This is a genomic window from Thermobifida halotolerans, from assembly GCF_003574835.2.
GTDB lineage: Bacteria > Actinomycetota > Actinomycetes > Streptosporangiales > Streptosporangiaceae > Thermobifida > Thermobifida halotolerans.
Map to the genome: position 1 here is coordinate 3094234 of NZ_CP063196.1, position 57671 is coordinate 3151904.

Genomic DNA, 57671 nt, shown 5'->3' on the forward strand with positions numbered 1-57671 from the left:
CCGCGAGGTTGTCCGGGTCGTCGGGGTCGGGACGGCCGCCCTCCTCGACGTCGGCGGCGTCCACCGCCACGATGGGCGCGCCCCGACGTGGCGCGGTGTGTTCGTCCTGGACGGCGGGGTCCGTTCCGTCCTCCGGCTCGGCGGGCTCGGGGCGCCTGGCGGCGGGGGCTTCGGGCACCCGGTACCGGAAGGCCGGACGGGGGCCGCTGTCGGAGTCGGCGGGAGGCGGTGTCCGCTCGGATTCACCTCCCTGCTCGGAGTGGTCCGCCGCCGGTTCGGCTCCGCTCGGGGACGGGTGCTCGCTCCTCGGGGGGCCGGTTTCGAAGTCCGCCATGTCAGGCTCCTGCTCGGTGCGAGCGGAGTTGGGAGATGTCGTCATCGTGCAATCTCAAGATGGTCCGTGGCCTGGTAGAGCTGTGCGGAGTCGGAGGGGTCAGGCAGGTCTGTCGCGGCCAGCGCCTCCGCGAAGCGGAGCTTCTCCGCCTCGAAGAGCGCGCTGACCCGCGTGCGCAGGTCGTCGCGTGCCTGAATCCTGATGGTACGCAGGGGTTCCGCTCCGAACAGGGCCTTGAGCAACCGGTTCGGCGCGGCGCCCGGCGGCGGGGCGACAGCGCTGTCGTGGTCGGAGATACCGAAACCGAGCAGTCCGACGATCAGGACGAGACCGAACGCCTCGACATCGTAGGTGAAGAAACGCGACACCGAGCGCTTGGCCACTCCGTCGGAGGAGATGAGTTCGGTGATCCGGGTCTGCCAGTCGGCGACGGCCGTCCTGACCCGGTAGGCGAAGTCCGCGGGCACCTCGTCGACCGAGTGGCGTTCGGCGATGGCGCGCGCCCCGGGGATCTGCCGCCACTGCTTCATGGTCGTCTCGATCGCGCGTTCCGCGGCGGAGACCACGAGCGCCTCGACCGCGTCGCGGATCGCCTGCTCCAGGGCGCGCACCCGGGAGCGGTCCTCGGCCTGCGCCCTGGTCCCGCGTTTGCTGCGTATCCGCAGCGAGCGCGCGAGCTCCCCGCTGGCGGCGATGTCCTGCCAGCGGGCGAGCACGTTGCCGCGCAGCAGGGACGCGTCGGAGGTACCGCGTTCGACCTCGGCCAGGGCGTCGGCGAACGCGGCGCTCGCGGACGTGGCCAGCGTGCGTCCCACCTCGGCCTGCGTCTCGACGTGCTTGGCGAGTTCGGGGATACGGGTGCGGAAGCTGTCGAGCACGCCGAGGAGGGTGCGGCGGGCGATCCGTTCCCGTTCGACCTCGTCCCCGGCGACATCGGCCAGATAGTCGCGGATCTGGTCCGCGGTGTTGCCGGTGAAGCGCCCTCCGGCGATCTGGTCGGTCTCGGGGATGACGAAGCGGGGAGCCGTTCCGAGGCCGTTGGCCTCCAGCATCGCCCCGAAGTGGGCGACGAGCTGTCTTCGGCCGCGCCGGGGCACCCGGGAGAGGACGACCGCCAGGGAGGTGTCGCGGTCCCGGGCGACCTGGAGGAACTGCCAGACCCGGGCGTCGGCGTAGCGCCGGCTGGTGGTGACGAACACCCACAGGTCGGCGGCGTCCAGGAACTTCGCGGCGAACTCGTGATGGGCGGCGACGGCGGAGTCGACGTCGGGGGTGTCCAGCAGCGCCACTCCCTCGGGCATGTGCTCGGTGGCGGCGAGCACCAGCATTCCGTCTTTTCCGGGCATGGCCAGGCCCTGCTGGCGGACACGGGGCAGCGACGGCAGGAACGACGCCTCGCTGAACCAGTCCACGTCGGCGGGGTTGCAGGCCAGCACGGGGCTGTTGGTGGTGGGGCGGCGCACCCCGGTGGTGGTCACCTGGGCGCCCACCAGACTGTTGACCAGGGTCGACTTTCCGGCTCCGGTGGAACCCGCGACGGCGATCAGCAGGGGGACGTCCGTCCTGCGCACCCGCGGGAGCACGTAGTCGTTGAGTTGGTCGAGGACGTCGCTGCGTGCGGTGCGGCCCTCCTCCGCTCCGGGAAGCCCCTCGACGAACTCGATGCTCCGGATCCTGTCCCGCAGCGCTTCGAGGTTCTGCTCCAGGCGGGTGTCGCGGGCCGTGGCTCCGCGGTGCGCTCCCCCCGACCTGCTTCCTCTGCGGGAACGCGCCGCGGCGGGCACACCGCCCGGGGCGTCTCTGCCCTGAGCCGCGCTGTCTCCCCCGCCCGTGCCCCTCACGGGCGCGTCCGGCACGGGTTCGCCTGGTCCTGTCGCTTCCGGCACAGCAGGCGGCCGGGTCATGGCGGTTCCGCCCTTCTTGTCGGTATTCGTGGTCACAACACCCGATTCCCCGCGGCCCCGTCACCCCTGACCGTTCGGCCTGCCGGGCCAGGCCGGTGATCCCGCGGCGTATTGGCCTCCATGCAGTATGTCAAGCTCTCGGGCCGCGTTCACCACTTCGCCGATGACGAGTACCGCCGGATGGCGCACCCCCGCCTCCGCGGCGGCCTCCTCGACCGTCTCCAGGGTGGCCACCAGGGTGGTCTGGGTCGGCAGGGTGGCCTCCTGCACGACGGCGACCGGCGTTTCGGGCGCCCGGCCGTGCTCGACGAGCGCGGCCGCGATCTGTCCGATGCGTTCGACCCCCATCAGCACGACGATCGTGCCGCCGCTTCGGGCGAGCGCGGCCCAGTCGACGGTGGAGCGCTCGTCCCCGGGGGCCACGTGGGCGGAGACGACGTGCAGGTCCTGGGCGACGCCGCGGTGCGTGACGGGGATGCCCGCGCTGGCGGGGGCGGCGAGCGCGCTGGTCACCCCGGGGACCACGGTGACCGGGATCCCGGCGGCCGCGCACGCGGCGGCCTCCTCACCGCCGCGTCCGAACAGGAAGGAGTCCCCTCCCTTGAGCCGGACCACGAACTTGCCCTTCCTGGCGCGGTCGACGAGAACGTCGTTGATGCTCTCCTGGGCCATCGAACGACCATAGGGGATCTTTGCGGCGTCGATGACCTCCACCTCGCCGGACAACTGGTCGAGCAGGCTGGTGGGGGCGAGCCGGTCCACCACGACCACGTCGGCCTGCGCCAGCAACTGCCGGCCACGCACCGTGATCAGCCCGGGGTCGCCCGGACCGCCGCCGACCAGGGCCACGCCCCGCAGCGGTTCGCGTCCCCTGCGGGCGTCCAGGGCGCCCTCGGCCAGTTCGTCGACGATGGCGTCGCGCAGTCCCGCCGCGCGCTGGGGGTCGCCGCCCGCGATCACTCCGACGGTGATCCCCGCGGCGCCTCCGGTGGCCGGGGTCCAGGCGCTGGAGGCGTGCCGGTCGTCGGCGCGGACCGACCAGATGCGCGCGGCCTCGGCCTCGGCTGTCACCGCCGCGTTGACCTCGGCGGAGTCGGTCGCCGCGTGTACCAGCCAGAAGTCGCCGAGCGCGGAGTCGGTGACGTCGCCGGTGCGGTAGGCGCGCCGCTCCCAGCGCACCTTCCCGGCCTCGGCGAGACCTTCGAGCATCGTGGTGACGTGGGGGGAGACCACCGTGACCCGCGCGCCCGCCTCCAGGAGCACGGGGACCCGCCGTTGGGCGACGTGGCCGCCGCCCACCACGAGCACGTCCCGCCCCTCCAGTCGCAAACCGAGGAGATACGTCACCGAGGCAGCCTCCAGATCCCGCTCTTCCAGCCCCGAACGTCCGAGGGCTCCGATGCGTTCGTGTGCCAGGTCCGGGTGGACGCCTGTCCTGTCCGGTCCGTCCCCGCCGGCCGCCGAGACGGCGGACGGACGTCTCGTGGTCTGCTCAGGAGCGGTTCGGCACCGGACTCCGGCCGTGCGGACGGATCAGGGCAAGACGCAAAGCCCCTATTCCAGACACGGTCCCAAAATACCGTGCTGACAGTCCCCTCCCGCTACTACTTCCTAACGACAGTGATCCGTCTTGCTAACGGCGGAGCCCCGGCCCCTCCGCTGTGGGACGGCGCACCCGCTCCGGTGGCGGCCGCCTCCGTCGTCGGCTCCCGAGCGTCCGGGGACGCCGACGGCGGAGGCGGCCGGGAGCTTCCTGGCGGAGGTCCCGCGGAGCGGAGCGGTCCGCCGCGCGGACCCTAGTCGCGCCGGGTCACCCCGGCGGAGTCGAAGGTCGCCACGTCGCGCAGGGCGCGCACGGCGCTCTGGACGAGCGGCAGCGCCAGCAGCGCCCCCGATCCCTCGCCCAGCCGCAGCTCCAGGTCGACCAGGGGCCGCAGTCCCAGGTGCTCCAGCGCCACGGAGTGCCCCGGTTCGCTGGAGCGGTGCCCGGCGACGCACGCCGACCGCGCCTCGGGGGCCAGCGCCACCGCCGCCAGGGCCGCGGCCCCGGCGATGACCCCGTCGAGCAGGACCGGGACCCGCAGGGACGCCGCGCCCAGGACGAACCCGGCCAGGGCGGCGTGCTCCAGTCCGCCCACGGCGGCCAGCGTTCCCACGGGGTCGTCCGGGTCGACCCGGTTGACGTGCAGGGCGGTGCGGACGACCTCGATCTTGTGCTCGTGCACGGCGTCGTCGACCCCGGTGCCCCGGCCGGTGACCTCGGCGGCGTCCCGCCCGGTGAACGCGGCGACCAGCGCGGCCGACGCGGTGGTGTTGGCGATTCCCATGTCGCCGGTGAGCAGGCAGCGGTTCCCGGCGGCGACCAGGTCCCGGGCGACCTCGATCCCCGCCTCGATCGCGTACTCGGCCTGCAGGCGGCTCATCGCCGGTCCCCGCGTCATGTCCGCGGTGCCGCGGGCGATCTTGCGGGGCAGCAGCCCCGGGACGGCGGGAAGGTCGTCGACCACGCCCACGTCCACGACGGTGACCTCGGCGCCGACCTGCGCGGCGAAGGCGTTGACCACCGCGCCGCCGTTGAGGAAGTTGTGCACCATCTGCGTGGTGACCTCCTGCGGCCAGGCCGTGACCCCCTGGGCGTGGACGCCGTGGTCGGCGGCGAACACCGCGACGGCCGCGGGTTCGGGGACCGGCGGCGGGCACTCCCCCGCCAGTCCGGCCAACTGGACGGAGACGTCCTCCAGCACGCCCAGGGAGCCGGGGGGCTTGGTCATGCGGGACTGGCGCTCCCGGGCCTCCTCCACGGCGCGCTGGTTCAGCGGGCCGGTTCCCGCGACGGTCTCCTCCAGCAGGCTGGTGGACTCCTGTCCGGGCAGACCGCGCTGCCCGTACTGCTCGTGGTGCACCGCCCAGGCCAGCGGGCGGCGCTGTGCCCAGCCCCCCAGGGAGAGTTCGGGTTCGGGCGGGAACTCCTCCACGTAGCCGACGCACAGGTAGGCGATGATTTCCAGGTGCGGTGGCAGGTCCAGTTCGCGGGCGAGCTCGCGTTCGGAGAAGAAACTCACCCAGCCCACGCCGAGCCCCTCGGCGCGCGCGGCCAGCCACAGGTTCTCCACGGCCAGCGCGGTGGAGTAGGCCGCGGTCTGCGGCTGGGCGTGCCGCCCCAGCGTGTGCCGCCCGCCCCGGGTGGGGTCGACCGTGACCACGATGTTGAGCGGGGTGTCCAGGATCGCCTCGACCTTGAGGCCGGAGAAGGCGCGCGCCCGCGCCCCGGGCAGGGCCCGGGCGTAGGCCTCGCGCTGGCGCTGCACGACGTCGCGCACCCGGGCGCGGGTGCCGCGGTCGTGGATCACCACGAAGTCCCAGGGCTGGGAGAACCCGACCGAGGGGGCGTGGTGGGCGGCTTCCAGGACGCGCACCAGGACGTCGTCGGGGACGGGGTCCGGGCGGAACCCCACCCTGACGTCGCGGCGTTCCCGAATGACCCGGTGGACGGCCTCGCGTTCCACGTCGCTGTAGCCGTGACCGACCGGCTCACCCGCCGGTCCGCCGGAGGCGTCGTGCACCGCGTCCGGCTCCGCCGACAGACCGGCGGGTTCGGCGACGACCTCGGCGCCGTAGTCGACCGGTTCGTCGTCGGCCGGGGCGGTCGCCGGATCGACCGGTTCGGTCTCGGAGGCCTCGGCCTCCTCGACGGGCCGGGGTTCGGGTTCGGGTGCCGCGGACGGTGCGTTCACTGGAGCGTTCCGGCTTTCGGGTTGTGTGGTTCTGCGGTCGTGCGGGGCGGGCGGCGCAGCGCTGCGGGAGGTCTCGTCCGGGGGCCTGCGGGGCGGCGCGGGGGGCTGCTCCTCCGGGCTCCGCTGCCCGGAGCGTTCGGCGGCCGCCGCCCGGAGCGGGATGACGTTGCGCGCCGTGCGCTCCGCGGTGGGGCCGCTGTCGTCGGGCGGGGCCGGTCGCGCGGGCGCCGTCCGCTCCTGCGGCGGGTCCGCGGGAACCGCCTGCGCCTCCGGACGCGCGGGCTCGGCGGGCGCCGACTGTGCCGCGGGCGGCTGGGGCGGTGCGGCGCGGTGGCCCCCGTGGCCGGATTCGGGGGCGGCGTGCCGGGGAGGCCGCGCGCCACCGGGCGTGGGAGGAGGCGCGTTCCCGGTTCCCCGCCCGGCCTCCGGCAGGCCGTCCAGCAGACCGCCCGGTGACGCGGGGTCGTCGTGGGGGGGCATCGCGGCCCAGCGGCCACCGCCGGCGGAGGACTGCCCGGACGTGGAGTAGGGGCCCCAACCGGGTCTTCTGCGCGCACGCCCGTGGTCGCTCCCCCGTTCCTCCCCGGGAACGCTGTCTGTGCGGTCACCGCTCAAGGGTTTCCTCCGTGGTCACTGGTCGGTCTCGGTCTCCGGTCAACGGCATGCCGCTCCCCGCCGTCGCCGCCGCGCCGCGGTCGGGGCGCCGACTCGACGGATCACGGGTCATCGGTCGCTCCCCCACTCAGAGCAACTCTGCCAGAAGTCCCACGAGCCGCGCGTTGGTCTCGTCGTCTCGGACCGCGATGCGCAGATAGTCCCCTCCCAGCCCCGGGAACGTGTCGCCGCGGCGCACCGCGACGCCGCGCGTGCGCAGCGCCTCGCGCAGCCGGTCCGCGCCGGGGGTGCGCACGAGCAGGAACGAGGCGCGGGCCCCGGGGGTGACGGCCAGGCCCAGGGCGGTGAGGTCGGCGGCCAGTCGGGCGCGCCGCCCCGCCAGTTCCGCCGCCCAGGCGTCGGCCTCGGCGACCGCTCGCGGGGAACTGCACTCGCACGCCGCCACCAGCGCCGGTGTGGAGACCGACCACAGCGGCTGGACCTCCGCCAGCCGACGGACCAGCGCCGGTTCGGCCAGCAGGTAGCCGACGCGCAGTCCGGCCAGTCCCCAGGTCTTGGTGAGGCTGCGCACGACCACCAGTCCGGGCAGGTCGGCGCGGGTGGCCAGCGACTCGGGCTCCCCCGGGACGCAGTCGGCGAACGCCTCGTCCACGACGAGTGTCCGTCCCGGGCGGGCGAGCTTGGCCAGGGTTCCGGCGGAATGCAGCACCGACGTGGGATTGGTGGGGTTGCCGACCACGACGAGGTCGGCGTCCTCGGGGATGGCGTCGGGGTCGAGGGCGAAGTCGCCGTCCAGGATGGTCCGCTCGACCGGGTGCCCGGCTGCGCGCAGCGCCGCCTCGGGTTCGGTGAACTGGGGGTGCACCACGACCGCGCGGCGCGGGGTGAGGGCGCGCGCCACCAGGACGAACGCCTCGGCGGCACCCGCGGTGAGCAGCACCTCCCCGGGGGTGCGGCGGTGGCGGCTGGCCACCGCCCGGCGGGCGGGCGCGGGATCGGGGTAGGCGGCCAGGTCCGCGACGGAGGCGGCGATGCGTTCGGCCAGCCATCGCGGCGGGGTCCGGTCGCGCACGTTGACCGCGAAGTCGAGCAGACCGTGCCCGACCTCGGAATCGCCGTGGTGGCGCAGATCGACCATGTGACCTCGCGTTCCCCCGATACGCTGGACGTCCTCGACGACCGAACCTACCTCCCCGCCGTGTCCGGACCCGCTCCTCCCCTCCGTTGCCGCGCCCGCGCGGCGACCGTGCGCGCTCCACCGGGCACGCGGCGCCACCGGTTCCGGCCGCCCCGCCCCGAGGGCACCTGGGCGCTCTCCTTCCCCGGCTTCCCGTCGGGGTTCCTCAGCCCGCCAGGTCCGGGCGGATGGCGCTGTAGACGGCCAGGTCGGTGCGGCCGCGGTGCAGCGGCATGGAGTTGCGTTCGATTCCCTCGTAGACGTATCCGGCCTTCTCCGCGACGCGGCGCGAGGCGGTGTTGGCCGTGGCCGCCTTGAGCGCGACGCGCTCGAACCCCTGGTCGAGCAGCGCCCAGCGGGTGACGGCGACCACCGCCTCGGGGGCCAGTCCCCTGCCGCGCAGGTCCGGAGCCAGCAGGTAGCCGATCTCGGTGACGCGCGCCGCCCAGTTGGTGCGAACCAGCCCGAAGGACCCGACGTAGCGCCCGGTCTCCCTGCACACGGCCGCCCACTGCTGGCCGTCGCCGGTCGCCCGTATGGCCGGGGCGGTCTCGACGCACCAGGTGACGGCGTCGGAGCGGGTGTAGGGCTGTCCGGGCGCGGGAATCGGCAGCCAGCGCTGGGTGAGCGGGTCGCGGGCGGCCCGCAGCACGTCGTCGACGTCTCCTTCGGTGAAGGCACGCAGGAGCATGCGGTCCGTCTCCAGGATGACGCTGGGCATGATCGGGTCGGTGGGCACATCGCTCCTTCTCGGGCGGCCGCCCTCGGAGCCCGCGGAACCGGGTCTTCGGCAACGGCGTGGTGACCGCCTTCTCGTACCGCGGATCCGCGTGCCCGCACCGGGTGACGGCCGTCCGTCAGTGTGCCAAGACGGCCGCCTCCCGCCAACAGCGCCCCGCCGGAACGGGTGGTGAGAGCGGTGCGGCAACCGACGCCCCTGCTTCTCGAGCGCCCCGGCGATTTGGCAGGGTGTTAGGCGAATGCCCCTGTCGTCCCTCCCCCGGAGTGCCCTGTGGTCTGGCTCTTACTCGCCGGTGTCCTGGCCGTGGTTCTCGTCCCGCTCCTCGTGCTCTTCGTCCGCCTCATCCGCCTGCCGTCCCCCACGGTCCTGCGGCGGCACGACGCCCGGAGCGCGGACGACGGCGGGGGCGACTGAGTCGCGGCCGCCGTCCCGTCACATGGTCACCCTGGCCAGCAGCCAGGTCCCGGTGGTGGAGTCGTGGCGCAGTTCGTAGAGGCCGGAATCCGCCCCCGCCCCGGCGCGCACCCGCCAGAAGGTCCGCTCGGGAGGCCGCCTTCCGTCTCCGGAGGAGATGTCCGAGCGCACCGTGACCCAGTGGTCGAGGATCTGCCGGACCACGTGGAGCCGCCCCTGCCAGACGAACCGCGTCGGCCTTCCGTCGTGCTCCCACACCTGCACCGGCACGCCGTAGACCCGTCCCGTCATCACCGCTCCCATGAACCCCCCAAAGCGTGCGCGCCCCCACCGGCGTTCGGATCACGATCCGGATTCGAACACATGTTCCAATGATAGTGGAGAACACCGCCGGGCAGGAGCGAAACGCCCGATGCTCCGGCGCTGTCCGGCCCCGGCCACTCCTCCCCCCACCGGTCGCGCCCTGTCGCCCGCCCGTGGTTCACTGCTGGCGTCACCCCTTCGGACCGGTGCCGCCTCCCACACCTCACACCGCATCCGCCCACACCGGGGCTCGCTACGCTGTGGAAGGCGGACCGCAGCATTCACAAAGGAACCCCCACTGTGACGCCAAACGGGCACGAGCGCGCCAGGCCCCTCCGCACCGGCGACCCGACCGAACTGGGTGGGTACCGCATCGTCGGCCGTCTGGGGCGGGGCGGCATGGGAACGGTCTACCTCGGCAGGAGCGCGGAGGGACGCACTGTCGCGATCAAGCTGATCCACCCCGACCTCAGCGACGACACCGCGTTCCGGCGGCGCTTCGCACGCGAGGTGGCGGCGGCCCGGCGGGTCGCCCGGTTCTCCACCGCCGCGGTGATCGACGCGCGGCTGGACGGCGACCCGCTGTTCATCGTCTCCGAGTACGTCGCGGGCCCCAACCTGGCCGAGGCGGTCAAGACCGGTGGTCCCATGCACGGCGGCACCCTGGAGAGCCTGGCCATGGGGGTGGCCGCGGCACTCACCGCGATCCACGGCGCGGGCGTGGTCCACCGCGACCTCAAACCCGCCAACGTCCTGCTGTCCTCGGTGGGACCGAAGGTGATCGACTTCGGCATCGCCCGGGCGATGGACGACGACAGCGCCGTCACCCGCTCCAGCCAGCTCATGGGCACCCCCGCCTACCTCGCTCCCGAACTCATCGCGGGGGAGCCTCCGGCGACGCCGTCCGACATCTTCTCCTGGGGCTGCCTGGTCGCCTACGCCGGAACCGGGCGGGCGCCCTTCGACGGGCCCACCGTTCCGGCGGTGCTGCACCAGATCATCTCCGAGCCGCCCAACCTGTCGGGGCTCGACCCGGCCATGCGGGAACTGGTCGAGAGCGCCCTGGGCAAGTTCCCCGACAACCGTCCCACCGCCCAGGAGCTGCTCAACCGGCTGATCGGGCAGGAGGCGCCGAGCCCGGACGCCGTCCACGAGACCGTGGCGCGCTCCTGGACCCCGCCGTCGGTCGCGCGCCCCGCCCCCGAGAGCACGCCTTCGGGGCCGAACCCGGCCGCGCACGCCGTCGCCGCCCCGCCCGCGGGCACTCCCCCGACCGGACAGCCCGCCGCCGCCGCGCCTCCGCCCGGTCAGCTCCCCGGTCCCCCGGGCACTCCCCCGACCGGGCAGCCCGCCGCCGCGCCTCCGGTCCCGGGCGGGACCGGAACAGCCGCACACGTTCCCGGCACACCACCCGGGGGGCAGCGGCGTCCGGGCGACAACGCCCTTCCCGAGTCCCCGGCCCCCTGGGGCGGCCCCGGGCAGGACACTCCTCGGCTCCGCCGCCGCAGGAGGCTCCACCCGGGAAAGGCGGTGGGCGCGGGCGCGACGGCGCTCGCCCTGGTGGCCGCGGCGGTCCTCGGCGGCGTGTGGCTGTTCGGCGGCCCGGGCGTCCCCCAGGGCATCCAGATCTACGCCGACGACTTCACCACGCGCGACGGCTGGGACGACCGCGACTTCGACCCCGAGAACACCTTCTACCGGTGGGGCTACCACCAGGGCGGCTACGCGCTCAGCGCCGACGGGGACTCCCAGCCCGCCACCGGCTACCCGGCGCCCGTCGACGACCTGCCCGAGCAGGTGCGGATCAGCGCCACCGCCCGGGTGCTGTCCGGACCGGCCTACGGGACGTTCGGGCTGTACTGCTTCCGCAACGACGACGGCGACGACAACACCACCGCCTACACCGCCAGCGTGCGGGTGGACGGCACCGAGGCGGAGATCCGGCGCGACGGGGGACCGCAGGGCTCCACCCACCTGGAGCGCGTCACCGGAGACCCCCTCCCCGGGTTCGCCGGAACCCCCGGGGACGCGGAGGAACCGGCCGTCAACACGCTCGACTTCACCTGCGAACTGGACGCCGAGACCGACACGATCGGCCTCAACCTGTGGATCAACGGCGAACACGTGCTGGAGGCTGTCGACGGCAACCCGCTGCCCCACGACGGCGAGGGCGCCCCGCAGACCGGCATCACTGCGGCCCGGGGCGTCGGAGGGGGCGGCGACATCGTGGTGGTTTTCGACGACTTCGCGGTGTACCGACTGGGTGACGGAGAAACCGGGGACCCGGAAGGGTAACGTCTGCCCCGTCGAGTCCTGACGGATCCCGTGAGTTTCGAGGAGGCCACGCATGCGCGCCATCGTTGTCGAGGAGACCGGCGGCCCCGAGGTCCTGCGTCCCGCCGAGGCGCCCGACCCGGTGCCCGGTCCCGGCCAGGTCGTCGTCGACCTGGCGGCCCGCGGGGTCAACTTCATCGAGATCTACCAGCGCTCCGGCGTCTACCCGGTGCCCACCCCGTGGATTCCCGGCAGCGAGGGCGCGGGCGTCGTCAGCGCCGTCGGTGAGGGCGTCAGCGGGGTGACCGTCGGCTCGCGGGTGGCGTCGGTGGCGTTCCGGGGCTCCTACGCCGAGCGCGCCGTCGTCGACGCCGACAACCTCGTCCCGGTCCCCGACGGCGTCTCCACCGACCAGGCCGCCGCGGTCCTGCTCCAGGGGCTCACCGCCCACTACCTGACCCACTCGACCTATCCCGTGCAGAGCGGCGACACCGTGCTGGTGCACGCGGCGGCCGGTGGGACGGGCCAGCTCATCACCCAGCTCGCCAAGATGCGCGGCGCCCGGGTGATCGGCACGGTGTCCACCGAGGCCAAGGAGCGTCAGGCCCGCGAGGCGGGAGCCGACGAGATCGTCCGCTACACCGAGTTCGACGTGGTCGAGGAGGTCCGGCGGCTGACCGACGGCGAGGGCGTGCCCGTGGTCTACGACGGTGTGGGCGCCGCCACCTTCGACGCGAGCCTGGCCTGCCTGCGTCCCCGCGGGGTGCTCGTGCTGTTCGGGCAGTCCAGCGGCGTCGTCCCGCCGTTCGACCCGCAGCGGTTGAACGCGGCCGGATCGGTCTACCTGACCCGGCCGTCCCTGGGCCACTACACCAGGACCCGGGAGGAGTTGCTGGAACGCTCCTCCGACGTGCTCGGTCTGGTCTCGACCGGCGGGCTCGCCGTGCACGTGGGCGGGCACTACCCGCTGGCCGAGGCGCACCGCGCGCACACCGACCTCGCCTCCCGGGCGACCACTGGCAAGCTGCTGCTGGTCTAGGACCTGCCCGGCGGTGAGCCGGCGGCCCGCGGCCGGCACGGCCGTCGACTCACCGTTCGCCGCGCCCCCGTTCGGGCAGGCCCGCCGGTCCCGCCGCCGCCTGCGCCTCGGCCTTGGCCTCGGCCACCGCCTCGGCCGCGCTGTCGGCGGCCTGGTCGACGGCGCGCAGCGCGTCGGCGCCGCCCTCCTGGCCCGAGGTGAGCTCCGGGGTCGCCCCCGCCTCCTCGTCCTCGCGCTCCGTCTCCTCGGGGGCGGACTCGGCGCGGTCGCCGTCGGCGGAGGGAGCGAACGCCCTGCTGAGGTTCTGGACGGCCTGGGTGAGCTCGCCGGGGATGACCCAGAAGGTGTTGCCCTCGCCCTGGGCGAGCGTCGGCAGCGTCTCCAGGTACTTGTAGGCCAGCAGCTTGGAGTCGGCGTTGTTGGCGTGCACCGCCCGGAACACCCGCTCGATGGCCTTGGCCTCGCCGTCGGCGCGCAGGATGGCGGCCTGCTGCTCGCCCTGCGCCTCCAGGATGGCCTGCTGGCGGGCGCCTTCGGCGGTGAGGATGCGGGACTGGCGCTCTCCCTCGGCGTGCAGGATGACGGCTCGCTTGTCGCGTTCGGCCCGCATCTGCTTCTCCATCGCCTCCTTGATGGTGGGCGGCGGGTCGATGGCCTTGATCTCGACGCGGTTGACCCGGATCCCCCACTTGCCGGTGGCGTCGTCGAGCACGCCGCGCAGCCGCGAGTTGATCTCCTCGCGCGAGGTGAGGGTGCGCTCCAGGTCCATGCCGCCGATGACGTTGCGCAGTGTGGTGATGGTGAGCTGGTCGATGGCCTGGAGGTAGTTGGCCACCTCGTAGGCGGCGGCCCGGGGGTCGGTGATCTGGTAGTAGAGGACGGTGTCGATGTTGACCACCAGGTTGTCCTCGGTGATCACCGGCTGGGGCCGGGAGGAGAACACCTGCTCGCGGAGGTCGAACTTGGTGTTGACCCGGTCGACGACCGGGATGATGAAGTTCAGCCCCGGTTGCAGGGTGCGCAGGTAGCGTCCGAAGCGTTCGATGTTGTAGGCGCGGGCCTGGGGGACGATCCGCACGGTGGACATCACGCCCAGAACCACGAGGACCGCGAGAGTGATGAGGACGATTTCCGTACCCATGGCGGTTGTCATTCCTCCTTCGGTGTCTTCCCCGGGTCTGAAGGGGTGGACGTCCGTGAAGGCTCGGGGGCGGGTCCTTCACGGGCCCGGTGTCACGGCAGAGCCTCCCGGGGGTAGACCACCGCGGTGGCGCCTTCGATCTCCATGACGTCGACGTGGACTCCGGCGGGGATGGTGAGCGTCTCGTCGAGGCAGCGGGCCGACCACTCCTCACCGGAGAGCCTGATCCTGCCGCCGTCGCCGGTGACCTCCTCTATGACGAGCGCGCTCTTTCCCACCAGTGCGTCGGCGCCCGAACGCAGCAGCGGGGGCTGGGCCATGTGGCGGCGGGCGATCGGACGGACGACGAGCAGTCCGGCCGCCGAGGCCGCCAGGAACGCCACGACCTGTCCGGCCAGGCCGACTCCGACGGCTCCCACCACACCCGCGATCAGTGCCGCCGCCGCGAGGAGCCCCAGAGCGAGAGTGAGGGTGAACAGTTCGGCGATTCCCAGAGCGACGGCCACGACCAACCAGACAACCCACACCGACATATCAGCTCCTGCTTCTGTGGCGGGTATCTCTAAAGCTACCCGCCACGGCGATCAGTTCACCCCCGTTTTCCGCGCCGTGTGGACGAACCCGCGAGGATTCCGGCCGCGACCGCGCTGAGCAGGGCCGCTCCCGTGGTGACGGCGCGGGTCAGGCGCACCGCGCGGCGGATGTCGCCGACCTCGGGGGGACGGCCGTCGCCGAGCCGGGGGCGCTCCTCGACCCTTTCCCCGTAGACGTTGCGTCCGCCGAGCCGGACGCCGAGCGCTCCGGCGAACGCCGACTCGCACGGGCCCGCGTTGGGGCTGGGGTGGCGGTCGCCGTAGCGGAGGCAGGTGCGCCAGGCCCGGCGCGGGTCGCCGCCGACCACGGGGGCGGCGGCCACCGCCAGCAACGCGGTCAGCCGGGCCGGAGCCCAGTTGGCGACGTCGTCCAGCCGCGCCGCCGCCCAGCCGAACCGCTCGTAGCGCCGGGACCGGTGGCCGACCATGGCGTCCAGGGTGTTGACCGCGCGGTAGCCGAGCAGTCCGGCGGGGCCCAGCAGGGCGCCCCACACCAGGGGCGCGACGACGGCGTCGGAGGTGTTCTCGGCCACCGACTCGACGGTGGCGCGGGCCAGCGCGTCCGCGTCGAGTCCGCTGGGGTCGCGTCCGCACAGGTGCGGCAGCCGCCGCCGCGCCGCGGCCACGTCGCCCGCCTCCAGCGCGTCGGCCATGGCCTCGGCCTCCCGCTCCAGCATGGCCCCGCCGACGACGGCCCAGGTGGCCGCGGCGGTGACCGCGAAGGCACGCCCGTGGCCCGCGCGTGCGCAGGCGAGCGCCCCCGCGGCCGTGACCGGGGCCACGGCCGCGGCGGTGAACACCGCTCCGCGCGGTCGGCTGGGGGCGTACAGCAGGCGTTCCAGCCGTGCCGCCGCGCTTCCGAACAGCGCGACCGGGTGCCCCCGCCGGGGGTCGGCGACCACGCGGTCCAGCGCGACCCCCGCCAGTATGCCCAGTGCCCGCGCCCGCCCCCGGGCCGTCCGCCGCTTCTTGCGCATGCCCCGACCCTAGAGCGCCGCCGCCGGACCGTTCCGTCCGGGGCGGCGGACGCGGCGCGGGTCCCGGCGTCCGCGGTGGACACGCCACGGCGCCCACGGGCGGACCGGAACTCGACCGGATGGCGGGATGGGAGGACAAAACAGCAGGTCACCACTTATAGTAATGCCAAAGTCACGCTTCGCACCCCCCGCCTGTCCCGCGTCGGAACGGAAAAGGGGGCCGCAGTGGATGTCGTCTGCCTCGTCCTGCTCCTCGACTGGTACGGCCAGTACTGGGCCTGGTGAGCCGGTGGGAGGCGCTGTCGCGCGGCGCCTCCGGCACCACGAAACACCATTGTCGCGCACCGTCACCGACACAGCCGGAGGGTAACGTGGTCGATGGTGCCGTACCGGAAGGTTCGGCGAGGAGCGTGCGATAAAGAACCATGACGACGTATGGCTCTGGTTGCTACGATTTCGTGCGATCATGAGCGAGATCGGCGTTATCCCCTAGAATGTCGCTCCGACTCCGGATCGCCTTCCGGCACGTCGGCGCCGTCCGCCCGGACGGCACGGCCGTCGCGGGAGCGCGTCGGCACAACTGAATCCGAGCGCCCGTAGCTCAGTGGATAGAGCACCGGACTTCTAATCCGATGGTCGCAGGTTCGAATCCTGCCGGGCGCGCACACGGCGACCAGGGCGTACATCCCACCGGGTGTACGCCCTCGCTGTTGCCGCACCCAGGTGCGGCAACCCGTACAGCAACCGCGGACGTTCGCTGCAGTCCGCCGAACCCTGTTCCCGTGGGAACCACTCTCCGGGGCTCTCCCCAACCACGTACACGCAACCGTCCACACACAGAACCCCGTCGACACCGGCAACATCGCTCCATCCCAGACGCGGTCTCCGGTGTCGCCGCCTCCTCTGTCGACGCTTCGACACCTGTCGACACCTCCGGGCCCCGGAGACGCCGGAGCGCCCCGGACGCCCCGCGTCGGCCGCCGCACACCGCCCTCAACGAAAAATCGCTCATCCGTCTCGAAAGATCCAAAAAAACACTCACCAAATCGGCCAGATCAATCAATTAATCGACAAGAAACACGGTAAGTCGTCAAACGAAACGTTCCAGAGCTGTCCTAGTCGTGCGCCCCGGTGGGACACCGGAGCGGCACCATCGGCAAAGGAGAGCGATGTCAGCCGGACGTTTCCACCTGGGATGGTTCCTCGAAGGCTCCAACGCGCAGGCGTGGGGCCAGCCGTGGACCGGAAGCAGCGGCGCGAACTGGGCCAGACAGGACCTGTTCGTGGACATGGCCCGCGCGCTGGAACGCGCCTGCTTCGACTACATCCTGCTGGAGGACTCCTCCTACGTCGCCGACAGCTACGGCGGCTCGATGGAGATCTACCTCAAGAACGCGATAGCCACACCGCGCCAGGATCCGGTGGTGGTGGCGAGCCTGCTCGTCCAGGCCACCTCCCGGATCGGGATCGTGCCCACCCTGGGCACCTTCCAGTACCACCCGTACCAGCTGGCCCGCCTCATCGGCACCCTCGACCAGGTCTCCGACGGGCGCATCGGCTGGAACATGGTCACCGGCAGCTCCGACCGCGCGGCGCAGAACTTCGGCATGCCCGGGATGCCCGAGCACGACCTGCGCTACGACATGGCCGACGAGTTCATGGAGGTCGTCTTCGGCCTGTGGGACTCCTGGGAGCCCGACGCGATCCTGGCCGACCGGGGGAGCGGGGTCTTCGCCGATCCGGCGAAGGTGCGCCCCATCGACTTCAGGGGCGAGCACTACTCCTCGCGGGGCCCCCTCAACTCCGGACCGCTGCCGCAGGGCCGTGCCGTCATCGCCCAGGCCGGAGGGTCGCCGCGCGGTCGCCGGTTCGCGTCCCGCTACGCCGAGACCATCATCGCCTCCGTCCCCGGAGTGGCGGCGATGAAGGCCTACCGCGACGACGTCCGCTCCCTGATGGAGGAGCACGGCCGCAAGCCCGACGACTGCAAGGTCCTCTTCCTGGTCTCCCCGGTCATCGGGCAGACCCGGGAGGAGGCCGCCGAACTGAAGCGCCAACGGGACCTGGCCGCGCTGGAACGCGCCGAGATCAGCCTCGCCCACCTGTCCAAGGTGACCAACATCGACTTCTCGGTCTTCGACATCGACCAGCCGCTGGGCGACGTCGAACTGAGCACCAACGGACACCAGAGCACGCTGGCCGACTTCCTCAAGGCCGGCCGGGACAGGACGCTGCGCGAGGCGATCGCCACCAGGAGCGGCAACGAGTCCGTCCCCCTGGTCGGCACCCCCGACGACGTCGCCGCGCAGATGGGCGAGGTCATGGAGGAGGTCGGCGGGGACGGGTTCCTGTTCGTCAGCCCCAACCTCAACTGGCGGACCGTCACCGAGGTCGCCGACGGCCTGGTGCCCGCCCTCCAGCGGCGCGGCCTGACCCGGAGCGCCTACAGCCACGCGCACCTGCGCGACAACCTCCTGGAGTTCTGAGCAGCCGCACACCTTTCCGCACTGTCATCCGATCACGGGATGACACCCCTCGATCGTCAAGGAGGTACGACGTGCGAACCACCGTCGTGGTGGGCAACCCCAAACCCCGGTCCCGCACCCTGGAGGCGGCGGTCAACGTCGCCGCGGAACTGACCGGCTCCCCGCCCGAGACCGTCGTCGACGTGGTCGACCTGGGCGCCGGGCTGCTCGGCTGGAAGGACCCGGACGTGCGGCGGGCCGTGGAGGCGGCGTGCGCCGCCGACGTGCTCGTGGTGGCCAGTCCCACCTTCAAGGCCGCCTACACGGGACTGCTCAAGCTGTTCCTCGACCAGTTCCCCCCGGGAGGGCTCGCCGCGACGACGGCCTTCCCCCTGATGCTGGGCGCCGGACCGCACCACGCCCTGGCGCCGGAACTGCTCCTCAGACCGGTCCTGGTGGAGCTGGGGGCGACCTGCCCGGCACGGGGTCTCTACCTGCTCGACAGCGACTACCGCTCCCCCGAGGCGCTGGGGCCGTGGCTGGAGTCGGCCCGCGCCCACCTGCCCGCGCGCCCCGAGGCGGTGACCCCGTGACCACGACATCGAACACGTTCGACCCGGTCGAACTGCGCCGCGCCTTCGGCTGCTTTCCCAGCGGGGTGACCGCCGTGTGCGCACTGGTCGACGGAGGCCCCGTCGGCATGGCCGCCAGCACCTTCACCTCCGTCTCGCTGGACCCACCGCTGGTGTCGGTGTGCGTGGCGCGCACCTCCACCACCTGGCCCGCCCTGCGCCGCTCCACCCGCATCGGCGTCAGCGTGCTCAACTCCGAGCACGGCGCGATCTGCCGGCAACTCTCCGCCCGCGACGTCGACCGCTTCGCCGGGGTGGACTGGACCGCCCTGCCGAACGGTTCGGTCGTCCTCAACGACGCCGCCGCCTGGCTGGACTGCGGGGTGGAGGAGGAGATCACCGCGGGCGACCACGTCATCGCCCTGCTCTCCGTACAGGCGATCCAGGCCGCACCGGCGGTCGCCCCACTGGTGTTCCACGGCAGCAGGTTCCGCCGCCTGGCGGCCTGACCCGCCACCCCCCGAAAGACGGTGACGATGAGCCGACCCGCACCCCCGACCACCACCGGGACCGCCGTGATCGCGGCCCTGGAGGCCAACGGCGTCGACCTGGTCTTCGGTATTCCGGGCACCCACAACCTGGAGCTGTACCGGGGACTGTCGCGATCGCCGATCACCCACGTGGCGCCCCGGCACGAGCAGGGGGCGGGGTACGCCGCGGACGGCTACGCCCGCGCCACCGGCCGCCCCGGCGTGGTCATCACCACCAGCGGTCCCGGCCTGCTCAACGCCTTCACCGCGCTGGGCACGGCCCACGCCGACTCGGTCCCGCTCCTGGTGCTGTCCCCCGGGGCGCCCACCGGCCGGGAACGGGCCGACTACGGCTGGCTCCACGAGGTCAAGGACCAGCGGGCCGCCGCCGACGCCGTCGTGGCCCGCAGTGTGCGCTGCGGCACCCCGCAGGCCGCGGTGGCCGCGGTCTGCGAGACCTTCGCGCGCTGGGCCGTGGAACGCCCCCGGCCGGTGCACATCGAGATTCCGCTGGACGTGCTGGAGGCCGCGTGGGAGGACGGTCCCGTCCCCGCCGTGCAGCCGTGCCCTCCCCCGACCCCCTCGCCCGGGCCGCTCGCCGAGGCGCTGGACCTGCTGGGGCGGGCGCGCTCCCCGGTCGTGGTGACCGGGGGAGGCGCGCTGGACGCGGCCGTCCCGCTGCGCGCCGTCGCCGAACTCCTCGACGCGCCCGTGGTCACCACCACCGCGGGCAAGGGGGTCTTCGACGAGGACCACCCCCTGTCGGTGGGGGCCTTCGTCGGCGCCGCGGGGGCCCGGGACCTGCTGGAGTCCGCCGACGTGCTGCTGGTCGTCGGCAGCGAACTGGGGGACGCCGAGGTCCCCGACCGGCTCGCGCCCTCGGGCCGGGTGGTCCGGGTGGACGTCGAGATCGGCCAGCTCGACAAGAACCTGCGCGCCGACGTGCGGCTCCACTCCGCCGCCCGTCCCGCCTGCGAGGCACTGCTGCGGGGACTGGCCGCAGGCCGCTCCGAGGACCGCGGAGGCTCGGGGAAGAGCCGCGCCGCGGCGGCTCGGCAGCGCTGCCTGGCCGGGGCGCGCGAGCACGGGGGACGCTGGGAGGCGATCCAGCACGCGCTGCGCTCCCGGCTGCCCGCCGACACGGTCGTGGTGGGCGACAGCTCCCAGGTGTCCTACCTGGGCACCGCTCCGTTCTGGCGGTTCGCCGAACCGCGCCGGTTCCTGCTGCCGACCGGCTTCTCCACGCTCGGCTACGGGCTTCCGGCCGCGATGGGCGCCAAACTCGCCGACCCGCGCCGCCCGGTGGTGGCCCTGCTGGGCGACGGCGCGTTCATGTTCAGCCCGCAGGAACTGCTCACCGCCGCCGAACTCCGCCTGGGTCTGCCCGTGGTCGTCGTGGACAACCACGGCTTCGGGGAGATCCGGCAGAACATGCTCGACCGCGCGATCGCCCCCATGGCCGTCGACCTCGCCCGCCCCGACTTCCCCGCCCTGGCCCGCTCCCTGGGCTGCGCGGGGGTGCGGGCGGCCGACGAGGCCGCGGCGGCGCGGGAGGCGGTCGAGGCGCTCGACCGCGACCGGCCCACCCTCGTCTGGCTGGAGGCGGGCCCGTGACCCGAACCGCCCACCGGCCGAGCCGTACCGGCCGGTGGCCGCGTCGCGACCCCTTGGCGGACCGGCCGCGGCCCGCCTCCCCGGCGACCGCACGCTGCCGGCGCCCCCACCACTCCCCCCAGTCGAAACGGAGACCCGACGTGAGACACCCCATCATCAAAGCGGCGGCCCTGGCCGCCACTGTGGCCCTCGCCTCCACCGCCTGCGGCGGCAGCGGCGGTTCGGACGGCCGCACCGTCACCTTCGCCGCCTACGGAGGCGACGGCCAGCAGGCCGAGACCGACGCCTGGCTCGACCCGTTCTCCGAGGAGACCGGCATCGAGGTGGTCCAGGACGACCCCGTCACCTACGCCAAGATCGAGCAGATGGTCGAGACCGGCAACGTCATCTGGGACGTCGCCCAGGGCGGCAGCGACATCGGTCTCACCGGCAACCCGATCCTGGAGGACATCGACTGCGAGGTCGTGGCGTGCGAGGAGTTCGCGGACGGCCCGTTCCCCGCCGAGCAGCAGGGCGTCCCGGTGTTCATCTTCTCCGTCGTGCTGGCCTACAACACCGAGAAGGTGTCCGGCACCCCCACCAACTGGGCGGACTTCTTCGACACCGAGACCCACCCCGGCAAGCGCGCCATCGACAGCTCCGTGGGGTTCCGCGGCATGCTGGAGGCCGCGCTGCTGGCCGACGGCGTGGCCCGGGAGGACCTGTACCCGCTCGACGTGGACCGCGCCCTCGGCTACATGGAGCCCCTCAAGGACGACCTGATCGCCTTCGAGGACGCCACCGAGTGCATCAACCTGGTCTCCTCCGGCGAGGCCGTCATGGGCAACTGCTACAACGGCCGCGTCACCAAGGCCCAGGAGGAGGGCCAGCCCATCGACCTGGCCTGGGGACAGCAGATCTACTACTGCGACTACCTGTTCGTCCCCAAGGGCGCGCCCAACAAGGACGAGGCGATGGAGCTCATCGCCCACATCACCTCCGCGGAGAACAACGGCCGGATCGCCGACCACATCTCCTACGGCCCGGCCAACCCCGGAGCGGAGGTCTCCGAGGAGTCCCTGGCCAACTCCCCCACCTCCAACCAACTGGAGGGTGAGGACGCCCCGATCGTCCCCGACGACCCCTGGTGGCTGGAGAACCGCGAGGAGGTCATGGAGACCGTCTCGGAATGGCTGGCCTCCTAGGAGGGGCGTCTCCCCGCCGCCCTCGGCGGCCGACCTCCGGGGGCGGGGGTCCGCCCGGACTCCCGCCCCCGGACCCCCGAACGCCACACGCCCGTTGATCCAGGGGGCCTCATGACCACACTGACCGAACCCGTCCGCTCCGGCCCCGCCGCACCGAGACCGGATCCGCCCGGGGACGGCGCCACGCGACGCGCACCGAGCTACTGGAGTCTCGCCGGAGCCCCCGGCCTCGTGTTCGTCGTGCTGGCCTTCGCCGTCCCGCTCGCCGCCGTCGTCGTCAAGAGCCTCACCGACCCCTCCCCCGCCAACTACACGGAGGCTCTCGGCAGCCAGATCTTCCGCGGCTCCGTCTGGACCACCCTGCGCATGGCGGTGGTCGTGACCGTGCTGTGCGCGCTGGCGGGCTACCCGTTCGCCTACGTGCTGGCGCGTGTGGGCCGCACCATGCGCTCCCTGCTGTTCGTGTCGCTCATGCTGTCGTTCTGGACCAGTCTGCTGGTGCGCAGCTACGCCTGGCAGGTCATCCTCAACGACACGGGCGTCGTCAACACCCTGCTCCTCGACCTCGGCCTGGCCGAGGAGCCCCTGACGCTGATCCGCACCCCGCTGGCGGTCTACGTCGGCATGGTGCACATCCTCGTGCCCTATCTGATCCTGGCCGTCTACGCCCAACTGCGCTCGCTCGACCCCGACCTGGAGCGTGCCGCGCAGGGGTTGGGCGCACCCCCCTGGAAGGTGTTCTGGCGGGTGACGCTGCCCCTGTCGCTGCCCGGGGTGGCCGCGGGCTCGGTGCTGGTCTTCGTGCTGGCCCTCGGCTTCTACGTGACCCCGCAATTGCTCGGCGGCGCCCAGGACGTCTACCTCGGCCAGGCGATCGTCATGCAGATCGAGCAGTTCCTCGACACGGGAGTGGGGTCGGCCATGGCCGTGATGCTGTTCGTCGCGGTTCTCGCCGTGCTGGGAATCGTCGCCCGGTTCGTCGGCGTCGGCCGCGTCCTCGGCCTGGGACAGGGAGGTGGACGGTCGTGAGGACCGGACCGGGCGTGCGGATCGCCGCCGTGCTGATGGCGGTGTTCCTGGTCACCCCCACCGTCATCGTCATCGCCACCGCGTTCAACCCGACGAGCATGATCGTGTTCCCGCCCGGGGGTTTCTCGCTGCGCTGGTTCCAGGAGGTCCTGGAGGACCGCTCGTGGAGCACCGCGTTCGCCAACAGCCTCCAGGTGGGACTGGTCGCCGCCGTGATCGCCATGGTCGCCGGCACCTCCCTGGCCCTGCTGGCCTCGCGCGGCCGCGGCCCGCTGGCGCACCTGGCCAGCGTGCTGGCCGTGCTCCCCATGACGGTTCCGCTGGTGGTGGCGGGGCTGGCCTTCTACCTGGTCTACGCGCGGATCGGGTTCACCGGCGGCGCCCTGAGCCTGGGCGTGGCCCACGCCGTGATCGGCCTGCCGTTCGTGTTCGTCAACGTCCTGGCGGCACTGACCAACGTGGACCGGTCCGTGGAGGAGGCGGCCCGCATCAGCGGCGCGAACCAGACCGTCACCATGCTCCGGATCACCCTGCCCCTGGTCGCGCCCGCGGCGCTCGTCGGCGGTGTCCTCGCCTTCGTCAGCTCCTGGGACGAGGTCGTGGTGGCGCTGTTCCTCAACACCCCCCAGTTCCGCACCATCCCCGTCGAGATGTGGAGCCAGGTGCGCTCGGGCGTCGAACCCTCCATCTCGGCGGTCGCGGCCCTGCTCACCCTGGTGTCCCTCGTGCTGGCCGGCCTGGTCCTGCTGGCCCCCAGACTCCGCGTCACTCGCCTTCTCAGGATGGGAAAGTCATGATGAAGACCGCTGTCAGTCCGACCGCGACCGTCCCCGGCCCACCGGAACCCGCCACGGCGGGCGCCCGACTGCAACTCACCGGCATCCGCAAGGAGTACGGGGACTTCGCCGCCGTCGACGACGTCTCCCTGGACATCGAACCCGGGCAGTTCGTGACGCTGCTGGGCGCCTCGGGGTCGGGCAAGACCACCCTGCTGCGCATCATCGCCGGGTTCGTGGACGCCACCGCGGGCCGGGTGGTGATGGACGGCGCGGACATCTCCGGGGTGCCGGTGCACAGGCGGCACATCGGCATGGTGTTCCAGAACTACGCGCTGTTCCCGCACATGTCGGTGGAGAAGAACGTCGCCTTCCCGCTGCAGATGCGCAGGGTGCCGCGGTCCCGGCGGCCCGCGATGGTCCGTGAGGCGCTGGCGGCGGTGCGGCTGGAGGGACTGGGCCACCGCATGCCCCGGGAACTGTCGGGCGGCCAGCAGCAGCGCGTGGCGCTGGCCCGCGCCATCGTCTCGCGTCCCCGGCTGCTGCTGATGGACGAACCGCTGGGCGCGCTGGACCGCAGGCTGCGCGAGGCGCTCCAGGTGGAGATCCGCCGCCTCAGCCAGGACCTGGGCCTGACCGTCGTCAACGTGACGCACGACCAGGAGGAGGCGCTGACCATGAGCGACCGGATCGCGCTGCTGTCCCACGGCCGGCTCGTGCAGTACGGCTCTCCCGAGGACCTGTACTCCCGTCCCACCAGCGACGTCTCCGCGAACTTCCTGGGCGAGTCCAACCTGTTCCGCGCCTCGGTGCGCGCCGACCGCGGACAGGCGGTGCTGGACCTGCCCCACGGGCGGGTCGTCGTTCCCGTCAACGGATCGGTCCCCGCCCCGGGCAGCGAGCGGATCGTCGTGGTCCGCCCCTGGGCGATGCGGGTGCGCCGGGCCGACTCCTCCCCCAACGGCTCCGCCGCGGCCTGCCACCTGCCGGGAACCGTGACCGCCAGCATCTACGCCGGGGACTCCCGCAAACTGCTGGTCCGCGACGCCGACGGCCGGGAACTGGTGCTGCGGCACCGCGCCGAGGGCGCTCCCCCCTGCTCCGTCGGCGACGCGGTCGTCCTGGAGTGGGACGCCGCGGACAGCACCGTCATCGTCCCCACCGCCTGACCCGCCTCCGCCCGCCCGCGGCGGCGCGGAGACAGCACCCACCCGTGCCCGGCGGTCGCGGCCGCCGGGCGAGAAAGGAACAACGTGTCACTGACCGACCGCCAGCAGGCAGCCGTCACCGAGTCGGAGGCGCTCCGCTCCGAACTGTCCGACTTCCACCGCCGGATCTGGTCGTTCGCCGAGCCCGCCTGGCGGGAGTACCGTTCGGCCGCCGCCTACGTCGACCTGCTCAGGGCGGAGGGCTTCGAGGTGGAGACGGGCTCCGGCGGGATGCCCACGGCCTTCCACGCCGTGTGGGGCGACGACGGGCCCGACATCGGACTGTACGCCGAGTACGACGCCTCCCCCGGCCACTCCCAGGACACGGTGCCCTACCGCAAGCCGCGCGAGGGGCTGCACCCGTGGGCGCCCGGATTCACCGACGCGCACAGCGCGCTGGGCGTGGGGGCGCTGGCCGGGGCGCTGGCCGCCAAGCGCGCCATCGAGCGGACCGGCGGCCGGGGCCGCATCCACCTGTTCGGCGAGCCCGCCGAGAAGGTCTGCGGCTCCAAGGCCGTCCACGCGGCCAAGGGCTACTACGACGAGTTGGACGCGGCCATCAGCTACCACCCGCTGGTGCAGAACACCGCGCTGTGGGACATCCACAACTGCCTGTACTGGAGCGTGGTGTTCACCTTCCAGTGCGCCGAGGGGCAGAGCACCGACGCTCCGGCATGGGTGTCCAGCGAGGTGTTCGGCGCCGGGGCGCACAACTCCGTCCGCTCCCCCGGGGCCGTGGACGCGCTGGGGCTGATGCTGACCGCCACCAAGTACGCGAAGGAGAACATGTTCCCGCGTACCGGGCTGTGGTCGCTCAACGAGGCGGTACTGGGCGCCGCCAACGCCACCGCCGACAACCTGCCGCCGCGGATCTCCCAGATCCAGTTCAGCTGGCGCTCCCCGCTGATCGGCATCCAGGAGCAGATCCTGGAGGTGCTGCGGCGCAGTGCCCGGCACGTGGCCGGGCTCGCCAACTGCGAGGTGAGCATGCGCTGGGTGACCAAGACCCGGCCCGGCCTGAAGAACCACGTGATGGCGAAGACCCTCTTCTCCCACCTGGCGGAGTTGGGACCGGCGGCCTTCGCCCCGGAGGTGTTCGAGTTCGGCCGGGAACTGGAGCGGGTGCTGGGACACGAGCCGAGCGAGGACCCGTTCCTGCCGGAGATCCACCGGGTCGTCACCCCCCAGGAGCAGGACGCCGAGACCCGGCGCACGCTGCCGCCGTGGCAGGACTGCACCGGCGCCGACGACTACACCGAGTACTCCTGGCACGCTCCCACGGTACGCTTCTTCACCGCCAAGCCGCTGCTCAAGGCGGTCAACGGGGATGTGACGCACTGGGCCAACAACGCCATGAACGGCCTGCCCGCCGCGATCGACCCGGTGTGGTCGTACGCGGGGTCGGTCATCGCGGCGACCGCGCTGTGCCTCATCGACGATCCGGACCTGCTGAAGAGCGCCCGGGAGGAGTTCGAGGTCAACCGCGAGGCCGCGCCGGAGGCGTACCACGCTCCGCTGCTGCCGCGCGACTTCGCGCCGCCGGTCGACCTGCCGTGGCCCGAGTACGTCGAGACCGCGCGCGGGTTCGAGTGGCAGCTTCCCACGACCGCCGACTTCGGCGAGCCGGTCGCCTGACCGCGCTGTCATCCATCCGATGAACCGATTACTTGGGGCGCTGATGCGGACGAGCGATGGCACCGGGTGACGGGGCCGTCGCGCGTTCCCGCCCGTTCCCCGCGGGAAGCGCGGTCGCCCCGGTCATGCTCATGGTGTTGATCCTGTTCACGGTCGATGCCGTGGTGCAGACCGTGCTGCCGGTCGCCCTGGCGGCGAACGGCCTCGGCTCGGGACTCCTCGTCGGCGTCTTCCTGGCGCTCGCCCAGGGACTGGGCCTGCTGATCGCCCCTCCGGTCAACGCCCACGCCGACCGGAGGGGCAGGCGGGGCGTGCTGGCCGTCGGCGGACTGCTCATCGCGGCGTGCGCGGTCGGGGTGGTCCTCGCCGTCGGCCGCGGCGCCTGGGTGTGGGTCGTGGTGGTCCTCGGCTACGGCCTGGGCCGGGGCGCGACCGTGGTCACGACGCTGGCCGTGGTGGCGCGCACCGGAGACCCCTACCGGACCCAGGGCTACAACGGCGCGACGCAGCGACTGGCCGCCGCGCTCGCCGCGGTGCTCGCCGCCACCGTCCTCACCGACGGCCGGTGGGTGTGGGCCTTCTGGCTCACGGCGGCCTTCGGGATCGCGTTCGCGCTGCTGAGCCTGCGCGTCGCCGGTCCCGGCGGCGACCCCGGCGCCGGGGTCGCGGTGGCGCGCAGCTATCCGGTCTCGCTGGGCATGCTGCGCGGCGACCGCGCCCTCCAGGCGTCCTCCCTGGTCAACCTGAACCTGGCCTGTCTGACCCTGATCGGCAACTCCTTCTACCCGTTCGTGTTGGACGTTCCCGCCGGCGAACTCGCCGGATGGCTGCTGGCGCTGCTGCTCTGCCGCGACCTGGCCGCGGTGGCCTCGGGGCCGCTGTTCGGCACGGTCGTCGGCCGGGTGGGAATGCGCGGCGTGCTGCTGCTCACGGGCGGCTGCTCGGTCGCCGGTCTGCTGGCCGTCGGTCTGGGCGGCGGCATCGCGGGGGTGGTGGTCGGAGCGCTGCTGCAGGGCGTGGCCATCAGCACCGGGATCGGCGCCACCAACATCCTGGCGACCTCGGCCCGCGAGGGCGGCACCGGTCTGCGTCTGGCCGCCACCAACTACCTCAACGGCGTCGGCTCGGTGGCGGTGCCGGTGCTGCTGGGCCTCTCCTTCGACCTGGCGGGCGCGTCCAGCGTGTTCGTCCTCGGGGCGCTGGTGTGCGCGGCGCTGGTGGCCGGGGTGCTGGCGCTGGGCGGCGGGACTCAGGCGGGGTCGAACCGCCAGGGCCGCGGGAGCACCAGTGTGGCGCCGTAGATCAGCACCGACAGGTCCCGGACCGCGTTCAGCGCGAGCACCCGTTCGACGAGGTCGGACAGTGCCACAGACGAGTCGCAGGACACCTCGGCGACGGCCTGGTAGCGGCCGACCGTGGTGGTGAGTATCGCGATCTCCGGGAAGGAGGCGAGTTGCGCGAGGTCGTCCCGGACGGTCCCGCCCAGTTTGAGACCCATCATGGCCAGGGTCGTGGGCTGCACCTTGATGCGGTCCACGACCGCGGTGGCCTGGATGGTCCCGGTGTCGAACAGGGCCTGGGTGCGCTTGCGCACCGCCCAGTAGGGGAGGTCGGCCCGGGCCGCCAGTTCCCGGTAGGAGGCCCGGGGGTTCTCCACGAGGTGCCGCAGCAGCTCGATGTCGCCCTGGTCGAGCACGGGCCGCACGGCGGGGGCCCGCTCGCCGACGGGCGGGCGGGGGCGGGCCCGGCTCTCCCACTTGAGGACCGTGAGGTTGCGCCACACCTCGAAGTCGCGGACCCCCTCGACGGTCAGCAGCGACTGGCTGATCACGTCGGCGAGGTCGGCGTCGTCGTAGGCGGTGATCTCGCAGAGGACGTTGTACTCGCCGACCACCTGCTGCAGGTAGGTCACCCGCGGGTGGCTGTGCAGCGCCTCGGTCAGCGCCTCGGGAGAGCCGTGGTAGCGCATCCCCACGGTGGCCAGGCACCGGTAGCCGAGACTGGCGGGGTCGACCAGACCGAGGATGCGCACCACGCCGTCGTCGGCGAGTCGGTTCATCCGGCCGCGCACGGCGTCGGGGGACAGGCCCACCCGTTCCCCGACGTGGGCGAGGGGCGCCCGGCCGTCCTCCTTCAGCACCTCGATGATGCTGCGGTCGTGGTCGTCGAGGCGGTAGCGCTGAGGCAACGTGATCGGTTTCCGTCTTGCGGGGTACCCGTACGCGCCGGGCCGGGCCGCGGTGGCGGCCCCGCGCAATTGTCGCACATCCCCCCGGCCCTTCGGAGTTTTCCCGCCCGACCACCTGGAAAGAGCATGATTCCGCTCGTAGGAACCCCTGTTGACGTCACTTTCACGTCCCCTCAGCGGTGGAGGGCGCGGTGACGCCCCCTCCGGCCGTCCCCGCCGCGGACGGCACCGCGGCGGCCGGCGCCGCCGCCCTGCTGGCCCACCGTCCCTGGCGGCGGTGGGTCCCCACCTCGGCGCTCAGCCGCGTCCCGATGGCGATGGCCCCGCTGGCGGTGCTGCTCCTGGGCGAGCACGCCACCGGCTCACTGACCTCCGGAGTGTTCCTGGCCGGAGTGTTCTCGCTGTTCAGCGGAGCTCCCGGGCCGTTCGTCGGGCGGCTGCTGGACCGCTTCGAGATGCGGCGGGGGCTGCTGTGGAGCCTGGTGGCGGCCGCGGGGTCGACCATCCTGCTGCTCGCCACGGCAGCCCTCGGCGCCCCGCTGTGGCTGTACGTCCTGCTGTGCGCGCTCCAGGGGCTGAGCATGGCGGGCCTGCTGGGCGGGATGCGCGCGCTGCTGCTGGTGGTCGCCCCGCCGGGGAACCTGCGCCGCGCCCACTTCGCGGAGTCGCTGATGGTGGAGCTCTCCGCCGTCCTGGGGCCGCTCCTGGTGGGCGCGCTCGCGCTGCTGGGCGGGGCGGACGCGGCCCTGGCCGGAACGGCTCTGCTGTGCGCCGCCGCGGGGTGGGCGATGCGTTCGGCCCCCGCGCTGCCTCCGGCGCCCGCCGCGGCCGCGACTCCTCTGCTGCCCGCCGTGCCCGTGCTGCGGATCTCACTGCTGGTGCTGTGCGTGAGCACCGGGTACGGCGTGCTCACGGCCAACATCCCGCAGCGCATGGCCGACTACGGGCTCACCTCCACCCACGCGACCTGGGTCACCGCGGTCTTCTCCACCGGCGCCTGCCTCGGCGGCGTCCTGGCGAGCCTGCGCCCGCTGTCCGCGGACCGGGCCGCGGCGGGCACGCCTCTGCTGTTGCTGGCCTCCGCCGCGATCAGTCTGCCCGCCGGGCTGGCCCAGACGGTGGGCGGCTACGCGGCCGCGCTGTTCGCCTCGGCGCTGCTGCTGGTGCCGCTCAACGGGATCCTGGTCACCCGGGTCGAGGCGGAACTGGGCCTGCGCCGCCGCGCCGAGGGCTTCTCCTACTTCGGGGCCGCCGCCACGGCCGGAGGCTCCCTCGGCTACCTCGCCGCCAGCGCTCTGGCACCCCTGACCACCGCCGACCGCATCGCGTTCCTGGCTCCCGCCCTCCACCTGGCCCTGGCCGGTGTCCTGGGGGCGGCGCTCATCTCCCGCGGGACGCCGCGCGCCCGTTCGACCGCGACCGAACCGACCGAAGGAGTCTCCGTGTCCACGCTTCCGTCCGCCCCTTCCCCCACCGAGTCGACGTCCCCGCGCGACGAGGAGTCGCGGCTGCGCCGCGAACTCGCCGCCGTCTACCGGCTCGTCGCCCACTTCCGGATGACCGACCTGGTCTTCACACACATCTCGGTGCGGCTGCCCGGCCCCGACCACCACTTCCTGATCAACCCCTACGGTCTGCTGTTCGAGGAGATCACCGCCTCCTCGCTGGTCAGGATCGACCTGGAGGGGCGGCCGGTGGAGCCCACCCCGCACCCGGTGAACCCGGCGGGCTTCGTCATCCACAGCGCCGTGCACGCCGCGCGCGCGGACGCCCACTGCGTCCTGCACACCCACACCCGCGCCGGGTGCGCGGTCGCCGCCCTGGAGGAGGGCCTGCTGCCGGTCAACCAGATGTCGCTGGAGTTCCACGGGCGGGTCGGCTACCACGACTACGAGGGGATCGCGCTCAACCTCGACGAGCAGCGGCGCCTGGTCGCCGACCTGGGCGACCACCCGGCGCTGGTCCTGCGCAACCACGGCCTGCTCACGGTGGGGCGGACCCCGGCCGAGGCGTTCCTGCGCATGTACTACCTGGAGCGCGCCTGCCAGATCCAGGTGACCGCGCAGGCCGCCGGACGGCTGCGCCTGCCGTCGGAGGAGGTCTGCGCCTACACGGCCCGGCAGTTCTCCGGCGAGGCCGCCAGCGACCTGACCGACGACAACGGCTCGGAACTGGCCTGGCGGGCCCTGCTGCGGCTGCTCGACCGGATCGCCCCCGACTACGGGGACTGAGACGGCGGGTTCGGGGTCGCCGGCGTGGGTGTCGTAGCCGGTGAGGTACTCGGCGCAGACCGGGGCGAGCACCAGCGGGGCCGGGGCGAGGCCCCGGCGGACGCGGCGGGGCGCCGCGGGGACGGAGGCGGCCGTCATTCCCTGATCCGTTCCGCGGCGACCATCACGGCGACGCCCAGCACGGCCAGGCTGAGGTTCGCGTACAGCTCATAACCGGTGAGGAAGCCGACGCGGGGGAGGACGAACCGGTTGAACGCGTTGAGGAAGATCCCCATGACCGGTTGGACGTAGAGATGGTCGACGGCTCCGCTGACGCCCATGAGGGTCAGCAGGAAGCCCGCTGTCTGAAGGGTTTTGCGCATGCCTCGATGCTGGGGGAGCCAGGTGGCTGCGCGGATCGGTCTTCGGGAGGGAGCGAGGCGACCGGGGTCGCCGGTTGGCACGTCCGACCGCGACGAAGGTATCGACTTCGGCGACTTCGGTATCGTCGGCGCGTTCGGGGCGAGACGACCGGTACCGGACGGCCGTAGGCTCTGCCCACGATGAACGGATCCGCGCGCCGCCGCAGCCTCCGCGACTGGCTGGTCGACTTCTGCCTGTTCGCGTCCGCGGTGGCCTGGGGCTTCCTGACGTCCGCGGTCCGCATCGAGGAGGGCGCGGTCCCCGGCGTGGTCCCGGTGTGGCTGTTCAACCTCGACCAACTGGTGGGTGTGCTGGGCTGCGCGGCGCTGTGGCTGCGCCGCCGGTGGCCGACCGGGCTGGCCGTGACGCTGGTGCTGTTGTCGGCCTACTTCGAGATGGTGGCCGGGGCGATGCTGGCGGCGCTGTTCACGGTCGCCGTGCACCGGCCTCCGCGCACCGGTTCGGCCGTCTTCGCGCTGAGTCTGCTCACCGCGTTCGGCTACGTGCTGCTGCGTCCCGAACCCGGCGTGCCCGGCATCCTGCTGTTCCTGCTGGGTGCGGCGTTCCAGGGCGCCGCGACCGGCTGGGGGCTTTTTGTCCACCACCGCCGCCGCCTCGTGGCGTCCCTGCGGGAGCGGGCCGAGCGCGCCGAGGTGGAGGCGCGCCTGCGCGTCGAGCAGACCCAGCGGGAGGTCCGTGAGGAGATCGCGCGGGAGATCCACGACGTGCTCGGGCACCGGCTGTCGCTGCTGAGCGTGCACGCCGGGGCGCTGGAGTACCGCCCCGACGCGCCCGCCGAGGACGTCGCCCGCGCGGCCCGCGTCATCCGGGAAAGCTCCCACCGGGCGCTGCAGGACCTGCGGGAGGTCATCGGGGTGCTGCGCGCCCCCGTCGGGGAGCTGCCGCAGCCCGCCTTCGCCGACATCCGGCAACTGGTCGACGACGCCGAGCGGGCCGGAACACGGGTGCGGCTACGTGACGAGGTGGCGAAAGACGTGCCCGATCCGCCGGGCCGCACCGCCTATCGGGTGGTGCAGGAGGCGCTGACCAACGCCCGCAAGCACGCGCCGGGCGGCGAGGTGGACGTGCGCGTGACCGGGGCGCCGGGCTCGGGACTGGAGGTGGAGGTGGTCAATGCCGCGCCCGTGTCCGGAGACGATGGCGTCCCGGGGGCGGCGGGCGCGGCCGGGGCCGGGCGGGGCCTGGTCGGCCTGGCCGAACGGGTGTCCCTGGCAGGGGGGAGCCTGGAGCACGGACCGACTGCCGACGGCGGTTGGCGGGTCGCCGCCCGGCTACCCTGGCTGTCGTGACCATGCCCGCCGATCCACCGATCAGGGTGCTGCTCGTCGACGACGACCCGCTGGTGCGCGCCGGGCTGACGATGATGCTGGGCGGCGCGCCGGACCTGCGCGTGGTCGGCGAGGCGGGCGACGGCGGCCAAGCCCTCTCCCTGGTTGACGAGCACTCCCCCGACGTGGTGCTGATGGACATCCGCATGCCGTCGGTGGACGGGCTGGCCGCCACCGAGCGGCTGCGCGCCCGCCCGCGCGCGCCGGAGGTCATCGTGCTGACCACGTTCGACGCCGACCGCCACGTACTGCGCGCCCTGCGCGCCGGGGCCGCCGGGTTCCTGCTCAAGGACACCCCTCCCGAGGAGATCGTGGCGGCGGTGCGGCAGGTGGCACGGGGGTATCCGGTGCTGTCGCCGGAGGTGACCCGCAGGCTCATCGCGCGGGTCGCGGAGTCCGGCCGGGACCGGCGGCGCGCCCGCGCCGCCGAGCGCCTGTCGGTGCTCAACGCCCGCGAACACGAGGTCGCCGTCGCGGTCGGCCACGGCATGTCCAACGCCCAGATCGGCGCCGCGCTGCACCTGAGCGTGCCCACGGTCAAGACGCACGTCTCCAGCGTCCTGGCCAAGCTCGACTGCACCAACCGGGTGCAGGTGGCGCTGCTGGTCCACGACGCGGGCCTGCTCGACGGCGGGGAGTGACGGGCGCCGCCCCGGTCAGTACCCCTTCCAGGCGTCCTGGTGGTAGTCGATGATGCGCGGGTTGAGCAGGGTGGAGGGCTGGGCCTCGCCTTCCGCGCCGGGCCGGCGGTCCTTGGGGAAGACCTGGGCGGCGGCCAGGACCGCCTCGTCCAGGAACCCGGTCTCGGGGGCGTCGGCGGCGAGGCCCAGCTCCGGCGCCCGGTCGGTGCGGGCCAGGAAGAACCCCCAGTTGCCGAAGCTGGGCACGTCCACGTTGTAGGGCGTGGTGTGCAGCCCGGCCTCGCGCAGGCTCTCCCCCACGCTCCAGTAGGCGCGGGACGCGAAGTACGGCGATCCCGCCTGCACCACGGCCCGCGCGTCCTCGGCCATGGCCTGGCGGACCAGGCCGTAGAACTCCACCGAGTACAGCTTGGCGGTGCTGACGTCGTCGGGGTCGGGCAGATCCACGACCACCGCGTCGAAGCGGTCGGTGTTGCCGCGCAGCCACGTGAAGGCGTCGTCGCTGACGACCGTGACCCGCTCGTCGTCGAACGCGCGGTGGTTGAGCGCGCTGATCGCGGGGTGGCTGCGGGCCAGTTCCACCACGGCCGGGTCCAGGTCGACCAGCACCACGCGTGCCACGTCGCCGTATTCGAGGATCTCGCGCAGCGCCAGGCCGTCGCCGCCGCCCAGCACCAGGACGTCGCCGCGCGGGCCGTCCAGCACGGGGTGGACCAGCGACTCGTGGTAGCGGTACTCGTCCCGGGAGGAGAACTGCAGGTCGCCGTTGAGGAACAGGCGCAAATCGGTGCGGGGCAGGTTCTCGGTGAGGACGATCTCCTGGTAGTCGGTGCGCGTCGCGTAGACGACGGGGTCGCGGTACAGGGCCTGGCGCGCGTCGACCTCGAAGCGGTCCGACAGCGCCAGCGCGCTCGACGACACGGCCATGACCAGGGCCAGTCCGGACGCCAGTCCGACGACGCCCGCTCTGCTCAGCGAGCGGCGGAACAGCCACAGCACGACGGCCATGCCGGTGACCGCGTTGACCATGCCGACCAGCAGCACCCCTTCGAGCAGGCCGAACACGGGCAGCAGCAGGAAGGGGAAGGCGAGTCCGCCGATCAGGCCGCCCACGTAGTCGGCGGCGAACAGGTCGGCGACGGCGCTGGCCGCCTCCTGTCTGCGGATGCGCTGGATGAGCGTCATCAGCAGCGGGATCTCCGCGCCGATGAGCGCGCCGATGAGGAAGGAGAGGCCGACCAGGGCGGGCTGGTAGAGGGAGAACCAGGCGAACGCCGCGTACAGCATCAGCACCGACAGGCCGCCGACCAGCGACAGCGCTCCCTCGACCACGGCGAACCAGAGCGCCGGGTGCGCGGTGAGCCGCTTCGACGCCAGGGAGCCGATGCCCATGGCGAACACCATCACCGCCAGCACCACGGACGCCTGGGTGATGGTGTCGCCGAGCAGGTAGCTGCCCAGGGCGACCAGGGCGAGCTCGTAGACGAGGCCGCACGCGGCGCAGACGAACACCGCGAACAGCACCGCGAACCGGGCGGGCCGCGGTGGCAGGGGAAGCCTTTCGGCCGTGCCCGCCGCCTCCGCGGCCCCGGTGGTATCGCCCATCAGTAGATGGCGGTGGCCACGATCAGCGCGACCGCGACGTGCGCGGAGGCGTTGACCCAGGCCGCGGGGTGCAGTTCGGTGTCGGCGACGATCGAGCCGAGCTTGCCGGGGGTGAGCAGGTCGATGAGGAGGAAGGCCAGGGCCATGATGGCCAGGCCCACGATCCCGTAGACCGCGGTGGTGACCAGTCCGGCGGCCAGGCCCTCCGCGCTGGTGGCGATGGCCGTGGCGACCACGACGGCCACGCCCAGGATGTTGGAGGCCACGATGAGGGTGGCGTTGCGGTTGCGGTGCTCCCAGATCAGTTCGTGCAGTTTGCCGGGGGTGAGCAGGTCGACGATCAGGTAACCCAGGGCCATCAGCGCGATTCCGACCACACCGTAGGCCAGGCAGGCGATGATGTCGATGAGCAGCGGATACATGGCATTCCTCGACTGGTTGGCGTTGCAGGGGGAAGGTGGGTGGCGGGCTACTTGCCCCAGCCGGGGCCGCCGCCTCTGTTGGAACTGCCGCTGCCGCCCCCGGAGTACCAGACTCCTCCGGAGGAGCCGGAACCGCTGCGGTGGTCGTCGTCGCAGCCGACGTAGACGTACTCACCGTTGCGCAGGTCGTAGTCGCCGTCGCCCGGGTCGTACTCGTAGCGGCCGTTCTCGTAGTCGTAGTCGCCGCAGGCGTAGGTGTTGGAGCCGCACGAGACCACGAAGATGACGAGGAGCGCCATGGCGCCGAGACTGATCAGCACGGTTTTCTTGGCGGTCGCGGAGTTGTCGGAGTCAGCGGCCATGGCCGGGGGTCTCCCTTCCGGGGGGCGGGGGGCTCAGGACGGTGGTGGACATCGTGGTGACGAGTTCGCCGGTCTGCGGGTAGGCGTGCCAACTGCGCCAGTGCAGCACCGGTCCCGCGGCGGTGGCGAGCAGCGCGGTGACGGCGAGGGGGTCACCGGGGAAGGTGGCCAGCAGCGCGTCGGGGCGGTCGGCCAACCGGTCGCGCACCGCGGTGGTACGCGCGGTGAACTCGGCGGGGTCCAGACAGCGCACGGAGCTGGCGAAGTGGTGGCGGGCCACTCCCGGAACGCGCGGCGCCCTCTCGCCGGGCAGGCCGCCGACCGCCCCGGGCAGGCAGGCGACGGTCTCGACCAGCCGTGCCGTGCCGTGGTCGAGGACCACCTGGTGGGAGGCGCCCAGTACACGCAGTTCCACGCGGGCGCCCGCCAGGCGCACGGTCCTGGTCGCCAGCGGTGCGACGGGCGGGTGGGTGATGCTCCACGCGAGGTCGGCGGCGCGGGTGTCACTGAAGGGGACGTCGACGGTGGTGTGCATGGTCAGCTACTCGGGTAGATGGTGAAGCCGCCCGGTGCGACGTCGACTCCGAGGCTGGCCTCCCAGGCGCCGTGGTCGAACCGTTCGAACGACAGGTGCTTTCCGCCGGGGCCCTCGTAGTCGGCGTAGTCCATGCCGCCGCTGGCGCGCAGTCCCGTGGTGCCCTCGGAGCGGTAGGAGGCGGTGCCGCGCTCCACGAGGCGGTACCGCACTCCTTCGACGTCGAGTTCCCTGGGGCCGGGAACCATTTCCAGGTCGGGCCGGGCGGTCCACAGGACGACCTGCACGTCGGGGTCCTCCTCGACCGACAGCCAGCGGCGCTCCCCGCCTCCTCCGTCGTTGACGAAGTGCTCGGCCCACTCCCAGCCGCCCTCGGAGAGCCGCAGCGTGCCGCGCACCCAGACGCGTTCGACGCCGAAGTCGAGCATGTCGCCGACCTTGAGGGTGCGCGGGTCGCCCTGGGTGCCCTGCTCTGCGAAGGGATCCTGCGGGGCCCTGGGCGCGGGCGGGGGCGGCGCACTCGCCGTACGGCCCCGGACCACCAGGTAGACCACCACGATCACCACGAACACGACGAGTGCGGCGACTGCGAACAGGGTCGTTGTGAGCACGCCTGTGTTCTCCTGCCTCTCAACTGTGCCGATGGTCGCATGCCGGTGCGGAGAACGTCCATTCCGGACCCGAAGCGACAATCTTGCATTCAGACGGCGGAGCGGACATTTCCGTTCACGCCGATACGTTTTTGTTACGGAACCCGCGTCCGGGGCACCGGCCTCTTCTCCGGGACGGTGGTCCGACTTCTGCGGCTGTCGACGGTTCCGTTCCGTTCCGGCGCGTGTGGGCGGGTTAGTTCGTCCCCGTCCGGAGCAGAAGTGAAGGGGACGGCTGACACGACACCGACGGGAGGCCCCGATGTCACAGCGTGACGATGCGGCGACGGTCGATACCGAGGCCCTGCGCGAACTGCTGGACGGCCGGTGGGCCGAGGTGCGCCGAAGCGCCCGGGAACTGCTGCGCGGCCCCGAGTTCGCGCCCCGGTACGGACTGGGGATGGAGGAGCACCGCGCCCGGGTGAGTGAGCAGATGCGCAGGCTCGCCGAGACGGACTTCGCCCGCTACGGGTTCGCGCCCGCCTACGGCGGCGCCGGTAACGTCGGCGGTTCCGTGGTCGCCTTCGAGATGCTGGTCTGCGACCTGTCGCTGATGGTGAAGATGGGTGTGCAGTGGGGCCTGTTCGGCGGGGCGATCCAGGCGCTGGGCACCGAACGGCACCACGCCGCCTACCTGCCGGGGGTGATGTCGCTGGAGATCCCCGGGTGCTTCGCGATGACCGAGACGGGGCACGGCTCGGACGTGCAGGGGCTGCGCACCACCGCGACGTTCGACCCGGACACCGACGAGTTCGTGGTGCACACCCCCGACGAGGCCGCCCGCAAGGACTACATCGGCAACGCCGCCCGCGACGGCCAGTTGGCGGTGGTGTTCGCGCAGCTCGTCACGGGTGGGGAGCGGCACGGCGTGCACGCGCTGCTGGTACCGGTCCGCGACGGGTCGGGGCGGCCGATACCGGGGGTGCGCATCGAGGACTGCGGCCCCAAGGCGGGGCTGAACGGCGTGGACAACGGCCGCCTGTGGTTCGACCACGTCCGGGTGCCGCGCACCGCGCTGCTCAACCGGTACGGTGACGTGGCCGCGGACGGCTCCTACTCCAGCCCCATCGACAACCCCAACCGGCGGTTCTTCACGATGCTGGGCACCCTGGTGCAGGGCCGGGTCAGTGTGGCGGGCGGCGCGGGCACGGCGGCGAAGGCGGCGCTGGCGATCGCCGTCCGCTACGGCGAGGCCCGCCGCCAGTTCGCCCGCCCCGACGGCGGCGGAGAGGTGGTGCTGCTGGACTACCTCACCCACCAGCGCCGCCTGCTGCCCGCCGTGGCCCGAACCTACGCGCTGCACTTCGCGCAGGAGGAACTCGTGTCGCGGCTGCACGACAATCTGACGACCAAACCGCTGGACGAGCGCGGCCAGCGGGAACTGGAGGCGCGCGCCGCCGGGTTGAAGGCGGTCGCGACCTGGCACGCCACCCGCACCATCCAGGAGTGCCGGGAGGCGTGCGGCGGCGCGGGCTACCTGTCGGAGAACCGGCTGCCGCAGCTTCGGGCGGACACCGACGTGTTCACCACCTTCGAGGGCGACAACACGGTGCTGCTGCAACTGGTGGGCAAGAGCCTGCTCACCAACTACCGGCAGGAGTTCGGCAGCCTGGACACCCTGGGCACGGCGAAGTTCGTGGCCGGGCAGTTCCTGGGCACGGTCATCGAGCGCACCGCGGCCCGCTCCTTCCTGGACCGGCTGCGGCAGGCCGCGCCCGGCCGCGACGGGAACGCCGACCTGTTCGACCGGGAATGGCAGCGCGAACTGCTGGAGGACCGGGAGGCGCACGTGCTGGAGGGGCTGGCGCGGCGGCTGCGCGGCACGTCGTCCTCCGACGCCTTCGCCGCGTTCAACGGCGTGCTGGACCACGTGCTGCTGGCGGCGCGCGCCCACGTGGACCGGCTGGTGTTCGAGGCGTTCACGGAGGGGATCGGACGGGTCCGCGACGAGGGGACGCGCCGGGTGCTGGAACGGCTGTGCGACCTGTTCGTGCTGTCACTGGCCGAGGAGGAGCGCGCCTGGTTCCTGGAGCACGAGCGGTTCACGCCCGCCCGCGCCAAGGCGGTCACCTCCGCGGTGAACTCGCTGTGCCGGAGGCTGCGGCCGCACGCCCGCGCCCTGGTGGACGGTTTCGGGCTGCCCGACGAGTGGCTGGGCGCACCGATCGCGCTGGGCGCGGAGGAGGCCCGCCAGGACGCGCAGGCGCGGGCGCGGGTGCCGGTCGGGGCCGAGATCTGAGCGCCGGTCACTCCGCGGGTCTGACCACCGGCCGGTGCACGACCTCGTCGATGACGGTGAGGGTCTGGGTGGCGTTGACGCCGGGCAGCGACTGCAGCCGGGTGAGGACGAGGTCGCGTAGCTGGTCGGTGTCGGTGAGCCGCACCAGCAGCACGATGTCGGCCGATCCGGCCACATACCAGCAGTATTCGACCTCCGGGTAGGCGGAGATGATCTCGCGGTTGGCCCGCCAGTCGGGCTGGCTGCCGGAGACGAGGATGAGGGCGGTGATGCCGAGGCCCATCTTGGCGTGGTCGACGACGGCCGAGTAGCCGCGGATCACGCCGTCGTCGGTGAGCCGTTTGATGCGGTTGTAGGCGGTGGCCCGGGAGACGTTGGCGAGTTCGGCGAGTTCGGTGACGCCGGTGCGCGCGTCCTCGGCGAGGGCGTTGATGATCACCTGGTCGACCCTGTCGGGCAGCCTCCTGGGCCGCCGCCGCTCGTCACTGGCCATCGGCTTGCTCCCGCCTGCTCGGTTGTCCCGACTGATGGAGTACCAGGGGAGGAAAGGTCCCGTCCAACAGGTTTCTCACGAATCGGAACCGGAGGCGCGGTCTACCGGCGAGTTTCCTCAAAAGTGGGGAGAACCGCCCGGGCTGTGGTCGCGTTCCGGAGAAGTTGAGGAGTCCGTCCAGCGGTACAGGAGAGGTCCGATGCCCGTTTCCGCCGAAGTGCGCGCCCGTCTTCGGGGGTTCCTCCCGGTCGACGCCGAGATCCGCTACGTCTTTCCCGCGTTCCGGAACGATTCGGCGTCCTTCTACGTGGTGGTCACCAACAACGCCATCACCGTCGTGGCGAACCGGCGGTTCAGCCGGACCCATCCCAAGACGATCTGGCGCACGTTCCCCCGCGACGTCCGCATCGGCCCGGTGGACACCCACCTGGCGCCGACGTTCGAGTTGGGCGGCCGCGAGTTCGTGGTGGACGAGGAGTACATCCCGGTGCTCAACGCCGCCGACGCGGAACTCGCCCCCAACACCCTGCCCCCCGACCCACTGCGCGACCTGGAGTGACCCGGCGCCGGCCGGGGAGCGGAGCCCGGGGAAGCCTCGGGTGGCCCCTGCCCCGGGGAAGGGTTTCCAGGCCACCTCCGCCCAAGGGGATCTGTGACCCCAACCCTTCCCTTGGGGTGGGCGAGAAGCGTTGTAAGGAGAGGCCCGGAGTGGGTTGGCGCAGGAGCAGGGAGGCGCCCCGGCGCCGACCCACCCGCGCCTCCGCAGAGGGATCGGTGGAAGGAACGTCGGCCGCCACGGGGCCCCGGTGGGCCCGTGGCGGCGATGTCGTCCAACTCCGCGAGGCTGCAAGCCGGAACGCAGGGGGCGGGAGTCAGAGCTTCTTCAGCACGTCCGCCAGCAGCACGCCCACGTCCGCCGCCACGGCGCGGCCGGTCGCCAGCACCTGGCGGTGGTCGATCGGGCCGGGGTTCAGGCCCGCCGCCGGGTTGGTGACCAGCGACACGCCCAGCACGTCGGCGCCCACCTCGCGCGCGGCGATGGTCTCCAGGACCGTGGACATGCCGACCAGGTCCGCGCCCAGGGCGCGCAGCATCCGGACCTCGGCGGGGGTCTCGAACTGCGGTCCCGGCACGGCCGCGTAGACGGCCTCCGGCAGCGACGGGTCCACCTCCCGGGCGAGCGCGCGCAGGGCGGGGCTGTAGGCGTCGGTGAGGTCGACGAACTTCGCGCCGACGATCGGGGAACGCGCGGTGAGGTTGACGTGGTCGCTGATGAGCACCGGACGGCCGGGTTCCAGCGCCGGGTCCAGCGCGCCGGAGGCGTTGGTGAGCACGATCGTGGACGCGCCCGCCGCGACCGCGGTGCGCACGTTGTGCACCACCGTGTCGACCTCGTGTCCCTCGTACAGGTGGCTGCGGCCGAGGAACACCAGCATCTCGCCGCTGTGGCCGGACACGCTGCGCACGACGCCGCGGTGCCCCTGCGCGGTGGGCTCGGCGAAACCGGGAAGCTCGGTGACGTCGACCTCCACTCCGGAGGTTCCCAGCGCGTCGGCCGCCGGGCCCCAACCCGACCCCAGGACCACCGCGGCGGTGTAGGCGTCCACCCCGGTACGGGACCGCAGCCGGTCGGCCGCTGCTCGGGCGCGTGCGTGTGCCTGGATGCTCACCGTTGTCTCTCCTCCGTCCTCCCACCCGCATCGGTCGCGGGAACGATCACCCTACTTCGCCGGAATACGCCCTGCCTCCCCTTTCGGGTGACCGAACCGTGTCCGCTGACCCAACGCTGCCCTACGCTGGGGCTCCGAGGGAGAGGAGACACGCCTTGGCCGAGTTTCGGATCTCCAGCAACGATAACGTTGACCTGCGAAAACTCGCCGCGTCCCTGGTGGAGTCCCAGGGGTGGCCGCGTGAGCGGGTGAGCGTGTGGGACAACCGCGACGGCGAGGTCGTGGTGACCGTGGACGACGCGGTGCTGCACCCGCCTCCTCCGAACCCGCTGAACCAGCCGGTGCACACGCCCCGTGAGGTGCACCAGGCGTGCGAACTGCTGCGCCGCCGCGACCCGTCCCTGACGGGGGTGGACTTCGCCGCGTTCCGCACCGAGGCCGCCCGGTTCTTCGCGGCCGGATGGTCCGTCGCCGACCTGCTGCACGCGCTGACCACGCGCCCCGACGGGCTGCCCTGGCCGCACGGCGAGGGCTACCAGGGCACCGAATGGCTCGAACACCGGCTGCGGCACTGGAAGACCCCCACCGGGGACATCCGGCCGTCGGCCGCCCAGGAGAGCGCGCAACTGCGGGTCGTGGGCCGGGCCGGACTCCCCCGGGACCTGGGGCTGCCGCACGACGAACCCCGTGCCGGGGCGACGGCGCGGCCCGAGGTCGCCCGCGCGGCGATCGACGACGCCCGGCGGTTGCTGCGCGCCCACACCCGCACCACCAGCGACTCCCTCGTGCACCGCGACCGCACGGCCGCCCGCATGCCGCGCGGGGACCGCCGAACCCCGCCGACCGACCCCGTTTGACCGAGGTTTCACCAGGTCGAGAAGGTGCCACAAGCGGCTGCGCCCGGTTGTGGGCGCCCCCTGCGCCTACTGTGGACAACACCGCTTCCGGTTGGCGAGAGGGGGTCAGATGGACGGTGCGGCACTGTCCCGGCTGCTGCCGCCCGACGCGGTGGCGACCGGTGTCCCGGCTCCGGACTGGCCCGCCGCGGTCCGCGCCGCCGGAGACCTGCTCGTGTCGACCGGAGCGGTGACCGTCGACTACGTCGAACGGATGTGTCGGACCGTGCGGACCTACGGTCCGTACATCGTGGTCTCTCCCGGCCTGGCGCTGGCCCATGCCCGCCCCGACTCCTCGGTGCTGCGCACCGGGTGGTCGTGGGCGGGGCTGGCCGCGCCCGTCGCCTTCGGCCACCCCGCCCACGACCCGGTGCGCGTGGTGGTGGGCCTGGCCGGAGCCACCCGCGACGAGCACTGCGCCCTGCTCGCGTCGCTGGCCGCACTGCTGGACTCCCCGGAACGGCTGGCCGCGCTGTCCGCCGCCACCCCGGAGCGGGTGCGCGCCCTGGTCGGCGCCTACGAGATGGCGGTGTGAGCCGGTCTCACACGTGCGCGACCGGTTCGGCCTGGCCCGCCCCCGCCGTCCCGGGACGCATGAGCAGCGCCAGCGCCGCCGCCAGCGCCATCACCGCCGCGGCGATTCCGAAGGCGAGGTGCATGCCGTCCAGGAACGCCGCGTGGCTGGCGGCGGTGACCGCCTGGGTGAGCGCGGCGTCGGCGCCCTCCGGCACGACCGCCCCGCCCTGCGCGACCGTGCTCTGCATGGCCGCCAACTCCCCGGCCCCGGGAGCCGCCAGGTCCGCCGCCCGGTAGTGGCCGGGCAGTGTGGCGATGATCGTCATGGACATCACCGCGCCCAGCACCGCCGTGCCCAGCGAGCCGCCCAACTGCATCGCCGACTGCTGCATTCCGGAGGCGACCCCGGCGAGCCGCACCGGCACGTTGCCGACGATCGCGGCCGTCGCACCGGTCATCACCAGGCTCAGGCCCGCGCCGAGCAGCAGGAACGCCACCGCGACGAAGGCGAACGCGGTGTCGGTGTCCAACCGGGACAGCAGGAACAGGCCGAACGCGCTCGACAGCAGTCCGGCTATGGTGGGGATCTTGGCGCCGACCCGGTCGAGCAGGCGGCCCGCCAGCGGCGAGGCGATGCCCATCATCGCCATCAGCGGCAGCAGGAACATACCTGCCCGGGTGGGACTCAGGCCCAGCACGCCCTGCAGGTAGAAGGTGACGAAGAACAGGGAGCCTATCAGGCTCAGCGCCATGAGCAGCATCAGCACGACGCCGATCGACACCGAGGGGTTGCGGAAGATCGCCAGCGGAAGCAGCGGATCGGCGGGGCGGCGCTCCCACAGCACGAAGGCGGCGCCGAAGACGGCGAAGACGGCGAGCGGGGCGAGGGTGACCGCGGCGGTCCAGCCCGCGCCGGGGGCCTCCACCAGCGCCCACACCAGGGAGAAGATCGCGACGGTGAGCAGGGCGACGCCGGTCAGGTCGAAGCGTGCCCGCGTGGTGTCGGGGCGGTCGGTGGCCAGCAGCCACAGGCCCAGTCCCAGCGCGACCGCGCCGACCGGCACGTTGATGAGGAACGCCGCCTGCCAGCCGAACGCGCTGACCAGCAGCCCTCCGGCGATCGGCCCGGCGGCGTTGGCGGCGCTGAGCAGGCTGCCGAAGAGTCCGAAGGCGCGGCCGAGCCGCTCGGGCGGGAAACTCGTGCGCAGCAGGCCCATGGCGGCGGGGCTGAGCACCGCGCCGAAGATGCCCTGGAGGATGCGGAAGGCCACCAGGAGGACGACGCCGGACGACAGGGCGATCGCCACCGAGGCCACGACGAAGCCGACGACGCCGACCAGGTACATGCGGCGGTATCCGAACCGGTCGCCGAGCTTGCCCGCTGTGATCAGGAACACGGCCAGGCCCAGCAGGTAGCCGTGGGTGACCCACTGGAGTTCGGCCAGCGACGCCTGGAGGTCACGGCCGATGGCGGGATTGGCCACCGCGACGATGGTGCCGTCCAGCGCCACCATCATGACGCCGAAGGAGATGGCCACCAGGGTGGCCCAGGGACTGCCGCGCAGGCTGCGCGCCGCGGCGTGGGATGGGGTGGCGGTGGCGGTCAAGGGGTCCCCCGTGTGTCGGTTTTCCGGCCAAACGTCGGAAGATTACGGCACCGGACCGACAGAACGGGAATGGTTTTACGGCCGGTGCCAAGAGGTGGGGAAGAGCTTCCGGGAAACCCCGGCCCCGGGGGACTTTCAGGTCTCCTTCGGGCTGAGGTTCCACAACCCCCTCGGCCAAGGCCGTCTGAAACCCTCTCCCGGGGTCGAGGTTCTCCGGAACTTCCCCACTCTTGGCTTCTCGGTGCCCGTCCCGCGGTTCAGGGGCGGTGCGGAGACGCCCCTCCGTCCGGGGTCCGCGGGGGGTCCGGGCGGACGGCGAGGCCGGCCGCCCAGCCGAGCAGGCGTTCCAGCGGTCCGCGGCCGAGCAGCAGTTTCCACAGGGTGGCGAACAGCAGTGCGCCCGCGACGAACGTCTCCAGCAGCCACGGCGTGGTGTCGTGGGCGGCGTCGCCCAGGACCGCGATCACCATGACGTGCCCGACGTAGCAGGTCAGCGCCATCGACCCGGCCGCCGCCAGGGGATAGACGCCCCAGCGCAGCAGGTCGGCCAGGACCAGGCAGCCGGCCAGCACCAGCAGGGCGGTGCCGACCGCCCCGGCGATCTCGAAGGTCGTTCCGCTGTGCGGCGAGGCCACCAGCAGCCAGGCCGGGGAGTCGGTGGGGACCGTGCCGTGCAGGGAGGCGATCTCCTCCTCGGCGACCGTCCGCAGCATCTGCCATCCCTCGGGGGAGACCGTGCCGGTCGAGGTGCCGTAGTAGTAGGGGATGTAGGTCTCGGCGATCCGCCGGATGCCGCCCAGCGGGTACAGCAGCAGCCACGACCCGCCGTAGCCGAGGAGCGCCAGCGCTCCCCCGGTTCCCGCGAGCGCGGCGCGGATCGGCGCGGCGTGCAGGTCGAGGCGGCCCACCGCCATCCCCGCGACCACGAACGCCATGAAGGTGAACGCCGGGTAGTAGCCGTGGAGGAGGAAGTCGCCGATGCCGGTGATGGAGGCGGGCGGGGCCCCGGGGTTCCCGAGGGCCGCGCGCAGCAGGTACGACAGTTGCGGGCCGAGCAGCGCGATCGCCGCGGCGGTCGCGGCCAGGGCGGTCGCGCGCAGCCGCAGCAGCGGCAGGGCCAGCAGGAAGTAGCCCGCGTAGTAGACCAGGATGACCGCGATCGACGTGCCCAGCAGGTCCAGGAACACCCCGAACAGGGCGAGGACCGCGGCGCGCACCAGGATCTTGGAGGTCGCGCGCCGCAGCGGCTCGCCGCCCAGCGGGTTCCGCCGTCCCGACAGCAGCGCCAGTGAGACGCCCGCCAGGAACGCGAACAGCGCGGAGGAGCGCCCCCTGGTCAGTTCGTGGAAGGCGTCGGCGGCCGGGCCGTCGGCCAGGCCGATCGACGTGACGCCCAGGTGGACGGTGAACATGCCGAACACCGCCAGGGCCCGGGCCACGTCCACTCCGACCAGTCGCCCGGGCTCCGGCCAGGAGAACCGTCGAGTACCCGTCGCGGGCTCCAGTCGTGACACGTGGTCCAGACTAGGACGTTCCGGGTCGGTTCCTCCTAAGGAACCAGGATTTTCCTACTCGTTCCTCCTGTTCGCGGCCAAGCGGGCGAAGTAGTCCAGAGCCTCGGGGTTGGCCAGCGAGTCGCGGCTGGCCACCCGCTCGGGGGCCTCGCCCATGAGGATGCGCTTGACCGGCACCTCCATGACCTTGCCGGACAGGGTGCGCGGAACCGCCGTGACGGCGCGGACCCCGTCGGGCACGTGCCGGGGCGAGCAGTCCTCGCGGATGCCGCGGGCGATCCGCCCGACCAGGTCGTCGTCGAGTTCCGCGCCCTCGCGCAGCACCACGAACAGCTCGATGCGGGAGCCGCCGTCGGGCTGGGGGACGTCGACGACCAGGGCGTCGAGGACCTCCTCCAGGGCCAGCACCGACCGGTAGATCTCGCTGGTGCCCATGCGCACGCCGCCGCGGTTGATGGTGGAGTCGGAGCGGCCGTAGATGATCGCGGTGCCGCGCTCGGTGATCTCGATCCAGTCGCCGTGCCGCCACACGCCCGGGTACATGGAGAAGTAGCTGTCGCGCAGCCGCGTGCCGTCGGCATCGCCCCAGAAGTAGATCGGCATGGACGGCGCGGGCCGGGTGACCACCAGCTCTCCGACCTCACCGACGAGCTCGTTGCCCTCGGGGTCCCAGGACGCCACGGCCATGCCCAGCGACCGGGCCTGGATCTCGCCCTGGTGGACGGGCAGGGTGGGCACGCCGCCGACCAGGCAGCTACAGATGTCGGTGCCGCCGCTGGTGGAGAACAGCCACAGGTCGGAGCCGAACTCCCGGTAGCACCAGGCGAAACCCTCCGGGGACAGCGGCGACCCGGTGGAGCCGATGGCGCGCAGCGCCGACAGGTCACGGCCCCCGGTCGGGTGGATTCCGGCCTTCATGCAGGTCGACAGGTATCCGGCGCTGGTGCCGAAGATGGTGGTGCCGGTCCGCTCGGCCAGGTCCCACAGCGCGCCGAGGTCGGGGTGGGCGGGGCTGCCGTCGTACAGGACGATGGAGGCGTCCGTCAGCAGCACGCTGACCAGGAAGTTCCACATCATCCAGCCGGTGGTGGTGAACCAGAAGACCCGGTCGTCGGCCTGGGCGTCCAGGTGCAGGTGCAGGTTCTTCAACTGCTCCAGCAGGATGCCGCCGTGGCCGTGCACGATGGCCTTGGGCAGGCCTGTGGTGCCGGAGGAGTACAGCACCCACAGCGGGTGGTCGAAGGGCAGCGGGGTGAAGTCCAGGTCGGCCCCCTCCCCCGCGGCCTCGAACTCGTCCCAGGCCAGGGTGTCGGCGACCGGCTCGTCGCTCAGGTAGGGCAGCACGACGGTGTGCTCCAGACTCGGCAGCCCGTCGCGCAGTGCCCTGAGGACGTCGCGGCGGTCGAAGTCCCGGCCCCCGTAGCGGTAGCCGTCGACGGCGAGCAGCACCTTCGGCTCGATCTGGGCGAAGCGGTCGATGACGCTGCGCACGCCGAAGTCGGGCGAGCAGGACGACCAGGTCGCGCCGATGGCGGCGCAGGCGAAGAAGGCGGCCGCCGCCTCGACGACGTTGGGCAGGTAGGCCACGACCCGGTCGCCGGGGCCCACGCCGAGGCGGCGCAGCGCGGCGGCGGTCGCGGCGGTGCGGCGCTTCAGTTCGCCCCAGGTCACCTCGCCCGGGGGGCGCAGTTCGGAGGCGTGGCGGATGGCGACGGCGGTGTCGTCGCGGTCGCGGAAGACGTGCTCGGCGTAGTTCAGCGTCGCACCGGGGAACCAGACGGCCCCCGGCATGGTGTCGTCGGCGAGGACGGCGGTGTACGGGGTGGCCGAGCGCACCCGGTAGTACTCCCAGATTCCGGACCAGAACCCGTCGAGGTCGGTGACCGACCAGCGCCACAACGCGTCGTAGTCGGGGACGTCGACGCCGCGGTGCTCTTCCACCCAGTGGGTGAAGGCGGTGAGGTTGGCGCGTTCGCGGCGCGTCTCGTCGGGCACCCAGAGTACGGGCGGCTGTGGCTGTTGTGTCATGTGTGCGGCCTCTTCGTCAGCGCGGGGAGCGCCGGGTTCGGCCACAGCGCTCCCCCGGTAAGGAGTGTTCCCCACCACATCTAGCACGGCGGGGCCCGGAAACAGAGTGGTGAATCGCCCCACAAACCGGGCCGAACCCCTGTGGTCAGACCACAACCCGGGGTGCGTAGCTCTCCACCGGTCCGTACCTGCACAGGTCCTCCCAGGCGCGGGCGAGCCGGTCCGCGAGCGCCGTGAGCCTGTCGAAGGAGTGGCTGAAGGTCAGCCGGAAGTAGGAGTCGTAGTCGCCGCACGGGGCCATCACCGAACCGGGCACCACCTCCACGCCGTGGCGTAGCGCCACCTGGGCGAACACCCGGGCGTCCGTCCCGTCGGGCAGTCGCACCCACAGGGCCGCGCCGCCGTCGGGGCGGCGCCAGCTCCACGACGGCAGCCTCTCGCGCAGGCGCTCCTCCAGGAACAGCATCCGTTCGGCCAGGTGCGCGGAGCGGGCGGCGGCGACCTCCGGCAGCCGCCGCACGATACGCGCCGCGACGGCCTGGTCGAGCAGCGGGCTGCCCAGGTCGGTGATCACCTTGCGGCGGCTGATGCGTTCGGCGACGGCGGCCGAGGCGCGCAGCCAGCCGATGCGCAGCCCGGCCCAGGCGGTCTTGCTGACCGAGGCGGCGGTGATGACCTCCGCGCCGGGCGGGGCGAAGGCGGCCACGGGCGGCGGTTCGTCGGGGGCGCGCAGTCCGGTGTAGGCGCCGTCCTCGAAGACGGGGACGCCGTGCTCGGCGGCGAGTTCGGCGACCTGGCGGCGGCGGGCGGCCGACATCAGCACGCCTGTGGGGTTCTGGTAGTTGGGCATGAGGTACATCAGGTCCGGGCGGCGTTCGCGCAGCACGCGGCGCATGCGCGCGATGTCGACGCCCTCGTCGTCCACGGGCACGGTGAGCAGGTCGGCTCCGGCCGCCCGCAGGGAGTCCAGGCAGCCCGCGAAGCTCGGCGACTCGATGAGCGCGGCCGATCCCCGGTACAGGTACAGGTCGCAGACGAAGGTGACCGCCTGCTGGACCCCGGTGGTGACGACGATCTGGTCGGGGTGGGTGGGCAGCCCCAGGGCCGTGTAGTGGTCGGCGACGGCCTCGCGCAGTTCGGGCAGGCCGCGCGGGTGGTAGCCGGTCTCGGTGAGCAGGTCGGACAGGTGGCGGTCGGCGACCTCGCGGATGATGTCGGGTACCGGGGGGAGGGCCTCGGTGGTGACACAGGCCAGCGAGATGAGGTCGCCCGGTCCGTCGATGAGCCGCTGGTACAGCGACAGCCCGCTGCCGCCCCGCACGTAGCCGTTGGAGGGCGCGGGGCGCGTGCGGGCGCTGATGCGGGTGCCGCTGCCCTGGCGGCTGTCGAGCAGTCCGGCGCCGCGCAGTTCGTCGTAGGCGGCGACCACGGTGGTGCGGCTGACCGCCAGCGCCGCGGCGAGGGCGCGTTCGGAGGGCAGGCGGTCGCCCGCGGCCAGGGCTCCGTCCTCGACCGCCCGGCGCAGCGCGGCGGCCAGTTTGCGGTAGAGGGGGCCGTCGCCGCCGGACCATCCGCCCAGGAGGGCCGCCACGTCGTGGGCACCACCCACAGAAGAGTCCATTCCCCACCCCATTGGCACTACCAATCATCTCCGTCTGCGTCCATATTGGCATTCAATTGGCATTCACACCAGACCCGATTGGATTTCTTCTCCTCCCGTCTGAAAGGGCCGACCATGTCCACTCCGCTGCTCCACGGTCCTCCGCGTGACACGGATACTCCCTTCTCCGTCGAGGGCCTCCGCTCCGACGCCGACCTGCCCCCCGTACTCGCCGCAGTCCAGTCCATTTCTCTGCCGGATGGACCTTCCGAAGCGCTGGACGGCCTGGTCGACGCGCTGTCGCGGCGGGCCGCCGACCACCCCGGACTGGTGCGCGCCGCGGACGCGGTCACGGTCGCCGGCGGCGCGGTGCTGTTGGTCACCCTGTGGGAGTCCATCGCCGACCTGCGCGCGTTCGTGCTGGACAGCGGAGCCGACACGCGCTCCTGGCGGGCGCGCACCGGCCTGACCCCGGTCTCGGAGCGCGCGCTGTGGTGGACGTGCCGCCAGGGCACGCCCGACCCGGCCGAGGCCCGCTCCCGCCTGGCCCGGCTGCGCGCGGACGGCCCCGGACCGCACGCCTTCACCCTGCGCAGCCCGGTGCCGCCGCCGCGCTGAGTCCGTCCCGGTCCGTCCCGGAACGGCCGCTTCTCCGGCGGGTACCCTTGGTTCGGATTGGCAGGCCGCGACGGTCCACGGGGAGAGGTTCTTGGGCAGGGGAGAACGTGCGTCGGCGACCGTGACGCGGCGGCTGCTCCTGGGCGTGCCCGCCGCTCTGCTGGTTGTCACACTGGTGGTCCTCCTGGCGGTGCCCGGCAGCCGCGACACGATGTGGCGGATGTGGTGCGAGGCCACCCAGAGCTGGTGCACGGGCGTCCCGGTCGACTCCGGGGGACGGCCCGACAGCGACGGCGAGTACCTCGAACTCTCCCCCGTCGAGGCCGCCACCTGGGGCAACTACTACGCGCTGGGCGACTCCTACTCCTCGGGCGACGGCGCCCACGACTACCACCCCGAGACCGCGGTCAGCGGCGGATGCTGGCGCTCGGCCAACGCCTACCCGGAGCTGGTCGCCGCCGCCCACGACTTCGCCGGGCAGCTGTCGTTCCTGGCGTGCAGCGGGCAGCGGGGCCACGCCATGCTGGACACGGTCGGCGAGGACGGCGCCCAGCTGTCCTGGGAGGCTCCCCACACCTCACTGGTCACCATCGGGATCGGCGGCAACGACCTCGGCTTCTCCACGGTCCTCAAGACGTGCATGGTGCGGGTCCCGCTGCTGGACAGCGGGGCGTGCACCGGCCAGGAGGACGACATCTTCAACCGGATGGAGAAGTTCGAGAAGACCTTCGAGGAACTGATCGCGCGGGTGCGCGAACGCGCCCCCGACGCCCGCGTCCTGGTCGTGGGCTACCCCCGGCTGTTTCCCGAGGAGCCGACCGGGTCGTACTACACGCTGACCGCCAGCAGCCAGGCGTGGCTGAACGAGACGGTCCAGGAGTTCAACGGGCAACTGGAGGAGGCGGTCCGGGTGCAGGACTCCGCGATCGTCGAGGCCGACATGGTGGGCAGCGTGGAGTTCGTGGACGTCTACCACGCGCTGGACGGCCACGAGATCGGCGCGGAGGATCCCTGGGTCAACGGGGTGCTGCTGCGCGACCTCGCCACGGGCGTCACCCTGGACCGCAGCACCTTCCACCCCGACGCCGACGGGCACCGGGCCGTCGGCGAACTGGTGGTCGACCAGATCGAGACCGGTCCGGACCGCCCCCTCTACGCGACCCGGGACGTGGTGGCGGGCGCCACTCCGGAGGTGCTGGCCTCCGAGACGGCGTGACCCCGCGCCGCGTCACCGGCCGGCGCGCAGGTCCGCCAGCACCTCGGCGAGGCGGTCCAGCGCCCGGTGCAGGTCCTCCTCGCCGATGACCAGCGGCGGCGAGAGCCGGATGGTGGAGCCGTGCGTGTCCTTGACCAGCACGCCCCTGGCGAGCAGCCGTTCGCACAACTGTCGGCCGGTGGCCAGCGCCGGATCGACGTCGAGGCCCGCCCACAGGCCGACGCAGCGCGCGGCGACCACCCCGCCGCCGACGAACTCCTCGACCCGGGCGCGCAGCACCGGGGCGAGACGGCGCACGTTGTCCAGGTAGGGGCCCTCGCGGAGCAGGCGCACCACGGTCTCCCCCACGGCGCAGGCCAGGGCGTTGCCGCCGAAGGTGCTGCCGTGCTGTCCCGGTCGGATCACGTCGAGCACCGCGGCGTCGGCCACGACCGCCGAGACCGGGAGCAGCCCGCCGCCCAGCGCCTTGCCGAACAGGTAGACGTCGGCGTCCACTCCGCTGTGCTCGCAGGCCCGCACGGTTCCGGTGCGGCCCAGCCCCGACTGCACCTCGTCGGCGACGAGCAGCACGTTCTCCCGGGTGCAGATCTCGCGCACGCGCGGCAGGTAGTCGGGCGGCGGCACGATCACCCCCGCCTCGCCCTGCACCGGTTCGACCAGCACCGCGACCGTGTCGGCGTCGACCGCGTCGGCGACGGCCCCGGCGTCGCCGTAGGGGACGACGCAAAAGCCCGGTGTGTAGGGGCCGAACCCGCCGTAGGCGTCGGGGTCGGTGGAGAAGGAGACGATCGTGGTGGTGCGGCCGTGGAAGTTCCCGCCCGCCACCACGATGCGGGCCCGCCCGTCGGGAACGCCCTTGACCTCGTATCCCCATTTGCGGGCGACCTTGATCGCGGTCTCCACGGCCTCGGCGCCGGTGTTGACCGGCAGGACCCGGTCCTTGCCGACGAGTCCGGCCAGCGCGGTGACGAAGGGCGCGAACCGGTCGTGGTGGAAGGCCCGGCTGGTGAGGGTCAGGCGGTCCAGTTGGCGGTGGGCCGCGGCGAGCAGTTCGGGGTTGCGGTGCCCGAAGTTCATCGCCGAGTACCCGGCCAGGCAGTCGAGGTAGCGGCGGCCCTCGACGTCGGTCACCCAGGCGCCGTCGCCCTCGGCGAGCACCACGGGCAGCGGGTGGTAGTTGTGCGCCGAGTACCTCTCGGCCAGGGCGATGTGGCGGTCGGCGGGGAGGTTGCCTCCCGCTCCGTCGGTCTCCGCCGGGGTGGGCGGACGGGTCCTGTTCATGGGTCGCTCCGATCGCCGTTGATCGTTGTCTGTTCGGGATACCCGCGTCATCGGACGGTGACGCGCCCGCTCGGACGATCGGGGGATGTCATCGGCGACACCCGGTCCCGGTGCGGCCCGTGCCGGTGCCCCCGGTGCCCGCGCCGGGGACGGGAGCGGAGAGGAGGTCCGGATGCACGCTCGTGACGCCGCCGAACTCGCCCGGGCGCAGGAGCGGGGCGAGCGGCTCAGGTTCCTGTTCTTCTGGGGGCACCGGCCGCCGCGCGGCGGAGGGGTCGGCCCCGGCTGCCTGAGCCAGTGGTGGGAGGCGCCCTTCACACTGGAGGAGACCGTCTACCGGACCGCCGAGCACTTCATGATGGCGGAGAAGGCGCGGCTGTTCGGCGACGGGGAGGCCCGGGAGGCGGTGCTGGCCGCCGCCCACCCGGGCGAGGCCAAGAAGCTGGGGCGCACGGTGCGGGGATTCGACGAGACGACGTGGGTCGGGCACCGCCGCGCCGTCGTCGTCCGCGGCAACCTCGCCAAGTTCGGACAGCACCGGGACCTGGGGGACTTCCTGCTGGGCACCGGGGAGCGCGTCCTGGTCGAGGCCAGTCCGGTCGACCGGATCTGGGGCATCGGTCTGGCCGCCGACGACGAGCGGGCCGGGGACGTCTCCCGGTGGCGCGGGCAGAACCTGCTCGGCTTCGCGCTGATGGACGTCCGTGAGCAACTCCACGCACTCCACCGCGCCGAAGTCACCCCCACCCGACAGTGACCTTGGGCACACGTCCGGTGACGATGTGACCCGCCGACACTGGGGAAACGCCTCCGCCGTTTTTTCACACCCCTTCTGACCAGGCATTTCTTCGCACCTTTCCACCTTTTCCAATAACCGACCCCAACTGAGTGTGACCCACGTCATAGATGCAGGATCGATCCTCACACCCGCTCACGGGCACAACAGCGACAGGGGCACAATGACCGAAATGCGAGTTCTGGGATCCGGGGCCGGCTCCCACGGTGGAGCGGACCTCTCGTTGTCCGGACTGTTGACCGCCGTCGCCGCCGCGGCACCCCGGCGGCTCGCCGTCGTCGCGGGGGCGCGCCGCCTCACCTACGCCGACCTCGACGCCCGCGCCACCCTCGTCGCCCGGCACCTGCTCGACGCGGGCATCCGCCCCGGCGAGCACGTGGCGATCCTGTGCTTCAACCGCGCGGAATGGCTGGAGGCCGCGTTCGGCGCCTGGCGCGCCGGAGCCGTGCCCGTCAACGTCAACTACCGCTACGTCGCGGCCGAGCTGCGCTACCTGCTGGACGACGCCGACGCGGTCGCCCTCGTCGCCGAACGCTCCCTGGCCGCCACGGTCGCCGGGATCAGCCGCGACCTGCCGCTGCTGCGCCACGTGGTCCTCATCGACGACGACTCCCCGGCCGAGGTGGACGGCGTCGACTACGAGGACGCGCTGGCCGCCGCCGCGCGCTCGGCCACACCGCTGCCCGCGACCGGCGGCGACGACCTGTACCTGCTCTACACCGGCGGCACCACCGGCTACCCCAAGGGCGTCATGTGGCGCCAGGAGGACATCTTCCGCGTGGCCCTGGAACAGCGCCGCCCCGGCACACCGCGCGCCGCCGACGCCGTGGCCGTCGCCGAACGGGCCGCACGCGCCACCCCCCTGCGCATGCTGGTGCTGGGACCGCTGATGCACGCCGCCGGCCAGTGGAACGCCCTGAGCATGCTGTTCCGGGGGGCGACGACGGTGCTCAACACCGACCGCGTCTTCTCCCCCACCCGCATCGTGGAACTCGCCGACCGCGAGAACGCGCAGATCGTGCAGTGCGTCGGCGACGCGATGGCCCGCCCCCTCGCCCAGGAACTGCTGCGCAGCCCCGGCCGGTGCGCGGAGCTGACCACAGTCAGCTCCGGCGGCACCCCGCTCACCCCCACCGCGCGGCGTCTGTGGCGGTCCTGGCGCCGCGACATCACCGTCAACGACAGCTACGGCGGCAGCGAGACCGGCGTGTGCGGAGCGGCGTCGGCGACGGGCAACGGAAAGACGCGCTACTTCTCCATGGGAGCGAGCGTGGCCGTCCTCGACGACCGGCTGCGCCCGCTGCCGCCCGGCTCCGAGCAGATCGGCCGCATCGCCCGCACCGGACGCATCCCGCTGGGCTACTACAACGACCCGGTGAAGACCGCGCAGACCTTCCCCGTGGACGCCGACGGCCGCCGCTGGGCGATCTCCGGCGACTACGGCACCGTCGCGGCGGACGGGTCCGTCGAACTGCTGGGCCGCGGGTCCACGGTGATCAACACCGGCGGCGAGAAGGTCTACCCCGAGGAGGTCGAGGCGGTCCTGAAGTCGCATCCGGGGGTGGCCGACGCCATCGTGGTCGCCGCCCCCGACGAGCGGCTGGGCCAGCGGGTCAGCGCCGTGGTCTCCCTGGTTCCCGGGCGGCGGCCCAGCGACGCGGAACTGCGCTCCCACTGCCGCGTCCAACTCGCCGGATTCAAGGTGCCGCGCACGATCCGCGTGGTGGACGAGGTCAGGCGGACCGCCGTGGGCAAGCAGGACTACCGGTGGGCCTCCAGGGTGGCCCGCGAACCGCAGCACGCGCTGTCCGGCTGAGCACCGCGCCGCTGTACCCGCGCCGACGGCGGCGGTGCGGCTCTGTCGCCGTGTCAGCCCGCTCCGCCCTACACTTGGTGCCTGCCTGCCGGACCACATCGACCTCCCCGCGAGCGCACCGCGCCAGGCAGCCCTTCCGTTTCCGCTGGGCGTCGACACCCCGCACCCGCCCCGGCACGGTGCGGGACGTGCCCGACTCCCCTTTCACGACGAGAAGTAGGACATGGCGAAGTCAATCGGCACCCATCTGCTCAACGGCGTGCGCGGCGGCCTCATCGGAACCGCCGAAGTCGTCCCCGGTATCAGCGGCGGAACCGTCGCGCTGATCACCGGCGTCTACGAGACGCTCATCGGCTCGGCGGGCCACGTGGTCAGCGGGGTCAGACTGCTGGCCGCCGACCTCGTCCGCGGCAGGGGCCTGGCCCGCGCCCGCGAGGAGTTCGGCAGGGCCGACTGGGGGACCATCCTCGCCCTGCTGGTGGGCATGGCCCTGACCGTGCTGGTCGCGGCGAGACTGCTCGCCCCCCTGGTCGAGCACAACCCCCAGGAGTCCTACGCCCTGTTCTTCGGGCTGGTGCTGGCCTCCCTGTGGGTGCCCTACTCGGCGTCCGGGCGGCACTGGAGGATCGGCGACTACCTGATCGCGCTCGCGGTGGCGGCGGCCGCGTTCTTCCTGACCGGCCTGCCCCCCTCCGAGGTGGAGCCCAACCCCCTCATCGTCATGGGCGCCGCCTCGGTCGCGATCTGCGCGCTGGTGCTGCCGGGGGTCTCGGGCTCGTTCTTCCTGCTCACCTTCGGCCTGTACACCACGACGATGGACGCGATCAACAACCGCGACCTCGGCTACATCGCCACCTTCGCCGCGGGCGCGATCATCGGCCTGGCCCTGTTCGTCAAACTGCTGCAGTGGCTGCTGGACCGGTTCCACCACCTCACCCTGGTGGTGATGACGGGACTGCTGGCCGGATCGCTGCGGGCGCTGTGGCCGTGGCAGGACGAGGGCCGCGGCCTGCTGGCCCCCCAGGACAACCTCGTGCTGTGCGCCGTGCTGGCCCTGGTGGGCGCGGCCCTGGTCATCGGCATCATCCTGGTCGAGTACCGGCTGACCGCCCGCGGTGGGCAACCGTCCGGGCCCGCCTCTCCCTCCGTCCGGTCCGGGGACAGCGACGAGGTCCTGCACTGATCCCGCCGCCCGTACCGGCGTCGGGGAGCCGAGGCCGCCGGCCCCCTCGGGCCGGGGCGCCCTGAAGGCCCTCTCCCGGCCTCCCGCACCGCTCGCGCCGCCCCTCCGCGCCGTCGGAGGGGCGGCGTCGCGTTGCTAGCCTTGCCCTGTGGGCGCGGGGTGCCGACCCTCCCGGTCGGCTGAGAGAACACCCGCTGAACCTGAACTAGGTAGTACTAGCGGAGGGACGTCCCGGTGAGTCACAACATCCTGTCCATCGCGGGCACCGACCCCAGCGGCGGAGCGGGCATCCAGGCCGACCTGAAGGCGTTCTCGGCGCTCGGCGGCTACGGCATGACGGTGGTGACGGCACTGGTCGCGCAGACCACCACCGGTGTCAGCGAGGTGCACGACGTTCCGGCCGCGTTCGTGCGCAGCCAGCTCGACACCCTGCTGACCGACGTGCGGGTGGACGCGGTCAAGATCGGCATGCTGTCCAACACCGAGGTCATCGAGGTGGTGGCCGCGGCGATCGACGCCTACGACCTGCCCAACGTGGTCGTCGACCCGGTGATGGTGGCCAAGAGCGGCGACCGCCTGCTGGCCGCCGACGCCGTGGAGGCGCTGCGCACCGAACTGCTTCCCCGCGCCGACCTGATCACCCCCAACCTGCCCGAGGCCGCCGACCTGCTGGGCGAGGCCGAGGCCGCCGACGAGGCGCAGATGCGCTCCCAGGCCGAGCGGCTGCTCGCCCTCGGCCCCCGGCGGGTGCTGCTCAAGGGTGGCCACCTGTCCGGCGCCACCAGCACCGACCTGCTGCTGTCGGCCGACGCCCCCGCGGAGGTCCTGACCGCCGAACGGGTGTCCACCACCAACACGCACGGGACCGGGTGCACGCTGTCCTCGGCGGTCGCGGCGCTGCGCCCGCAGCGGCCCACCTGGTCGCAGGCGGTGCGCGAGGCCAAGGACTACCTCACCGAGGCACTGCGCCACGCCGACGAACTCGAGGTCGGCAAGGGCAAGGGGCCGGTCCACCACTTCCACGCCTGGTGGGGCAGGTAGGTCTTCTCGCCCCCGGCCCGCTGGGCCAGGGACCGCTCCGGTTCGTCGGCGCACCCGGGGCGCCCCGGTCCGGACACCGCACACAGCGGTGCGGGCGGGTGGGAACCCCGGGGTTCCCACCCGCCCGCACCGACTCACCCCCGCAGGGCTGGTCCCTCCGGGCCCGGCCGCGGCCTAGGACTTGACGTCCACCAGGTCGGGGTCGCGCCAGTTGGGGTTGGCGAAGTACTTCTTGGTCTCGGCGACGACGATCGGCGACAGCAGCAGCAGACCGAGCAGGTTGGGCAGCGCCATCAGCCCGTTGGCCATGTCGCTGAACGTCCAGACCAGGTTGAGCTCGGTGGTCGCGCCGACGAACACCACGGCCACGAACACCAGGCGGAACGGCACCACCGCGACCCGGCCGAAGAGGTAGTCCATGCAGCGCTCGCCGTAGTAGCACCAGCCGACGAGCGTGGTGAAGGCGAAGAACACCACGGCGATCGCGACGGTGTACTCACCGAGCGGCGCCA

General features: G+C 72.8%; 51 protein-coding genes, 1 tRNA gene and 1 riboswitch (2 of these 53 only partly in view). Of the genes, 27 read left to right on the top strand and 25 right to left on the bottom strand.

Features of this window, described 5'->3' with window-relative positions; translation table 11 throughout:
• The 6 genes from NI17_RS13860 to NI17_RS13885 form a co-directional block, all read right to left on the bottom strand.
• On the bottom strand, positions 1-334 hold the 5' end (the start) of the coding sequence (locus tag NI17_RS13860; protein ID WP_119267942.1) for a YfjP family GTPase. Its footprint begins 1793 nt before the window's first position; the window shows 334 of its 2127 coding nt (coding positions 1-334); it begins with the start codon at positions 332-334; the stop codon falls past the left edge of the window.
• Positions 335-375: 41 nt separating this feature from the next.
• On the bottom strand, positions 376-2238 hold the full coding sequence (locus NI17_RS13865; protein WP_068689123.1) for a dynamin family protein: 1863 nt from the start codon (positions 2236-2238) through the stop codon (positions 376-378).
• A gap of 60 nt (positions 2239-2298) precedes the next feature.
• Positions 2299-3585 carry a uroporphyrinogen-III C-methyltransferase gene (gene cobA / locus NI17_RS13870; protein ID WP_068688766.1) on the bottom strand — a complete coding sequence of 429 codons (1287 nt, stop codon included), beginning with the start codon at positions 3583-3585 and terminating at the stop codon, positions 2299-2301.
• 449 nt (positions 3586-4034) lie between these two features.
• Positions 4035-6452: a nicotinate-nucleotide--dimethylbenzimidazole phosphoribosyltransferase gene (gene cobT / locus NI17_RS13875; RefSeq protein WP_243597716.1), complete on the bottom strand. Its 2418-nt coding sequence runs from the start codon at positions 6450-6452 to the stop codon at positions 4035-4037.
• A 262-nt stretch (positions 6453-6714) separates the two neighbouring features.
• Complete coding sequence (cobC, locus tag NI17_RS13880; protein ID WP_068688765.1) at positions 6715-7725, bottom strand: Rv2231c family histidinol phosphate aminotransferase CobC; 1011 nt, start codon at positions 7723-7725, stop codon at positions 6715-6717.
• 205 nt (positions 7726-7930) lie between these two features.
• Entirely contained in the window at positions 7931-8485 is a 555-nt protein-coding gene (locus NI17_RS13885; protein ID WP_068689121.1) for a GNAT family N-acetyltransferase, read from the bottom strand.
• Between the two features lie 291 nt (positions 8486-8776).
• Between NI17_RS13885 and NI17_RS13890 the strand changes: the two genes are divergently transcribed.
• Positions 8777-8920: a hypothetical protein gene (locus tag NI17_RS13890; RefSeq protein WP_157129683.1), complete on the top strand. Its 144-nt coding sequence runs from the start codon at positions 8777-8779 to the stop codon at positions 8918-8920.
• An 18-nt stretch (positions 8921-8938) separates the two neighbouring features.
• Here the strand turns inward: NI17_RS13890 and NI17_RS13895 are convergent, their stop codons facing one another.
• A complete protein-coding gene (locus NI17_RS13895) occupies positions 8939-9211 on the bottom strand; it encodes a DUF6504 family protein (protein ID WP_068688761.1) in 273 nt (90 codons plus the stop codon).
• A gap of 312 nt (positions 9212-9523) precedes the next feature.
• On the opposite strand from NI17_RS13895, the gene NI17_RS13900 reads away from it, so the two are divergent.
• Both NI17_RS13900 and NI17_RS13905 read left to right on the top strand, forming a co-directional pair.
• Positions 9524-11518: a serine/threonine-protein kinase gene (locus NI17_RS13900; protein WP_068688760.1), complete on the top strand. Its 1995-nt coding sequence runs from the start codon at positions 9524-9526 to the stop codon at positions 11516-11518.
• Positions 11519-11570: 52 nt separating this feature from the next.
• On the top strand, positions 11571-12536 hold the full coding sequence (locus NI17_RS13905; RefSeq protein ID WP_068688759.1) for a quinone oxidoreductase family protein: 966 nt from the start codon (positions 11571-11573) through the stop codon (positions 12534-12536).
• Between the two features lie 49 nt (positions 12537-12585).
• Here NI17_RS13905 and NI17_RS13910 read toward each other — a convergent pair whose 3' ends face one another.
• The 3 genes from NI17_RS13910 to NI17_RS13920 form a co-directional block, all read right to left on the bottom strand.
• Positions 12586-13677, bottom strand: coding sequence for an SPFH domain-containing protein (locus tag NI17_RS13910; RefSeq protein ID WP_068688758.1), 1092 nt, complete (start codon positions 13675-13677; stop codon positions 12586-12588).
• 92 nt (positions 13678-13769) lie between these two features.
• Complete coding sequence (locus NI17_RS13915) at positions 13770-14210, bottom strand: NfeD family protein (protein WP_068688756.1); 441 nt, start codon at positions 14208-14210, stop codon at positions 13770-13772.
• A 56-nt stretch (positions 14211-14266) separates the two neighbouring features.
• Entirely contained in the window at positions 14267-15247 is a 981-nt protein-coding gene (locus tag NI17_RS13920) for a cobalamin biosynthesis protein (protein WP_068688754.1), read from the bottom strand.
• Between the two features lie 590 nt (positions 15248-15837).
• On the opposite strand from NI17_RS13920, the gene NI17_RS13925 reads away from it, so the two are divergent.
• The 11 genes from NI17_RS13925 (at position 15838) to NI17_RS13975 (ending at position 27561) form a co-directional block, all read left to right on the top strand.
• Positions 15838-15910, top strand: a tRNA-Arg gene (locus NI17_RS13925).
• A 506-nt stretch (positions 15911-16416) separates the two neighbouring features.
• Entirely contained in the window at positions 16417-17733 is a 1317-nt protein-coding gene (locus NI17_RS13930; protein WP_068688752.1) for an NtaA/DmoA family FMN-dependent monooxygenase, read from the top strand.
• Between the two features lie 71 nt (positions 17734-17804).
• A complete protein-coding gene (locus tag NI17_RS13935) occupies positions 17805-18305 on the top strand; it encodes an NADPH-dependent FMN reductase (protein WP_068688745.1) in 501 nt (166 codons plus the stop codon).
• Complete coding sequence (locus NI17_RS13940; protein ID WP_068688744.1) at positions 18302-18793, top strand: flavin reductase family protein; 492 nt, start codon at positions 18302-18304, stop codon at positions 18791-18793. The genes NI17_RS13935 and NI17_RS13940 overlap by 4 nt, the downstream gene beginning before the upstream one ends.
• Before the next feature lie 27 nt (positions 18794-18820).
• The gene (locus tag NI17_RS13945) at positions 18821-20428 is read left to right on the top strand and encodes a thiamine pyrophosphate-binding protein (RefSeq protein ID WP_068688742.1); all 1608 of its coding nucleotides are present in this window, start codon (positions 18821-18823) and stop codon (positions 20426-20428) included.
• Positions 20429-20568: 140 nt separating this feature from the next.
• On the top strand, positions 20569-21612 hold the full coding sequence (locus NI17_RS13950) for an ABC transporter substrate-binding protein (protein WP_068688740.1): 1044 nt from the start codon (positions 20569-20571) through the stop codon (positions 21610-21612).
• Positions 21613-21723: 111 nt separating this feature from the next.
• Positions 21724-22641, top strand: a complete 918-nt coding sequence (locus NI17_RS13955) for an ABC transporter permease (RefSeq protein WP_068688739.1) — start codon at positions 21724-21726, stop codon at positions 22639-22641.
• Positions 22638-23438 carry an ABC transporter permease gene (locus tag NI17_RS13960; protein ID WP_068688737.1) on the top strand — a complete coding sequence of 267 codons (801 nt, stop codon included), beginning with the start codon at positions 22638-22640 and terminating at the stop codon, positions 23436-23438. Before NI17_RS13955 ends, NI17_RS13960 begins: the two co-directional genes overlap by 4 nt.
• Positions 23435-24586, top strand: a complete 1152-nt coding sequence (locus NI17_RS13965) for an ABC transporter ATP-binding protein (RefSeq protein WP_211329448.1) — start codon at positions 23435-23437, stop codon at positions 24584-24586. The genes NI17_RS13960 and NI17_RS13965 overlap by 4 nt, the downstream gene beginning before the upstream one ends.
• Positions 24587-24670: 84 nt before the next feature.
• Positions 24671-26260, top strand: coding sequence for a zinc-binding metallopeptidase family protein (locus NI17_RS13970; RefSeq protein ID WP_084012438.1), 1590 nt, complete (start codon positions 24671-24673; stop codon positions 26258-26260).
• 56 nt (positions 26261-26316) lie between these two features.
• A complete protein-coding gene (locus tag NI17_RS13975; RefSeq protein WP_068688735.1) occupies positions 26317-27561 on the top strand; it encodes an MFS transporter in 1245 nt (414 codons plus the stop codon).
• On the opposite strand, the gene NI17_RS13980 is transcribed toward NI17_RS13975, so the two are convergent.
• On the bottom strand, positions 27510-28448 hold the full coding sequence (locus tag NI17_RS13980) for an Lrp/AsnC family transcriptional regulator (RefSeq protein ID WP_068688730.1): 939 nt from the start codon (positions 28446-28448) through the stop codon (positions 27510-27512). The genes NI17_RS13975 and NI17_RS13980 overlap by 52 nt on opposite strands.
• Positions 28449-28639: 191 nt before the next feature.
• Here NI17_RS13980 and NI17_RS13985 point away from each other — a divergent pair, with 191 nt between their 5' ends.
• Positions 28640-30679 carry an MFS transporter gene (locus NI17_RS13985; RefSeq protein ID WP_147416869.1) on the top strand — a complete coding sequence of 680 codons (2040 nt, stop codon included), beginning with the start codon at positions 28640-28642 and terminating at the stop codon, positions 30677-30679.
• A 134-nt stretch (positions 30680-30813) separates the two neighbouring features.
• Here the strand turns inward: NI17_RS13985 and NI17_RS13990 are convergent, their stop codons facing one another.
• Complete coding sequence (locus NI17_RS13990; protein WP_068688726.1) at positions 30814-31041, bottom strand: hypothetical protein; 228 nt, start codon at positions 31039-31041, stop codon at positions 30814-30816.
• 180 nt (positions 31042-31221) lie between these two features.
• Between NI17_RS13990 and NI17_RS13995 the strand changes: the two genes are divergently transcribed.
• Positions 31222-32391, top strand: a complete 1170-nt coding sequence (locus NI17_RS13995) for a sensor histidine kinase (protein WP_119267659.1) — start codon at positions 31222-31224, stop codon at positions 32389-32391.
• Between the two features lie 2 nt (positions 32392-32393).
• Complete coding sequence (locus tag NI17_RS14000) at positions 32394-33071, top strand: response regulator (protein ID WP_068688722.1); 678 nt, start codon at positions 32394-32396, stop codon at positions 33069-33071.
• A 15-nt stretch (positions 33072-33086) separates the two neighbouring features.
• Here the strand turns inward: NI17_RS14000 and NI17_RS14005 are convergent, their stop codons facing one another.
• From NI17_RS14005 to NI17_RS14025, 5 genes are read right to left on the bottom strand one after another with little or no spacing between them, the layout of a single operon-like run.
• Complete coding sequence (locus NI17_RS14005) at positions 33087-34676, bottom strand: polyamine aminopropyltransferase (protein WP_068688721.1); 1590 nt, start codon at positions 34674-34676, stop codon at positions 33087-33089.
• Positions 34676-35098, bottom strand: a complete 423-nt coding sequence (locus NI17_RS14010) for a DUF350 domain-containing protein (RefSeq protein ID WP_068688720.1) — start codon at positions 35096-35098, stop codon at positions 34676-34678. The genes NI17_RS14005 and NI17_RS14010 overlap by 1 nt, the downstream gene beginning before the upstream one ends.
• A gap of 47 nt (positions 35099-35145) precedes the next feature.
• Positions 35146-35460, bottom strand: a complete 315-nt coding sequence (locus NI17_RS14015; protein ID WP_068688719.1) for a hypothetical protein — start codon at positions 35458-35460, stop codon at positions 35146-35148.
• On the bottom strand, positions 35450-35995 hold the full coding sequence (locus NI17_RS14020; protein WP_068688718.1) for a DUF2617 family protein: 546 nt from the start codon (positions 35993-35995) through the stop codon (positions 35450-35452). Before NI17_RS14020 ends, NI17_RS14015 begins: the two co-directional genes overlap by 11 nt.
• 2 nt (positions 35996-35997) lie before the next feature.
• A complete protein-coding gene (locus NI17_RS14025) occupies positions 35998-36606 on the bottom strand; it encodes a DUF4178 domain-containing protein (protein WP_199859943.1) in 609 nt (202 codons plus the stop codon).
• A gap of 301 nt (positions 36607-36907) precedes the next feature.
• Between NI17_RS14025 and NI17_RS14030 the strand changes: the two genes are divergently transcribed.
• Positions 36908-38884, top strand: coding sequence for an acyl-CoA dehydrogenase family protein (locus NI17_RS14030; protein WP_119267660.1), 1977 nt, complete (start codon positions 36908-36910; stop codon positions 38882-38884).
• Between the two features lie 7 nt (positions 38885-38891).
• Here the strand turns inward: NI17_RS14030 and NI17_RS14035 are convergent, their stop codons facing one another.
• Positions 38892-39377, bottom strand: a complete 486-nt coding sequence (locus NI17_RS14035) for an Lrp/AsnC family transcriptional regulator (RefSeq protein WP_068688715.1) — start codon at positions 39375-39377, stop codon at positions 38892-38894.
• A gap of 199 nt (positions 39378-39576) precedes the next feature.
• On the opposite strand from NI17_RS14035, the gene NI17_RS14040 reads away from it, so the two are divergent.
• On the top strand, positions 39577-39936 hold the full coding sequence (locus tag NI17_RS14040) for a hypothetical protein (protein ID WP_068688714.1): 360 nt from the start codon (positions 39577-39579) through the stop codon (positions 39934-39936).
• 313 nt (positions 39937-40249) lie between these two features.
• Here NI17_RS14040 and NI17_RS14045 read toward each other — a convergent pair whose 3' ends face one another.
• Complete coding sequence (locus tag NI17_RS14045; protein WP_068688713.1) at positions 40250-41047, bottom strand: purine-nucleoside phosphorylase; 798 nt, start codon at positions 41045-41047, stop codon at positions 40250-40252.
• A 155-nt stretch (positions 41048-41202) separates the two neighbouring features.
• On the opposite strand from NI17_RS14045, the gene NI17_RS14050 reads away from it, so the two are divergent.
• Together NI17_RS14050 and NI17_RS14055 are read left to right on the top strand one after the other, a co-directional pair.
• Positions 41203-41904 carry a hypothetical protein gene (locus tag NI17_RS14050; protein ID WP_068688711.1) on the top strand — a complete coding sequence of 234 codons (702 nt, stop codon included), beginning with the start codon at positions 41203-41205 and terminating at the stop codon, positions 41902-41904.
• A gap of 109 nt (positions 41905-42013) precedes the next feature.
• On the top strand, positions 42014-42478 hold the full coding sequence (locus tag NI17_RS14055; RefSeq protein ID WP_068688709.1) for a PTS sugar transporter subunit IIA: 465 nt from the start codon (positions 42014-42016) through the stop codon (positions 42476-42478).
• A gap of 7 nt (positions 42479-42485) precedes the next feature.
• Here the strand turns inward: NI17_RS14055 and NI17_RS14060 are convergent, their stop codons facing one another.
• The 4 genes from NI17_RS14060 to NI17_RS14075 form a co-directional block, all read right to left on the bottom strand.
• Positions 42486-44066 (bottom strand): DHA2 family efflux MFS transporter permease subunit, encoded by a 1581-nt coding sequence (locus tag NI17_RS14060; RefSeq protein ID WP_068688707.1) that lies wholly within the window; start codon positions 44064-44066, stop codon positions 42486-42488.
• Between the two features lie 257 nt (positions 44067-44323).
• On the bottom strand, positions 44324-45511 hold the full coding sequence (locus NI17_RS14065) for a heparan-alpha-glucosaminide N-acetyltransferase domain-containing protein (RefSeq protein ID WP_424565564.1): 1188 nt from the start codon (positions 45509-45511) through the stop codon (positions 44324-44326).
• A 123-nt stretch (positions 45512-45634) separates the two neighbouring features.
• Positions 45635-47608 (bottom strand): acetoacetate--CoA ligase, encoded by a 1974-nt coding sequence (locus tag NI17_RS14070; protein WP_068688705.1) that lies wholly within the window; start codon positions 47606-47608, stop codon positions 45635-45637.
• A 145-nt stretch (positions 47609-47753) separates the two neighbouring features.
• A complete protein-coding gene (locus NI17_RS14075) occupies positions 47754-49229 on the bottom strand; it encodes an aminotransferase-like domain-containing protein (protein WP_157129682.1) in 1476 nt (491 codons plus the stop codon).
• Positions 49230-49343: 114 nt separating this feature from the next.
• Here NI17_RS14075 and NI17_RS14080 point away from each other — a divergent pair, with 114 nt between their 5' ends.
• Positions 49344-49826 carry a DUF3291 domain-containing protein gene (locus tag NI17_RS14080; RefSeq protein WP_084012436.1) on the top strand — a complete coding sequence of 161 codons (483 nt, stop codon included), beginning with the start codon at positions 49344-49346 and terminating at the stop codon, positions 49824-49826.
• A gap of 91 nt (positions 49827-49917) precedes the next feature.
• Positions 49918-51042 carry an SGNH/GDSL hydrolase family protein gene (locus tag NI17_RS14085; protein ID WP_243597514.1) on the top strand — a complete coding sequence of 375 codons (1125 nt, stop codon included), beginning with the start codon at positions 49918-49920 and terminating at the stop codon, positions 51040-51042.
• Positions 51043-51054: 12 nt separating this feature from the next.
• Here the strand turns inward: NI17_RS14085 and rocD are convergent, their stop codons facing one another.
• Entirely contained in the window at positions 51055-52323 is a 1269-nt protein-coding gene (gene rocD, locus NI17_RS14090) for an ornithine--oxo-acid transaminase (protein ID WP_068688700.1), read from the bottom strand.
• Between the two features lie 172 nt (positions 52324-52495).
• On the opposite strand from rocD, the gene NI17_RS14095 reads away from it, so the two are divergent.
• The 4 genes from NI17_RS14095 to thiD all read left to right on the top strand — a co-directional run bounded on the left by NI17_RS14095 (position 52496) and on the right by thiD (position 57159).
• Positions 52496-53080 (top strand): NADAR family protein, encoded by a 585-nt coding sequence (locus NI17_RS14095; RefSeq protein WP_068688699.1) that lies wholly within the window; start codon positions 52496-52498, stop codon positions 53078-53080.
• 202 nt (positions 53081-53282) lie between these two features.
• The gene (locus tag NI17_RS14100) at positions 53283-54935 is read left to right on the top strand and encodes an acyl-CoA synthetase (protein WP_068688698.1); all 1653 of its coding nucleotides are present in this window, start codon (positions 53283-53285) and stop codon (positions 54933-54935) included.
• A gap of 223 nt (positions 54936-55158) precedes the next feature.
• A complete protein-coding gene (locus NI17_RS14105; protein WP_243597515.1) occupies positions 55159-56118 on the top strand; it encodes a DUF368 domain-containing protein in 960 nt (319 codons plus the stop codon).
• A 145-nt stretch (positions 56119-56263) separates the two neighbouring features.
• Positions 56264-56362: riboswitch (TPP riboswitch) on the top strand.
• Positions 56353-57159: a bifunctional hydroxymethylpyrimidine kinase/phosphomethylpyrimidine kinase gene (gene thiD, locus NI17_RS14110; protein ID WP_068688696.1), complete on the top strand. Its 807-nt coding sequence runs from the start codon at positions 56353-56355 to the stop codon at positions 57157-57159. (Overlaps the previous riboswitch by 10 nt.)
• 174 nt (positions 57160-57333) lie before the next feature.
• Here thiD and NI17_RS14115 read toward each other — a convergent pair whose 3' ends face one another.
• Positions 57334-57671: the final stretch of an alanine/glycine:cation symporter family protein gene (locus NI17_RS14115; protein WP_068688694.1), read on the bottom strand. 1072 nt of this gene lie beyond the right edge of the window; only the last 338 of its 1410 coding nucleotides appear in the window; the start codon falls outside the window, past its right edge; the stop codon is at positions 57334-57336.

Bases quoted from the DNA above. Each gene is read 5' to 3' on its own strand.
- NI17_RS13920 (WP_068688754.1), bottom strand. From the start codon at position 15,247: ATGCGCAAGAAGCGGCGGACGGCCCGGGGGCGGGCGCGGGCACTGGGC.
- NI17_RS13975 (WP_068688735.1), top strand. From the start codon at position 26,317: ATGGCACCGGGTGACGGGGCCGTCGCGCGTTCCCGCCCGTTCCCCGCG.
- NI17_RS13915 (WP_068688756.1), bottom strand. From the start codon at position 14,210: ATGTCGGTGTGGGTTGTCTGGTTGGTCGTGGCCGTCGCTCTGGGAATC.
- rocD (WP_068688700.1), bottom strand. From the start codon at position 52,323: ATGAACAGGACCCGTCCGCCCACCCCGGCGGAGACCGACGGAGCGGGA.
- NI17_RS13895 (WP_068688761.1), bottom strand. From the start codon at position 9,211: ATGACGGGACGGGTCTACGGCGTGCCGGTGCAGGTGTGGGAGCACGAC.
- NI17_RS13945 (WP_068688742.1), top strand. From the start codon at position 18,821: ATGAGCCGACCCGCACCCCCGACCACCACCGGGACCGCCGTGATCGCG.
- NI17_RS13885 (WP_068689121.1), bottom strand. From the start codon at position 8,485: ATGCCCAGCGTCATCCTGGAGACGGACCGCATGCTCCTGCGTGCCTTC.
- NI17_RS13865 (WP_068689123.1), bottom strand. From the start codon at position 2,238: ATGACCCGGCCGCCTGCTGTGCCGGAAGCGACAGGACCAGGCGAACCC.
- NI17_RS14080 (WP_084012436.1), top strand. From the start codon at position 49,344: ATGTCCACTCCGCTGCTCCACGGTCCTCCGCGTGACACGGATACTCCC.
- NI17_RS14035 (WP_068688715.1), bottom strand. From the start codon at position 39,377: ATGGCCAGTGACGAGCGGCGGCGGCCCAGGAGGCTGCCCGACAGGGTC.
- NI17_RS14070 (WP_068688705.1), bottom strand. From the start codon at position 47,608: ATGACACAACAGCCACAGCCGCCCGTACTCTGGGTGCCCGACGAGACG.
- NI17_RS14020 (WP_068688718.1), bottom strand. From the start codon at position 35,995: ATGCACACCACCGTCGACGTCCCCTTCAGTGACACCCGCGCCGCCGAC.
- NI17_RS14095 (WP_068688699.1), top strand. From the start codon at position 52,496: ATGCACGCTCGTGACGCCGCCGAACTCGCCCGGGCGCAGGAGCGGGGC.
- NI17_RS13955 (WP_068688739.1), top strand. From the start codon at position 21,724: ATGACCACACTGACCGAACCCGTCCGCTCCGGCCCCGCCGCACCGAGA.
- NI17_RS14000 (WP_068688722.1), top strand. From the start codon at position 32,394: ATGCCCGCCGATCCACCGATCAGGGTGCTGCTCGTCGACGACGACCCG.
- cobT (WP_243597716.1), bottom strand. From the start codon at position 6,452: ATGCCCCCCCACGACGACCCCGCGTCACCGGGCGGTCTGCTGGACGGC.
- NI17_RS13990 (WP_068688726.1), bottom strand. From the start codon at position 31,041: ATGCGCAAAACCCTTCAGACAGCGGGCTTCCTGCTGACCCTCATGGGC.
- NI17_RS14055 (WP_068688709.1), top strand. From the start codon at position 42,014: ATGGACGGTGCGGCACTGTCCCGGCTGCTGCCGCCCGACGCGGTGGCG.
- NI17_RS13995 (WP_119267659.1), top strand. From the start codon at position 31,222: ATGAACGGATCCGCGCGCCGCCGCAGCCTCCGCGACTGGCTGGTCGAC.
- NI17_RS14075 (WP_157129682.1), bottom strand. From the start codon at position 49,229: ATGGACTCTTCTGTGGGTGGTGCCCACGACGTGGCGGCCCTCCTGGGC.
- NI17_RS14015 (WP_068688719.1), bottom strand. From the start codon at position 35,460: ATGGCCGCTGACTCCGACAACTCCGCGACCGCCAAGAAAACCGTGCTG.
- NI17_RS14100 (WP_068688698.1), top strand. From the start codon at position 53,283: ATGACCGAAATGCGAGTTCTGGGATCCGGGGCCGGCTCCCACGGTGGA.
- NI17_RS13965 (WP_211329448.1), top strand. From the start codon at position 23,435: ATGATGAAGACCGCTGTCAGTCCGACCGCGACCGTCCCCGGCCCACCG.
- NI17_RS14010 (WP_068688720.1), bottom strand. From the start codon at position 35,098: ATGTATCCGCTGCTCATCGACATCATCGCCTGCCTGGCCTACGGTGTG.
- NI17_RS13905 (WP_068688759.1), top strand. From the start codon at position 11,571: ATGCGCGCCATCGTTGTCGAGGAGACCGGCGGCCCCGAGGTCCTGCGT.
- cobC (WP_068688765.1), bottom strand. From the start codon at position 7,725: ATGGTCGATCTGCGCCACCACGGCGATTCCGAGGTCGGGCACGGTCTG.
- NI17_RS14040 (WP_068688714.1), top strand. From the start codon at position 39,577: ATGCCCGTTTCCGCCGAAGTGCGCGCCCGTCTTCGGGGGTTCCTCCCG.
- NI17_RS13930 (WP_068688752.1), top strand. From the start codon at position 16,417: ATGTCAGCCGGACGTTTCCACCTGGGATGGTTCCTCGAAGGCTCCAAC.
- NI17_RS14005 (WP_068688721.1), bottom strand. From the start codon at position 34,676: ATGGGCGATACCACCGGGGCCGCGGAGGCGGCGGGCACGGCCGAAAGG.
- NI17_RS13910 (WP_068688758.1), bottom strand. From the start codon at position 13,677: ATGGGTACGGAAATCGTCCTCATCACTCTCGCGGTCCTCGTGGTTCTG.
- NI17_RS14105 (WP_243597515.1), top strand. From the start codon at position 55,159: ATGGCGAAGTCAATCGGCACCCATCTGCTCAACGGCGTGCGCGGCGGC.
- NI17_RS14030 (WP_119267660.1), top strand. From the start codon at position 36,908: ATGTCACAGCGTGACGATGCGGCGACGGTCGATACCGAGGCCCTGCGC.